At 73.7% G+C, this 44,043-nt stretch carries 34 protein-coding genes and 1 tRNA gene; 17 read left to right on the top strand and 18 right to left on the bottom strand.

Annotated features, from left to right (window positions below; translation table 11 throughout):
* The 5 genes from MXD62_RS02855 to MXD62_RS02835 form a co-directional block, all read left to right on the top strand.
* Positions 1 to 714 (top strand): 3-phosphoshikimate 1-carboxyvinyltransferase (locus MXD62_RS02855; RefSeq protein ID WP_368862297.1); only part of this gene is annotated, 714 nt, incomplete at its 5' end.
* Positions 715 to 728: 14 nt separating this feature from the next.
* Positions 729 to 1,757 (top strand): ribosome small subunit-dependent GTPase A, encoded by a 1,029-nt coding sequence (gene rsgA / locus MXD62_RS02850; RefSeq protein WP_248827889.1) that lies wholly within the window; start codon positions 729 to 731, stop codon positions 1,755 to 1,757.
* Between the two features lie 155 nt (positions 1,758 to 1,912).
* On the top strand, positions 1,913 to 2,614 hold the full coding sequence (locus tag MXD62_RS02845; protein WP_248827858.1) for a TetR/AcrR family transcriptional regulator: 702 nt from the start codon (positions 1,913 to 1,915) through the stop codon (positions 2,612 to 2,614).
* A gap of 45 nt (positions 2,615 to 2,659) precedes the next feature.
* A complete protein-coding gene (gene hisN, locus MXD62_RS02840; RefSeq protein ID WP_020458598.1) occupies positions 2,660 to 3,502 on the top strand; it encodes a histidinol-phosphatase in 843 nt (280 codons plus the stop codon).
* A 23-nt stretch (positions 3,503 to 3,525) separates the two neighbouring features.
* A complete protein-coding gene (locus MXD62_RS02835) occupies positions 3,526 to 4,290 on the top strand; it encodes a glycerophosphodiester phosphodiesterase (protein ID WP_248827857.1) in 765 nt (254 codons plus the stop codon).
* Between the two features lie 393 nt (positions 4,291 to 4,683).
* Here MXD62_RS02835 and MXD62_RS02830 read toward each other — a convergent pair whose 3' ends face one another.
* The 3 genes from MXD62_RS02830 to MXD62_RS02820 all read right to left on the bottom strand — a co-directional run bounded on the left by MXD62_RS02830 (position 4,684) and on the right by MXD62_RS02820 (position 7,896).
* The gene (locus tag MXD62_RS02830; protein ID WP_248827856.1) at positions 4,684 to 4,881 is read right to left on the bottom strand and encodes a hypothetical protein; all 198 of its coding nucleotides are present in this window, start codon (positions 4,879 to 4,881) and stop codon (positions 4,684 to 4,686) included.
* A gap of 475 nt (positions 4,882 to 5,356) precedes the next feature.
* Entirely contained in the window at positions 5,357 to 6,271 is a 915-nt protein-coding gene (locus MXD62_RS02825) for an alpha/beta fold hydrolase (protein WP_248827888.1), read from the bottom strand.
* A 149-nt stretch (positions 6,272 to 6,420) separates the two neighbouring features.
* Positions 6,421 to 7,896 carry a gamma-aminobutyraldehyde dehydrogenase gene (locus MXD62_RS02820; protein WP_071059369.1) on the bottom strand — a complete coding sequence of 492 codons (1,476 nt, stop codon included), beginning with the start codon at positions 7,894 to 7,896 and terminating at the stop codon, positions 6,421 to 6,423.
* A 379-nt stretch (positions 7,897 to 8,275) separates the two neighbouring features.
* Here MXD62_RS02820 and MXD62_RS02815 point away from each other — a divergent pair, with 379 nt between their 5' ends.
* Complete coding sequence (locus MXD62_RS02815; protein ID WP_248827887.1) at positions 8,276 to 9,595, top strand: FAD-binding oxidoreductase; 1,320 nt, start codon at positions 8,276 to 8,278, stop codon at positions 9,593 to 9,595.
* A gap of 56 nt (positions 9,596 to 9,651) precedes the next feature.
* Here the strand turns inward: MXD62_RS02815 and MXD62_RS02810 are convergent, their stop codons facing one another.
* Positions 9,652 to 11,073, bottom strand: a complete 1,422-nt coding sequence (locus MXD62_RS02810; RefSeq protein WP_248827855.1) for an aspartate aminotransferase family protein — start codon at positions 11,071 to 11,073, stop codon at positions 9,652 to 9,654.
* A gap of 188 nt (positions 11,074 to 11,261) precedes the next feature.
* Here MXD62_RS02810 and MXD62_RS02805 point away from each other — a divergent pair, with 188 nt between their 5' ends.
* From MXD62_RS02805 to MXD62_RS02795, 3 genes are all read left to right on the top strand, one after another.
* Positions 11,262 to 11,750: an Lrp/AsnC family transcriptional regulator gene (locus tag MXD62_RS02805; RefSeq protein WP_248827854.1), complete on the top strand. Its 489-nt coding sequence runs from the start codon at positions 11,262 to 11,264 to the stop codon at positions 11,748 to 11,750.
* Between the two features lie 112 nt (positions 11,751 to 11,862).
* Positions 11,863 to 12,129, top strand: a complete 267-nt coding sequence (locus tag MXD62_RS02800; RefSeq protein ID WP_041253688.1) for a hypothetical protein — start codon at positions 11,863 to 11,865, stop codon at positions 12,127 to 12,129.
* A gap of 76 nt (positions 12,130 to 12,205) precedes the next feature.
* On the top strand, positions 12,206 to 14,125 hold the full coding sequence (locus MXD62_RS02795) for an ABC transporter ATP-binding protein (RefSeq protein ID WP_248827853.1): 1,920 nt from the start codon (positions 12,206 to 12,208) through the stop codon (positions 14,123 to 14,125).
* Between the two features lie 154 nt (positions 14,126 to 14,279).
* On the opposite strand, the gene MXD62_RS02790 is transcribed toward MXD62_RS02795, so the two are convergent.
* A tRNA-Met gene (locus MXD62_RS02790) sits at positions 14,280 to 14,353 on the bottom strand.
* Between the two features lie 114 nt (positions 14,354 to 14,467).
* A complete protein-coding gene (locus tag MXD62_RS02785; RefSeq protein ID WP_248827852.1) occupies positions 14,468 to 17,557 on the bottom strand; it encodes a UPF0182 family protein in 3,090 nt (1,029 codons plus the stop codon).
* A 93-nt stretch (positions 17,558 to 17,650) separates the two neighbouring features.
* Between MXD62_RS02785 and MXD62_RS02780 the strand changes: the two genes are divergently transcribed.
* The gene (locus tag MXD62_RS02780) at positions 17,651 to 18,157 is read left to right on the top strand and encodes a PPA1309 family protein (RefSeq protein ID WP_018502257.1); all 507 of its coding nucleotides are present in this window, start codon (positions 17,651 to 17,653) and stop codon (positions 18,155 to 18,157) included.
* Positions 18,158 to 18,322: 165 nt separating this feature from the next.
* Here MXD62_RS02780 and MXD62_RS02775 read toward each other — a convergent pair whose 3' ends face one another.
* The 3 genes from MXD62_RS02775 to MXD62_RS02765 form a co-directional block, all read right to left on the bottom strand.
* Positions 18,323 to 19,369 (bottom strand): PDZ domain-containing protein, encoded by a 1,047-nt coding sequence (locus MXD62_RS02775; RefSeq protein WP_248827851.1) that lies wholly within the window; start codon positions 19,367 to 19,369, stop codon positions 18,323 to 18,325.
* 116 nt (positions 19,370 to 19,485) lie between these two features.
* Positions 19,486 to 19,797, bottom strand: coding sequence for a hypothetical protein (locus MXD62_RS02770; protein WP_248827850.1), 312 nt, complete (start codon positions 19,795 to 19,797; stop codon positions 19,486 to 19,488).
* A gap of 61 nt (positions 19,798 to 19,858) precedes the next feature.
* Positions 19,859 to 20,329, bottom strand: a complete 471-nt coding sequence (locus tag MXD62_RS02765) for a molybdenum cofactor biosynthesis protein MoaE (protein WP_248827849.1) — start codon at positions 20,327 to 20,329, stop codon at positions 19,859 to 19,861.
* Between the two features lie 99 nt (positions 20,330 to 20,428).
* Between MXD62_RS02765 and MXD62_RS02760 the strand changes: the two genes are divergently transcribed.
* From MXD62_RS02760 to MXD62_RS02750, 3 genes are all read left to right on the top strand, one after another.
* Positions 20,429 to 21,787 (top strand): zinc-dependent metalloprotease, encoded by a 1,359-nt coding sequence (locus tag MXD62_RS02760; protein WP_248827848.1) that lies wholly within the window; start codon positions 20,429 to 20,431, stop codon positions 21,785 to 21,787.
* A 587-nt stretch (positions 21,788 to 22,374) separates the two neighbouring features.
* Positions 22,375 to 23,574 (top strand): ThiF family adenylyltransferase, encoded by a 1,200-nt coding sequence (locus MXD62_RS02755; protein ID WP_248827847.1) that lies wholly within the window; start codon positions 22,375 to 22,377, stop codon positions 23,572 to 23,574.
* Between the two features lie 55 nt (positions 23,575 to 23,629).
* Positions 23,630 to 25,366 (top strand): AarF/ABC1/UbiB kinase family protein, encoded by a 1,737-nt coding sequence (locus tag MXD62_RS02750; RefSeq protein WP_248827846.1) that lies wholly within the window; start codon positions 23,630 to 23,632, stop codon positions 25,364 to 25,366.
* Positions 25,367 to 25,477: 111 nt separating this feature from the next.
* Here the strand turns inward: MXD62_RS02750 and MXD62_RS02745 are convergent, their stop codons facing one another.
* The 4 genes from MXD62_RS02745 to MXD62_RS02730 form a co-directional block, all read right to left on the bottom strand.
* Positions 25,478 to 27,319 carry an alkaline phosphatase family protein gene (locus tag MXD62_RS02745; RefSeq protein ID WP_248827845.1) on the bottom strand — a complete coding sequence of 614 codons (1,842 nt, stop codon included), beginning with the start codon at positions 27,317 to 27,319 and terminating at the stop codon, positions 25,478 to 25,480.
* Between the two features lie 109 nt (positions 27,320 to 27,428).
* On the bottom strand, positions 27,429 to 27,704 hold the full coding sequence (locus tag MXD62_RS02740) for a WhiB family transcriptional regulator (protein ID WP_198145593.1): 276 nt from the start codon (positions 27,702 to 27,704) through the stop codon (positions 27,429 to 27,431).
* A 174-nt stretch (positions 27,705 to 27,878) separates the two neighbouring features.
* Positions 27,879 to 28,202: a hypothetical protein gene (locus MXD62_RS02735; protein WP_248827844.1), complete on the bottom strand. Its 324-nt coding sequence runs from the start codon at positions 28,200 to 28,202 to the stop codon at positions 27,879 to 27,881.
* Between the two features lie 197 nt (positions 28,203 to 28,399).
* Positions 28,400 to 30,679: an ATP-dependent DNA helicase UvrD2 gene (locus tag MXD62_RS02730; RefSeq protein WP_248827843.1), complete on the bottom strand. Its 2,280-nt coding sequence runs from the start codon at positions 30,677 to 30,679 to the stop codon at positions 28,400 to 28,402.
* Between the two features lie 146 nt (positions 30,680 to 30,825).
* On the opposite strand from MXD62_RS02730, the gene MXD62_RS02725 reads away from it, so the two are divergent.
* Positions 30,826 to 31,065 (top strand): mycoredoxin, encoded by a 240-nt coding sequence (locus MXD62_RS02725; protein WP_018502246.1) that lies wholly within the window; start codon positions 30,826 to 30,828, stop codon positions 31,063 to 31,065.
* A 188-nt stretch (positions 31,066 to 31,253) separates the two neighbouring features.
* The gene (locus tag MXD62_RS02720) at positions 31,254 to 32,684 is read left to right on the top strand and encodes an ANTAR domain-containing protein (RefSeq protein ID WP_248827842.1); all 1,431 of its coding nucleotides are present in this window, start codon (positions 31,254 to 31,256) and stop codon (positions 32,682 to 32,684) included.
* 132 nt (positions 32,685 to 32,816) lie between these two features.
* Here the strand turns inward: MXD62_RS02720 and MXD62_RS02715 are convergent, their stop codons facing one another.
* The 3 genes from MXD62_RS02715 to MXD62_RS02705 form a co-directional block, all read right to left on the bottom strand.
* Positions 32,817 to 34,184, bottom strand: coding sequence for a pitrilysin family protein (locus MXD62_RS02715; protein ID WP_248827841.1), 1,368 nt, complete (start codon positions 34,182 to 34,184; stop codon positions 32,817 to 32,819).
* 67 nt (positions 34,185 to 34,251) lie between these two features.
* Positions 34,252 to 35,550, bottom strand: coding sequence for a pitrilysin family protein (locus MXD62_RS02710; RefSeq protein ID WP_248827885.1), 1,299 nt, complete (start codon positions 35,548 to 35,550; stop codon positions 34,252 to 34,254).
* Positions 35,551 to 35,704: 154 nt separating this feature from the next.
* Complete coding sequence (locus MXD62_RS02705; RefSeq protein ID WP_248827840.1) at positions 35,705 to 35,974, bottom strand: GlsB/YeaQ/YmgE family stress response membrane protein; 270 nt, start codon at positions 35,972 to 35,974, stop codon at positions 35,705 to 35,707.
* Between the two features lie 67 nt (positions 35,975 to 36,041).
* On the opposite strand from MXD62_RS02705, the gene MXD62_RS02700 reads away from it, so the two are divergent.
* Complete coding sequence (locus tag MXD62_RS02700; RefSeq protein WP_248827839.1) at positions 36,042 to 37,349, top strand: helix-turn-helix domain-containing protein; 1,308 nt, start codon at positions 36,042 to 36,044, stop codon at positions 37,347 to 37,349.
* Positions 37,350 to 37,376: 27 nt separating this feature from the next.
* Positions 37,377 to 38,156, top strand: coding sequence for an endonuclease/exonuclease/phosphatase family protein (locus MXD62_RS02695; RefSeq protein WP_112108614.1), 780 nt, complete (start codon positions 37,377 to 37,379; stop codon positions 38,154 to 38,156).
* Positions 38,157 to 38,182: 26 nt separating this feature from the next.
* Here the strand turns inward: MXD62_RS02695 and MXD62_RS02690 are convergent, their stop codons facing one another.
* On the bottom strand, positions 38,183 to 41,437 hold the full coding sequence (locus MXD62_RS02690; RefSeq protein WP_368862303.1) for an ATP-dependent DNA helicase: 3,255 nt from the start codon (positions 41,435 to 41,437) through the stop codon (positions 38,183 to 38,185).
* 71 nt (positions 41,438 to 41,508) lie between these two features.
* Positions 41,509 to 44,043, bottom strand: a 2,535-nt coding sequence (locus tag MXD62_RS02685; RefSeq protein WP_248827837.1) for a PD-(D/E)XK nuclease family protein, incomplete at its 5' end; no start/stop codon positions are given.

The following is a 44,043-nucleotide window of genomic DNA, read 5'->3' as shown; positions in this document are numbered from 1 at the left end:
CGGCGGGGCGGGGCGGGGGGGGGGGGGGGGGGGGGCGCCCCCCCCCCCCCCCCGACCGCGGACCTGCTGCGCGCCGGGGGCACTCCGGCCGCGTCGACCCGGCGCTGGCGGGTCGAGCCCGGCGGGCCGCGGCCGCTGGACCGCGTGATCGAGCCCGACCTCAACAGCGCCGCCCCCTTCGTCGCCGCCGCGGCGGTGACCGGCGGCGAGGTGACGATCACCGGCTGGCCGGCGTCCACCGAGCAGCCCGGCCGGATGCTGCCGGACCTGCTGGTGGCCATGGGCTGCCGGGCGGAGCTGGTGCCGGAGGGCCTGCGCGTCACCGGCGGCGGGCGGATCACCGGTATCGACGTCGACCTCTCCGACTTCGGCGAGGCGGCGCCGGTGCTGACCGGGCTGGCCGTGCTGGCGGACTCGCCGTCCCGGCTGCGGGGCATCGCCCACCTGCGCCTGCAGGAGACCGACCGGCTCGCCGCGCTGGCGAGCGAGCTCGGCCGGCTCGGCGCCCGTGTCACCGTCACCGACGACGGCCTGTCGATCACCCCGGTGCCGCTGCGCGGCGCCCGGCTCGACCCGCACGCGGACCACCGGCTGGCGATGACCTACGCCGTGGTCGGCCTGGCGGTGCCCGGGGTCACCGTCGACGACATCGCCACGACCGGCAAGACAGTCCCCGACTTCGCGCGGATGTGGACGACGATGCTGGCCGGCTGACCGTGGCACGCGAGATGGACGAGGACGACGTCCGTACCCGACCCGGCCGGGGCTCCCGGCCGCGGACGCGGATCCGGCCCGAGCACGCGGACGCGGCCCGCGCGGTGGTCGTCGCGGTCGACCGCGGCCGCTACACCTGCCGCCCGGAGACCGGCCCGGGCGGCCGCCCGGGCACGGCCCGGCGTGACACCCCCGCCGGCCGGCGGGAGGGCCCGGCCGGCCTGGTGGCGGCGGTGCGCGGCGGTTCCATGCGGCGGACGTCCGTCGTGGTCGGCGACCGGGTCGAACTGGTCGGGGATCTCTCGGGCAGCACCGGCTCGCTGGCGCGCATCGTGCGCCGCGACGAGCGGACGAGCCTGCTGCGGCGCACCGCCGACGACTCCGACCCGGTGGAGCGGCCGATCGTCGCCAACGCCGACCTGCTTGTCATCGTCTGTGCGCTGACCGATCCGCCGCCGCGCACCGGGCTGATCGACCGGTGCCTGGTGGCCGCCTACGACGGCGGGCTGACCCCGGTCCTGTGCCTGACCAAGGCGGACCTCGCCGACCCGGCCCCCATACGGGCGTCCTACGAGCCGCTCGGGCTGCCGGTGGTCGCCACCCGGCCGGACGGCGACCTCGACCCGCTCCAGACGCTGCTGCGCGACACGACCAGCGTGTTCTTCGGGCACAGCGGGGTCGGCAAGTCGACGCTGGTCAACCGCCTTGTCCCGGACGCCGACCTGGCCATCGGGGTGGTCAACGCGGTGACCGGCCGTGGCCGGCACACCTCCTCTGCGGCCGTCGCGCTCGCCCTGCCGGACGGCGGGACCGTCGTCGACACCCCGGGAATCCGCTCGTTCGGGCTGGGCGCCGTCCAGCTCGAGCGGGTCCTGACGGCCTTCGACGACCTCGCGGCCGCGACCGCCGACTGCGAGCCCGGCTGCGACCACCTGACCGCGCCGGACTGCGGGCTCGACGAGGCCGTCCGGCAGGGGCGGGCCGACCCCGCGCGGGTGGCGAGCCTGCGCCGTCTGCTCGCGGCCCGCGCGACACCCGCCTGACCGGACGGCGCCGGTCGCACGCGGTCGCACGCGGTCGCACAACCGTCGGCGTCGCAGCACAGCGTGCGGCCCCACAGGGCTCCGGCCAGCCATGTGATCGACAAAGGCTGCCCGGCGGATGCTGATCATGGCTGTGCTGCACCTAGTCTCGGCCTGTGACCGATCAAGGAACGGTGCCGCGGGCGGGTGAGTTCGCCCGCGTGGCCCGGCGCCGACGCCGGCAGCCGGTGGAGGCCGAGCGCGAGATCCTCCAGGCCGCGATCGAGATGATCGGCTCGGACGAGCCCGGCCCGATGACCGTCGCGGCGCTGATGAGCCGCACCGGGCTCGGCCGCTCCGCCTTCTACGCGTACTTCCGGGACGTCCCCGACCTGCTGCGGCGGCTGCTGCGTGAGATCGAGGGCGAGCTGTCGGCGGCGTCCGCCGGCTGGTTCGACGGCAACGGCGACCCGGTAGAGGACTGCGTCCGCTCCGCCCGGACCATCGTCGGCGTGCACCTGCGCCACGGGTTCGTCCTGCGGGTCATCGCGCAGGCCGCGACCACCGACCCGGAGCTGGCCGCCGGGTACCGGAGGGCGGCGGTCGAGGGATTTGTCACAGCGGTGACCGAGCGGCTCGGCCGGGAGCAGGCCCGCGGCCGGGTGCGTCCCGACCACCACCCGCAGAGCGCGCGGGCGTTGATGGCGATGACCGATGCTTACCTGCGCGAAACACTGGGCCACCATCCCCGGGCGGATCCCGCCGAGGTCATCCGTACCCTCACCGTGGTCTGGTCGCAGGCGCTCTACGGGCGGGCACCGGCAGAGCCTGCCGAAGCCGCCACGCCGGGCGGGCGGATCCGGGCCGATGTCCGGTGACCACCGCGCCCGTTCCCTCGACGCCGGAACTCGTAGTCTTCCCTCGTGACTCCGCCAAACCCGAGCCCCGTCAGCGCCAACCCGGTCGAGGCGGTCGACCCTGCCGGCTGGCTCGCTGACGACCTCGCACTCGCTCTGAGCCTCGCCGACGCCGCCGACCGGATCACCCTCTCCCGCTTCCAGGCGGTGGACCTCCACGTCGAGTCGAAGCCCGACAACACTCCGGTCTCGGACGCGGACACCGCCGTCGAGTCCATGATCAGAGAACGGCTCGCCACCGCGCGCCCCGGTGACGGAGTCCTCGGCGAGGAGGAGGGCCTCGTCGGCGAGAACACCCGCCGGCGCTGGATCCTCGACCCGGTCGACGGCACCAAGAACTTCGTGCGCGGCGTTCCCGTCTGGGGCACCCTGCTCGGCCTCGAGGTGGACGGCGAGATGGTCGTCGGCGTGGCGAGCGCCCCGGCCATGAGCCGCCGCTGGTGGGCCGCCCGCGGCACCGGGGCGTTCACCCGGGACGCCACCGGCGACACCCGTTCACTGCAGGTCTCCTCCGTCGCCCGGCTGTCGGACGCCTTCCTCTCGTTCGCCTCGCTGGAGGGATGGCGCACCGCCGACCGGCTGCCCCAGTTCCTGAGCCTGGCCGAGCAGATCTGGCGCAGCCGCGCCTACGGCGACTTCTGGTCGCACATGATGGTCGCCGAGGGCGCCGTCGACCTCGCCTGCGAGCCGGAGGTCTCACTGTGGGACCTCGCCGCCCTGCAGGTCATCGTCGAGGAGGCCGGCGGCCGGTTCACCGACCTGCGCGGGCGGCGCGGGCCCGGCTGGGGCACGATCCTCACGACCAACGGGCACCTGCACGACGTCGCCCTGAGCCACTTCCGGGACTGACCCGAGCGGGCACCCGTCCTACGATGATCGGTTTCGCGCACCGCGGCGCGCCGGCCCCGTTCCAGCGGGAGAACCGGCTGCCCGCCTTCCGTCGCGCGCTGGCGGCCGGCGCCAACGGCCTGGAGTCGGACGTCTGGCTCACCGCGGACGGAATCCCCGTCCTGCGGCACGACGGCACGCTGGGCCCACCCGGCCGCCGGCGGCGGCTGGGTGAGCTGCGCGGCGCCGATCTGCCCGGGTGGCTGCCGACGCTGGCGGCCTTCTACGACGATCTGGGCTGGGGTTTCGATCTCAGCCTCGATCTGAAGGGCCGTCCCGATCACATGTCCGCGGCCGAGGCGGCGGGCGCCGTCCTCGCGGTCACCCGTGCGGCGGGTGGCACCGAGGCCGCCGCACGGCTGTGGCTGTGTGGCTCGTTTCCCGACCTGCACGAGTGGCGGCAGGCCGACGGTGACGTCAGGCTCGTGAACTCCACCACGGTGGCGAACGTGGAGCAGAACGGCGGCGCCGCCGCCTACGGGGGCATCCTGCGCGCGGCGGGCGTCGACGCCCTGAACCTGCGCACGCGGGAGTGGACACCACCGCGGGCGGCGATGGTCGACGAGCTGCACGCCGCCGGTATCGCGGCGTTCGGATGGGACGCCCAGTCGACGGCGACACTGCGCCGGCTACGCGGTTACCGCCTCGACGCCGTGTACTCGGATCATCTCGGGCGGTTGATCGATGTCACCGTCGGGCACACCCGATCCGCGATCGGCGACGACTGGCCGGCGGCGGGCTCACCGTAAGGACGCGGGATGGTTGGGCCTGATGGGCCGGGGCCGGCCCGATCACCCGGAAGTGCTCACCCGCAATACATCATGACCCCACACGCGCGAGCAATGGGTCACCCGATTGAGGCGGGCCGGGCCGAATGTAGCCGTCTCACTACCAGAACGATTGACCTGACCGGTCGAATTTGACGAGGTACTCGCGATGGATCGCCCACCGCGAAGACCACATGTCAAGGACATCTAGGCGAAGGGACACGGGCGGACAGGCCCGCAGGGACGTATTCATGACACCGACGGCGACCAGTACCACACGCCCCGCACTACAACCGAGACCGCACGGCCCCGGCGCACACGGCCACGGCCGCCGGCCTGGTCCGCGACTTCACGGGCACGGGCATGGGCGAACGGTCAGTCTTTGACGGCGACTTCGAGCATCTTCGCGGGAAAGCCGGTGCGTTCCGCGACGTTGTCGATGGAGTAGCCCTGCTCTACCAGGTCACGAGCCTGTTCGAGGGTCCAGCCCCGACCGGGGTCGACCCTGCGGACGATCACCTCACTCGCCTGATGATGTTCCTGCGGCCAGCTCAGTCGCGCGCGGCGTGCCAACGGTCGACCTCCGAAGTTATGGCGGGCATTAGCGTTACGAACCAAGGATAAGCCAGATACGCGCCTTCCCGCTCCATGAACTTCGCGATAGAGACCACGCCAGAGTAATGCGCAACCCGTCGACCGGACACCGTCGGACCACGGCCCGGTCCCATCATCGACGCTCACCGGACACCTGACGCTGCGCGCCGGGCCGCGTGGACAACACCGTGGTGAGACAACTGTTGACCCGGCGACTGTGCGGCGCCGAGTTGTCCGATCGACATGTCCACTTAACTTGTCCGACCGGTACTTGTCCGGCTGGTTCTTGTCCGGTAATGTCCAGCGCCCGCCGCGAACGGACAGGTGCGAACGGGTCTCCCGAACCGTACCGTCCGGATCGCGCCGGCCCGGGCGGCGGAGGTCACCTGTGGCGGTATCCCTTCATCCGGTGCCACGGGACCGACCGGCCGCCCGAGGCGCGACCGGCGGCGGATCAGTCGTCCTGTGCGGGTGCCGCCGTGCCGTGGGAACGCAGCAGGGTGCGCCACTGGCGGGCGGAGTGGCTGGCCGGTCTGGTGGTCGCCAGAAAATCCTCGAGAACGGCCCGGAATCGCACCGGGTCCGCGTGGTGGGGGAAATGACCCGCGTCCGGGAAGATCTCCAGCCGGCTGCCCGGCATCGCCTCGTGGGCGATCCTCGCGTGCTCCACCGGGATCGCCGCGTCGTGCGCCCCCCACACGATCAGCGAGGGCATGCCTGCCGCCAGGTAGCACCGGTCCAGCATCGTGATCGCCTGGCCGTGGCCGTCCACCGCCGAGCGCAGGGTGCGCAGGAAGGCCTGCCGGGCCGTGGGGACGTCCAGCGAGGCGAACACGCGCATCAGGTCGTCCGCGTCCCGCCCGACGTCGGTGTGCAGCAGCCGCAGCGCACGGGTGGCCGCCCAGCCGACCCGGCGCACGGGCGCTCTGGTCAGCAGCGACAGCGCATGGCCCGAGCCCGGCACCGTCGCCGCCCGCAGCAGCGGGTGCAGGTCCGGCCCCACACCCCCGGTCGACACCAGGACGAGCCGCTCGCACCGCTCGGGGAACTGGTAGGCGAACTGCATCGCCACTCCGCCGCCCAGCGAGTGGCCGACCACCGTCGCCCGCTCGACGCCCAGGACGGTCAGCAGGTCGCGCATCCCGCAGGCGTAGCCGGCGATCGAATAGTCGCCCCGGGGCTTGTCGGAGCGGCCGTGGCCCAGCAGATCCGGCGCGATGACGGTGCGGCCGCGCGCCAGCTCCGGGATGAGGTCCCGCCAGGTTCCCGAATTGTCCCCGATGCCGTGGATCAGCAGCAGGGCCGGACCACGACCGGCCCGGAGATAGGCCCGCCGGTAACCGTGGACCGTCACGAACCGGGTGGACAGCTGCCGCCCCGGCCCACCGGAAGCCCGCGCGGCCGCGGTCCCGGCCGCACCCGCACCCGCAGCCGGAGCCGGAGCCGCGGCCTCGGTCTTGTCCCCGGCACCGGCCTTGTGCCCCGCCGCTTGCCCGCCGTCCGTCACCGCCACCGACCCTAGAACTCGATGTTGTGCATCACGTGCTTGATACGGGTGTAGTCCTCCAGCCCGTAGACCGATAGGTCCTTTCCGTAACCGCTCTTCTTGAATCCTCCGTGTGGCATCTCCGCAACGATGGGAATGTGCGTGTTGACCCATACGCACCCGAAGTCGAGGCGGCGCGCCACCCGCATCGCGCGGGAGTGGTCACGCGTCCAGACACTGGAGGCGAGGCCGTACTCGACCCCGTTCGCCCACGCGACCGCCTCGTCCTCGGCCGAGAACTCCTGGACGGTGACGACCGGGCCGAACACCTCCTGCTGGATCAGCTCGTCGTCCTGGCGCAGGCCGGCGATCACGGTGGCCGGGTAGAAGTAGCCGGGCCGGTCCAGCGGCGTCCCGCCCGCGAGCAGGCGGGCGTGCTCGGGGGCACGCTCGACGAACCCGCTGACCCGGCCGAGCTGACCGGCGCTGTTCAGCGGGCCGTAGTCAGCCTCGCCTCCGCCGGCCGCGGCCCCGCCGGTCTGGCCGCCGGTCTGGCCGCCGGCGGCGGGCGGGCCGGTCGTGGTGGCGCGGGCGGCCTCGGCGAGCGCGTCGGCGAGCTCGCCCGCGATGCCGGGCCCGGCGAGCACCCGGGTCGCGGCCGTGCAGTCCTGGCCGGCGTTGAAGTACGCCGCCCCGGCGATCTCCGCGGCGACCACGGCCGGGTCGACGTCGTCAAAGACGATCACCGGGGCCTTGCCTCCGAGCTCGAGGTGCACCCGCTTGAGCGAGTCGGCCGCCCCGCGGGCGACCTCCATGCCCGCGCGCACGCTGCCCGTCACCGAAATCATCGCCGGGCCCGGGTGGGCGACGAGGGCGCGGCCGGTGTCCCGGTCACCACAGACCACGTTGAGCACACCCGGTGGGAGGATCTCGGCCGCGATCTCGGCGAGCAGCAGCGAGCTGGCGGGCGTGGTCTCCGCGGGCTTGAGCACGACCGTGTTCCCGGCCGCCAACGCCGGGGCGATCTTCCAGACGGCCATCATCAGCGGGTAGTTCCAGGGGGTCACCTGGGCGCAGACACCGATCGGCTCACGCCGGACGTAGCTGGTGTGGCCCGCCAGGTACTCCCCCGCCGACCGGCCCTCCAGCAGCCGCGCCGCCCCGGCGAAGAACCGGATCTGGTCGGCCGACGGGGCGATCTCCTCGTCAAGGGTGAGCTGGCGCGGCTTGCCGGTGTTCGCGCACTCCACGTCGGCGATCTCGGCCGCCCGTTCCTCGACGGCGTCGGCGAGGCGGAGCAGGGCACGGGAGCGCTCGCTCGGCGTACTGTCCCGCCAGCCCTCGAACGCCTCACCGGCGGCCCGCACGGCGGCGTCCACGTCGGCCGGCCCGGAGCTCGGCGCGTGCGCGAGGACTTCGCCGGTGGCGGGATTGAGCACCGGCATCGTCCGCCCGTCCAGCGACGGTGCCTGCTTCCCCCCGACGAAATTGCTCAGCGTCCGCTCCATGGGTGTCCGTTCCATCGGTGTCCGTTCCATGCGTCCGGCTCCCTCCGGTCGTCCGAGCGCCACCCAACGGACACGATGGTTCCACGAACCTGGTGCCACCGATAGCGCATTCAACTCGCTCTTATGCAACCGAAAACTTCGAGAAAGGACCGTTTCGGCGACGTCTGTAGCCCGCCGTGCGGGCCCGGGAGGGGCCGGGTGCGACCCTGGTGCACCGGGCCCGACCGGTCCCGGTTCCGGTGACACAGTCATCACGACGGAACGATCTGTTCCGGCGGAGCGGGAGGCGACGGGCACCGTGCGCGACACCGACACCGGAGCAGAGGCTGACGAAGCGGTCACACCGACGGCCGTCAGCAAGGCGCCGGCGCGCCGGGCGATGGTCAGCCCGACGGGCTGGTCGCTGTGGACGGACACCCTGGACGGCGCGCCGCGCCGCCCCCGGCCGCGGGCCCGCGGCGCGCTCACCGCCGACGTCTGCGTCGTCGGAGCCGGCTACACGGGCCTGTGGACGGCCTACTACCTGGCCCGCACCCATCCCGCGCTACGGGTGATCGTGGTGGAGAAGGAGACGGCCGGGTTCGGCGCCTCCGGCCGCAACGGGGGCTGGTGCTCGGCGCTGTTCCCCAACACGGCCCTCGCCGGGCAGATGCGGCCCGCCCTGGCGGCGACCGTCGACGAGGTCGGCGCGGTCGCCCGCGAGGAGGGCATCGACTGCGACTTCGTCAAGGCCGGCCACCTGAGCGTGGCGACCACACCGGCACAGGCTGCCCGGCTGCGCCGCGAGGCCGGCCCCGCCTGGCTGGACGCCGCCGCGGTGGCGGGCATCGTGCGGGTCGCGGGGGCCGAGGGCGGCGTCCTGGACCCGGACTGCGCCGCGCTCCATCCCGGCCGGCTCGCGCGCGGGCTCGCCGACGCGGTCGAGCGCCGCGGGGTCACGTTGTTCGAGCGCAGCCGCGCGCGCCGGATCGTCCCGGGCCGGGTCGTACTGGAGGGCGGGGTCGTGCGGGCGGACGCGATCGTGCGCGCGACGGAGGCCTACACCGCGGCGCTGCCCGGTCTGCGCCGCGAGCTCGTGCCCGTCTACTCGCTGCTGATCGCCACCGAGCCGCTGCCGCCGGCGGTCTGGGACGAGATCGGCTGGGAGCGCCGGGTCACCGTCGGCGACGGCCGCCATATGATCATTTACGCGCAGCGCACGGCGGACGGGCGGATCGTGCTCGGCGGCCGCGGGGCGGCCTACCACTTCGGCTCGCGGGTCCGGCCGTCCTACGACGTCGTGCCGGCCGTCTTCGACCAGCTGCGGCGCACTCTCGGCGCGCTGTTCCCGGCCGCCGCGTCGGCCCGGATCACCCACCGCTGGGGCGGCCCGCTGGGAGTTCCCCGCGACTGGACGCCCGCCGTCCACCTGGACCGGGATACCGGGCTGGCCCACGCGGGCGGGTACGTGGGCGACGGGGTCGCGGCGAGCGCCCTCGCCGGCCGGACGCTCGCCGAGCTGATCACCGGGCGCACCTCGGAGCGCACCGGCCTGCCCTGGGTCGGCCACTCCCGGCGGCGCTGGGAGCCCGAGCCGCTGCGGTGGCTGGGCGTGAACGGCGGCGCGCTGCTGGCGTCCGCCGCCGACGCCCGCGAGAACCGCACCGGACGGCCGTCCCGCCTCGGCTCGGCCCTGTCCGCCCTCACCGGCGGCCACTGACGGTCGGCGGCCACTGACGGTCGGCGGGCGCTCGCGGTCGGCGGGCGCAGGACCCGTCAGCCGCGGGCGAGGTCCGCGGCCATCGCGTCGAGACTCGCCAGGTAGCGGTCGACGTCGGCGTCGGTGTGCTGGACGGACAGCGTCCACTCCTCCTCCCGGCCGGGGGCCATCAGCACCTGCCGGTTGGCGTTGTAGAGCCAGGCCAGCTCCGGCAGGACCGCGTTCTGGTGGGCCATGAAGGACGTGTAGTCCCGGATCGGGGCGTCGGTGAAGTGGACGCATCCCTTCGAGCTGATCCCGACGGCGTAGCCGGCGATGCCGTGGCGGGCCAGGATCGCGGTGCAGCCGTCCACCAGGCGGTCGTTGAGGCGGTCGAGGTGGGCGTAGGCGTCCGGGGTCAGGACCTCGGTCAGGCTGGCCCGCGCCGCCGCCATGACCAGCGGGTTGCCGTTGAAGGTCCCCACCTGCTTCACCCTGTCCTCGGCGACCGCGGCCATCAGCTCCGCGGTGGCGCCGATCGCGCCGGCCGGCAGTCCGCCGCCGAGCGCCTTGGCGAGGGTGACCATGTCGGGCAGCACCCCGAACCGCTCGACGGCGCCGCCGGCCGCGACGCACAGCCCGGTCTTGACCTCGTCGAAGATGAGCACGATGCCGTGCCTGCGTGTGATCTCCCGGACGGCCTCCAGGTAGCCCGGCTCGGGCAGGACGACGCCGAGGTTCATCATCGCCGCCTCCATGATCACGCAGGCGGGCTTGCGCCCCTCGGCCTCGAGCGCGGCGATCCGCCGTTCCATCGCCGCCGCGTCGTTGAACGGCACGGGCACCGTCAGGTCGACCACCGCCTGCGGGATTCCCGCGCCGTAGGCCAGGGAGTTCATGTGGTCCGCCGGCCCGATGTCCCCGTAGGGGGTGCCGATCGAGACCATCACGTAGTCGTGATGGCCGTGGTACGAGCCGAAGATCTTGACGATGGTGTCCCGGCCGGTCACCCCGCGGGCGATGCGGATGGCGTCCATGGTCGCCTCGGAGCCGGAGTTCACATAGCGCCACTGCGGCAGCCCGAAGCGGCGGGCCAGCTCCTCGCTGACCAGCACCGAATCCTCGGTGGGCATGGCGAAGTGCGAGCCGAGCGCCATCCGCTCGGTCACCGCGCGCACGATCGCGGGGTGGGCGTGGCCCTGCACCATCGAGCCGTACCCGTTGTGGAAGTCGGAGTACTCGTTGCCGTCGACGTCCCAGACCAGCGAGCCGCGGCCGTGCGTGAGGTAGATCGGCCAGGGGTCGCGCAGCTGGTAGGAGGACGGGACCCCGCCGGTCATCGTCCGCAGGGCACGGGTGTGCATGGCCTCGGACGCCGGAGTGCGGGCCTGCAGCGCGCGCTCCTCCCGCTCGAGGAGGTCGGTCACCCGCCCGGCGCTCTCGGTCCGCGGCGGGTCACCGGGACGAGGAGTCGTGGTCGTCGCGTTGGACACCGTCACCGCACCCTTCCTTTGCTCTCGACTATCGAAAGCGTAGCCCCGGGGCGCCATTTGCGATGGAATCCGTGGAGACGGAGAGGTAGAAATGCCATATCCAGGCCAACGCCCCCGCGCCCATACGATGACGCGCAGCGAGTACTTGCCCCACGATCGGCGTCCATCGGACGAAACATCCAGGAGGATGTCGCGTGCAGTCACGCAGGTCGCCCGGTCAGCGCCAGACTCCGGAACCGCTGCTGGACGACATCAACAAGGCGATCATCGAGCAGCTCCAGCAGGACGGCCGCCGGTCCTACGCGGCGATGGCCACGGCCGTCGGCCTGTCGGAGGCGGCGGTCCGCCAGCGCGTGCAGCGCCTGCTCGACGCCGGGATCATGCAGATCGTCGCCGTGACGGACCCGCTGCGCGTCGGCTTCCGCCGCGAGGCGATGGTCGGCGTGAAGGTCTCCGGGGACACCCGGCAGGTGGCCGAGGCCCTCGCCCAGCTTCCAGAGGTCGACTATGTGGTCCTCACGGCGGGCACGTTCGACATCCTGATCGAGCTCGTGGCCGAGGACGACGAACACCTGCTGTCCCTCATCAACGACCACATCCGTGCGCTTCCGCAGGTCAGGGAGACGGAGACCTTCGTCTACCTGCGACTGGTCAAACAGACCTACACCTGGGGCGCTCGATGACCGAAAACGTCGGCGCCACGACAACACTTGCCGCCGGGCAACCATGAAGAGCCAACAGGAGTCCAACCTTTCGCTAAGACTGGTTGATTCCGGCTCGATCGATGAGGAGACCATGGCGCTCGTCCACCATGACCCGCGGGACGGCATCCTGATCACGAAGATCGGGCAGGCGGAGATCACCGTCCGGCCGGAGCCCCCCGCGAGCACCGGCGCCGCGCCGGTCGTCCTGCTGCGGGTCGACGCCCCCATGCTGGACAGCCTGGCCGCGGCGTACCTCGACCCCGACGAGGCCCGCTCGCTGGCCCGGGCGCTGCTGCGGGCAGCCGACCAGCTCCGGCCGGCCAGCCCCTGGCGCACTCCGGAGCGCCCGACCGGCTGAGCCACGCCGCTCCTCCGACCACCGCTTCGGTGATAATTCAGGTGCGCGGATCGGAAGTCCTTGTCACGCTTCCGGGGTGACGATCACGTCCTCCCGCACGGCCGACACGTCCCGCCCCGCGGCGAGCCTGGTCGCCGGGCCAGGCTCGGCGGCGGGCCGCAGCCCGCACGCAGGCCTGCGCTCCTACCTCGCGCACCTGATGACCTTCCGGTGGCGGGCGGCGGCGGTGCTGTGCGTGTTCGTCCTCGCGAACGCGCTGCTCGCCGTCGTACCGATCTTCGTGGGCCGGTTCGTGGCCGCACTCGCCGCCGTACCGGTCGACACCGGTGCCGCCTACCAGGCCGCCGCGCTGCTGATCTGCTGCGGGATCGGCCACGACCTGTCCTGGCGCAGCGGTGAGCTGCTGTGGGTGCGGCTGATCCTCGCCCGCGGCTACGACTACGAGAACCTCGTCTTCGACAAGGTGATCACGCAGCCCTACCCGTACTTCGTCGGCGCCTTCACCGGAAAGATCAGCAGCTACGTCGGCACGCTCGGCCGGGAGTACCGCGAGTTCCTCAGCGCGGTGTACTGGGAGTTCTGCGAACAGCTGGTCAGGGTGCCGGCGCTCGCGGTGATCATGTTCACCGTGAACGTCCCGACCGGCTGCGCGTTCACCGTGTCGCTGCTGATGATGCTCGCGCTGGGGCGGCTGACGATCTCGCGGGTCGCCGCCGAGGAGCGCAACACCGCCGACACCGCCTCCGACCTGGACGGCCGGATCATCGATGTGATCGCGAACTTCGTCGCGGTGAAGTCCTTCGGCCGCGAAGGCGCCGAATCCGCGCGGGTGCGCGCCGAGCGCCGGGGCGTCCTGCGGGCGGCGACGGGGTCCTACCGGTGGAACATCGTGTACTTCGCGTCGATGAGCCTGGTCGTGCGCTACCTGGTCGGACCCGGGACGATCCTGCTGAACCTGCACCTGTTCCTGGCCGGCGATCTCACCCTGGCGCAGCTGACCACCTTCCTGGCCGCCCTCGCGGTCTTCTCTGACTACATCTGGAACACGGTCTGGCTGGTCTCACAGCTGAATCTGCGATTCGCCCGGGTCGAGGAGGCCTACCACTACCTGTTCGGCGGCCGCGACATCGTCCGGGAGGACCGGCATCAACAGCCCACCGCACACGGACGGCCTGCCGCCCCCGAACGACCCGACGTCCACGGAGCATCGCAGCTCCACAAGGCGACCCAGCTTCCCGGGCCGGTCGGCTACACCCGGTCGCTCGGCATCCACGATCTGCGCTTCGCCTACCCGGACGAACCCGGGCGCCCGGTGCTCGACGGCATCACCCTGGAGATCGCCCGGAACGAGAAGATCGGAATCGTCGGCCAGAGCGGCAGTGGGAAGTCGACCCTGCTGAAGCTCCTGCTCGGCTACTACCCGCTGCCCGCCGGGACTCTGGCGCTCGACGGCACCCCGATCGACGACCGCCAACTGGCCGGCCTGATCTCCTACGTCCCGCAGGACGTCACCCTGTTCCACCGCTCGATCCGGGACAACATCGTCTACGGCAGCGCCGCCGGGGTGACCGACGAGCAGGTCATCACGGCCGCGCGCCGCGCCCACGCCCACGAGTTCGTCAGCCGCACCAATCAGGGGTACGACACCCTGGTCGGCGAGCGGGGCATCCGGCTCTCGACCGGGCAGCGTCAGCGGATCGCGCTGGCGCGCGCGTTTCTCGGCGACGCGCCCATCCTCATCCTGGACGAGGCGACCAGCGCGCTCGACAGTGAGAGCGAACGGCTCGTTCAGGACGCCCTGGAGGATCTGTGGGCCACCCGGACGGTGATCGCCATCGCGCACCGGCTGTCGACCCTGCTGACCATGGACCGGATCGTCGTCCTGGACGGCGGGCGGATCGCCGAGCAGGGCACGCATGAGGCCCTGCTCGAGCTGGGCGGACGGTATGACCGGCTGTGGCGCCGTCAGAGCGGCGGGTTCGTCGCGGTCGACTGACCGTCGGCGGCGGCCAAAACCGACGGCTGGGAGAATCCCCCTCGAACACCGCCCGGTGGTCGATGACCGACCGATCGGGACGGTTCCGAACGAAAATGCCCGCATAAAGAAATTCCCCCGAGAGAGTGACTCTCTCGGGGGAATTTCTTCTTTGTAGCGGGGGCAGGATTTGAACCTGCGACCTCTGGGTTATGAGCCCAGCGAGCTACCGAGCTGCTCCACCCCGCGTCGGTGTGTGTCTTTACTATACAGGGACGCGGAGCCCGGATGTCAAACGAGCGGGGGGGTGAATTTTCCGCCCGCTCGCCGGGCGCCCGGGAGGCCCCGGGCGCCCGGCCTGGTTCAGCCGGGATCCCCGGTCCGCGCGACGGCCGGGCGGACCGCCGGTGGGTTCTCGGCGACGGCCGGCCGCACCGGTGGGCCCGGGTCCCCCGCCCCGTCCATGGCGGCGGGCGCGGCGGCTGGCGCCGCGCGGGTCGTCGAGGCGGGCGCCGCGGTGGCCGTCGTCGTCGGCGGTGTCGTCGGTGCCGTCGCCGGAGGTGCCGTCGTCGGAGGTGCCGTCGTCGGCGCCGGGGTCGTCGGTGACAGCTGGCGCAGCCTGTCCAACGCCGCCTGGAGGTCCGTCTGGGCCTTGCCGTAGGCGGCGAAGTCCGGCGGGTTCTTGCCGAGAGCGTCCTGGCCCGCCTGGTAGGCGCGTTCGGCTTCGGCGACGGCGCCCGCCAGATCCCCGGCCGGCGGTGCCGACGGCGTCGGGGACGTCGGCCCCGGTTCGGTTCCCGTGGAGGGCGCGGCCGAGGTGCCCGCCCCGGCCGCGGACGCGCCGGCCCCCGCCCCGAAGACGGCGTTCAGCGCCTCCGCGAGCGAGGAACCGAACCCGATCCGTTCACCGAAGGCTGCCGCCACCCCCTGCAGGGTCGGATATCCCGTCGATCCGCGGGCCTGGACGTAGTACGGCTCCACGTAGAGCAGCCCGCCGGCCACGGGCAGCGTCAACAGGTTGCCCTCGATCGTCTGTGAGCCCGCGCCGCGCCAGAGGTTGAGCTGCCGGACGACATCGCCGTTCGACTCGATGGCGGCCTGCACCTGGACAGGACCGTTGATCGTGTCGCCCGGCGGCAGCTGCAGCAGGGTGAACTGGCCGTAGTTGTCCGGATCCATCGAGACGGCCATGTAGGCCGCGAGCTTGGACGAACGCGCCGAGATCAGCGGCGAGGTCAGGTTGTAGGACGGCTCCTTGCGCCCGGGGAGCTGGCTGTAGACGTAGAACGGCGGCTGCGGCTCGCGGGTGTCGTCCGGGGACTCGGAGACCGTCCAGAAGTCCTCCTGGGAGTAGAAATCCCGCGGGTTGGAGACGTGGTACTGCCCGAGGAGGTCCCGCTGGACCTTGAACATGTCCTCCGGGTAGCGGAAGTGCTCCATCAGCGCCGGCGGGATGTCGGCCTTGGGACGCACCGTGTCGGGGAAGGCCTTCATCCAGGTCCGCAGCACCGGGTCCTGCTCGTCCCAGGCGTAGAGCGTCACCGTGCCGTTGTAGGCGTCGACGGTCGCCTTCACCGAGTTCCGGATGTAGTTGACCTGGTTCTCCGGCTGCTGGGTGCGGTTACGGCTCTGGGTGGTCACGGCGTCGGCGGTGACGTCACCGAAGGTCCGCCGGGCCGAGTAGGGGTAGCCGTCCGAGGTGGTGTAGCCGTCGAGGATCCAGGTGACCCGCCCGTCGACCACCGCCGGGTAGGGGTCGCCGTCCAGGGTGAGCCAGGGGGCCACCTTGCTGACCCGGTCCCGCGGGTTGCGCTCGTAGAGGATGCGCGACTGGCCGGTGATGTCGCCGGAGAGCAGGATGTTCGGCTCCCCGAAGCGCAGCGCGAACAGCGCCTGCCGGAAGGTCGAGCCGACGGAGACACCGCCGTCACCGTCGTAGCTGGTCGTGAGCTGGGTGTCGTTCGGCCCCGGGCCGTCGATCTCCGCCTGGCGGGTGCCGACGATCGAGTACTGCGGGGACATCTCGCCGAAGTAGATCCGGCTCTCGGTGACCCCGAAGTTGCCGGTCTCCGGCAGGTTGCGCTCGGTGAACGCGGGCCGGCCCTCGTCGGCGGTGTTGGACGGCGCCGCGACGAAGCCCCGGCCGTGGGTGTAGGTCAGATGCTGGTTGATCCAGTTCCGCTGGTCCTCACCCAGGCCGTCCTGGTTGAGCTCACGGACCGACACCACATAGTCCCGGGTTGTGTCCTTCCCGTCCACGGTCGTGGTGTAGCGGTCGACGTCGAGGGTCTGCGGGAACCCGTAGTAACCACGGATCTGCTGGAGCTGCTGGAACGTGGTCGACAGCTTGCTCGGATCGAGCAGCCGGATGTTCGGGACGGTGCCCTTGTCGTCGGCTATCTGCCGCGCGGTCGCACCCGTGCTCGCCGGATAGGCGACCGGTTTGACGTCCTGGATGTCGTACGCGGACCTGGTCGCGGCTATGTTGCGCGCGATGTAGGGCTCCTCGCGCGACGCCTCGTTCGGCCGGACCTGGAACTGCTGGACGATCGCCGGGTAGATCCCGCCGATGACCACCGAGGACAGCACGAGGATGCCGGCACCGAGCAACGGCAGCGTCCAGCCCCGCTGGAAGATGTTGTAGATGAACAGCACGGCGCAGGCCAGCGAGATGAACAGCAGGATGAGCTTCGCCGGCAGCACCGCGTGGACGTCGGTGTAGGACGCTCCGGTCGACACGCCCCGGGCCGAGAACACCAGGCCGAAGCGGTCCAGGTAGTAGGCCCACGCCTTGAGTAGCGCGACCAGCCCGAGCAGCACGGAGATGTGCGCCTTCGCCGCCGGGGCCACCCGCTCGCCGGCGGACTGCAGCCGGATTCCGCCGAACAGGTAGTGGGTGAGCACCGCGACCAGCAGCGAGAGCATGACCGCGGTGAGCAGGAAGGCAAGCAGGAAGCGCTGGAACGGATAACTGAAGACGTAGTAGCTGATGTCCCGGCCGAACTGGGCGTCGGTCTGACCGAACGGCTCGCTGTTGATCCACAGCAGCCAGGTCCGCCAGCGCCCGGACGCCGACAGCCCCGCGATCAGCCCGAACAGGGTCGAGACCGCCAGCAGGACGAGCAGCATGTACGGTTCGATCGCAACGCGGTACCGCTCGAGGTTCTGCTGCTCGGTCGAGAGGGGCCGGATGGGCGGCCGCAACTTGTAGGCGAGTACTATGTTCGTTCCCACCGCAATTGCCATGACCGCGCCGAAGAGCACGAACAGAAGTATTCGTGTGAATACGACGGTGCCGAAGACGTTGCTGAAGTCCACCGAGCGGTAGAACAGAAGATCTGTGTAGAGGCGAGTGAAGACGCCGAGAAACACCACGAGCAGGACCAGAATGACCAGCACCGGCACGAGCAGGCGTGTGCGTGTCAGCAGCGGTCTGCGACTGGTTCCTGCCACAAGCTCCTCCGTCCGTTCCGGGCGCGGGTCGAGTGCCCGCCTTCAGGGCAACCTACGCCAGCCGAGTGTGGCTAGATCCGAGAGGATGGGTCGGTGACCAGTCCGAGCATCACCGAGTTGACCTCCGTCGTCCTGGAGGTCGAACGCCACGTCGCCGAGCTGGGCTGGGACCAGCCCAGCCAGGTCTACGCCCTCGCGGACACGTCCGAGCTGCTGATGCGCGAACCGGGCCTCGCCCCCCACATCGGCGACGCCCCGCCAGGATCCCTAACGCCGGTGGAACAGGAACCGCTCCCGGCCGGGCGGCTCGACGAAGTCCTGTCCGGCATCGGCTGGCCGCCCGAGGTTCTCGGCTGCGTCCTGGTCACCGAGCTCGTCGTGCTGCCGCCCAGCGCCGAGGCCGAGGTGCCCTACGACGAGCGCGACATCGAGCACTGGGCCGCCAACCACCCGGAGCGCCAGGACGTCCGGCTCGCGGTCGGGGTGACCCGCGCCGGCATGCACGCCTCGTGCCTGCGGGTGCGCGGCGACGACGAGCTGGTCATCGACCCCGACCTCGCCGACAACCTCGTCGACGGCCTGCTCGAGACGTTCCGGTAGAGCCGCACCCAGGAATCGCGGAGGGGGCGGGCGGCCTCGGGGGCGCCCGCCCCCTCGCCGCTCCCGCTACACGGCCGTCCCCACATGCTGCCGTCCCTGGCGGCTGTCCCTGGCGGCTGTCCCTGCTTCGCTGCGCTGCCAGCGCCTACCGAGCCGGCGTTCGCGCTACGCCGCGGAGCAGGTGGGCACGTTGGTGGCGTCGGGCTTGGCCCGCAGGGTGTTGAGCGCGTCCAGGGCTCCCGACAGGTCCGTCACCTGGACAAGCCGCAGGTCGGTGTTCATCCGGACGGCGTCCGCGCAGTTGCCCTTCGGGACCAGGAAGACCGAGGCGCCGGCCCGCTGCGCGCCGAGGATCTTCTGCTGGATGCCCCCGATGGGGCCTACCTCGCCGGCTGCGTCGATGGTCCCGGTGCCGGCGACCGTCTTCCCGCCGGTCAGCTCGCCGGGGGTGAGCAGGTCGACGATGCCCAGCGCGAACATCAGGCCGGCGCTGGGCCCGCCGATGTCGGAGATCCGAATACGGACGGTAAACGGGTACGACCGTTTCTCCGTCGTCGTCACCCCGATCATCGGCCGCGTCGGATCGTCCGTCGCCGGCCTGGTGGTGATCCGCCCGGTGCCGGCGGTGCCGTCCCGCCGGTAGGCGACCTCGACCACCTCACCGGGCTTCACCCGGCCGATCTGCTCCCGCAGGCCGTCCTGACCGGTGATGGCGACGCCGCCGACAGAGGTGATGACGTCACCGGCGCGCAGCAGGCCCTGGGCCGGCGAGTCGGACAGCACCTCATGCACGACGACCTCTGCCCCGGTCGGGGCGATGCCGAGCTCGCTCAACGCGGCCGCGGTCGCCTGGTCCTGGGAGTCGATCATCGCCTGGGTGTTCTCCTGCCGGATCTGCTCCTGGCTGGAGCCCGGCGGACGGACCAGCTCGCTGGGCACAACGGCCCGGTCGGAGGCGAACCAGTCCTGCAGGGCGCCGAGCAGGTTCAGCCGGGGTGTCTCCTCGACGGTGGTCAGCTCGAGGCTGCCGGCCGTCGGGTAGGTCTTGCGGCCGTCGATCTCGATCAGCGGCGCCCCGTCGACCTTACCGAGAGTGTCGGTAACCGGACCGGGCGCAAAGGTCACAAAAGGCACCGGCAGCCACAGGCCCGCGACGGCGAGGATCAGCGTCAGCACCGACGCAACGAAGAGTGTCTGCGCGCGGCGGCCCATTCCCGCAGTCTACGTAGATCGCCGCCGGCAGTTCGGATGACCGCCCGCCGACCGGCCCACCTGCCGGCCGCCCCGGCCGGGCGGCACCAGGGCACCGCTCGGCCGGGAGGGACCGGTCAGGCGTCGGCCGGACGGGCCAGGTCGCGGGAATCGCGGGAATCTCGGCCCGGCTCGCCGTCCGCCGGGTCGGGCTCGCTGCCAGCGGGCCGCGCCGACGGGACGGAGACGGGCATCATGGTCACCGAGGGTGACACCTTGACAGTAGTGGCCTCACGCACGGACGGGATGGGGCGGGCGAGGGCAGCCATGCTCCGGCGGTAGCCCTCGACGGTGATCATGGCTTCGGAGGTGCGGTCGGGTCGGCTGCGCAGGGTGAACCAGGCGAGAGCCAGGAGCACCGCGGCAGGTGGGATCAGCAGGAACCACATGGCGGCCTCGACGTCGAGACGGGGGAAGGAAGATGACCAATATCTATCCTAGGTGCCCCGCTCAGCAGGCGCCCACCCATTCTGTCGCGCCATCGGCGAATGCCTGGCGCTTCCAGATGGGCACCTGTTCCTTCACGTCGTCGATGAGGCGCCGGCAGGCCTCCAGCGCCTCCGCGCGGTGCGCGGCGCCAGCGGCCACGACGACCGCGATGTCCCCGATTGCCAGCTGACCCGTCCGGTGCAGCACCGCTATGGCGTGAACGCCCAGCTCAGCGGCCACATCGCCGGCCACCCGGGCCAGCTCGCCGGCGGCCCGGGGATGCGCGCTGTACTCGAGGTCCACCACCGACCTGCCATGATCATGATCGCGGACGGTGCCGATGAAGAGACCGATTCCACCGACCTCCGGCAACCGCACGGCAGCCAGGCATTCGTCCACAGAGAGCGGCAATTCACGCATCTCCGCAAGAACGACGACACCCCGAGCCACACCATCGACAACGGGTACCGGATCCGAGCAGGTCACATCCACCCCCCGACGGTAACGCCCGGCCGACTCCGTTTCACCGGTCGGCCGGAAAACGCACTACCGTGGGTTCATGTCCCTACGGCACGCTTACAGGCCCCACCCATGAGCGGCGGCGGCTTCCCCTTCGGCTTCGGCCCCACTCCGGGTGGCGACCCGGAGCGCCCCGCTGGCGGGGCCCCGTTCTTCGCCGAGCTCGAACGGCTGCTCTCCTGGCAGGGCGGTCCGGTCAACTGGGAGCTCGCCCGCCAGGTGGCGGTGCGGACCCTGGGCAGCGACGACCGCGCGGTGCGGGCCGCCGAGACCGGTGAGGTCGAGAAGGCGCTGCGCATCGCCGACGTGTGGCTCGACCCGATGACCGCGCTGCCGGCCGGCGCGACCACCGCCGCGGCGTGGTCCCGCGAGCAGTGGATCGAGGCCACGCTGCCTGTCTGGCGGACGCTGTGCGACCCGGTGGCGGGCAAGGTCGTCGAGGCCATGCGCACCGGGATCTCGTCCGGCCTGAGCCAGCTCGGCGGCGGCGACCTGCCGCCCGAGCTCGCGGGCGCGCTGCCGCCCGGCGTCGACCTCGGCCGGCTGATGGGCGCCGGCGGGCCGGTCGTGCAGATGATGAACCAGGTCGGCGGCATGCTCTTCGGCGCGCAGGTCGGCCAGGCCATCGGCAGCCTGGCGGCCGAGGTGGTCAGCTCGACCGAGGTCGGGCTGCCGCTGGGCCCCGCGGGCACGGCCGCCCTGCTGCCGGCGAACGTGGCCGCCTTCGGGCAGGGCCTGGGCGTCGAGGACGAAGAGGTCCGCATCTACCTGGCGCTGCGCGAGGCGGCGTCGAACCGGCTGTACGCGCACGTCCCCTGGCTGCGGGCGCACGTGCTGGGCGCGGTCGAGGAGTACGCGCGTGGCATCGCCGTCGACCCGGAGGCGGTCGGCCGCGTGATGCGGATGATCGACCCCACCGCGCTGATGAACCCCGAGCGGCTCACCGAGGCGCTCGGGGAAGATGTCTTCGCCGACGCGGACACCCCCGAGCAGAAGGCGGCGCTGGCCCGCCTGGAGCTGATCCTGGCGCTGATCGAGGGCTGGGTGGACCACGTCGCGGACACCGCCGCGTCCGAGCACCTGCCGTCCGCGGCGAAGCTGCGCGAGATGGTCCGTCGGCGCCGCGCCGAGGGCGGCCCGGGAGAGCAGATCTTCTCGACCCTCGTCGGCCTGTCGCTGCGCCCGCGCCGGCTGCGCGAGGCCGCCGCGCTGTGGGAGGCGTTGTGCGAGGCCCGCGGGCACGACGGGCGGGACGCGGTATGGGCGCATCCGGACCTGTTGCCCGGCGGGGAGGACCTCGCGGACCCGTCCGCGTTCGTCTCCGGCGCCGGGGCGGGCTCCGACGTCGACATCATGGCGGAAATCGAGAAACTCGACGACACGGCGCCGGGAGAAGACACTCCGCCGGCCTCGGGCGACTCGCCTTCCTGATCTCGCCGCTCCCGACCCAGCGTGACATGCACGGGTCTGAGGACCACACGAATTGACCGGCAAGGCGAATCAGTCGTAGCTTGACCTCGCGGCCCCCGGGTATGCGAGGCGCCTCCGGAAGGGGAAGCCGGAGGCTCCACGTTCCACCCGGGGGTTCGTCTTCCTCACCCGCCGGCCCGCGCCCGGCGTTGCGTGCCTCGCACCCGGCGTACTGTGCCCGCCCGTGACGGCTCGCCCGTGGTGGCTGCCGCCGTTGCGCTGCACCCCTGTGATCGTTGGCGCCCGCCATCCGTTGCGGCCATCACTCCCGCGACTGCTCCGCGCCGCCGCCGTGACGCACGCCATGGCTCGCGCGGCGGGCCGCCAGCCTCGACCCACCGCAGATGGGCCATTTTTGCACCTTTTGCCCTGAACAGCCGGTAGTGAAATCCACAGCGACAAGGCCCGCCCACAGGTCAGGACCGTTCGGGAATGGGCTGTCCACAGGGCGCGATCATCCGCACTGCGGCATTTCGATCTCATGTCATCGTGGACCTGTTGTCATCGCCGCCGGCCCACTCGGTGCCGGCCGACGCGAAGGGGGTCCCGTGCGCCCGGTCCTCAAACCCGGCCTTCGCCGCCTCTGGCGGGACAGCACCACCCTGCAGATCGGTGTCGATCCGCTTCGTGCCGTGATCATCACCGATCTGAGTCCGGCGGACGTCTCGGCACTCGACGCGCTGGACCAGCCGGGCCCTCACCTCGACCCCGGCGGCCAGGCCGACGATCCCGCCACCCAGGTGATGATCGAGATACTGGCCCAGGCCGGGCTGCTCGACGACAGTGCCGACACCGAGCCGGCGCCCCAGGACGACGCCGACCACGGGCGCCTCGCCCCGGATGTCGCCGCCATGTCGCTCGCGACCTTCGGAGTGCGTCCGCCCGGCTCGGTCCTCGCTGCCCGTCGTCTGGCCCAGGTCGCCGTCCGCGGCGCCGGGCGGATCGGTGCCCAGATAGCGGCGCTGCTCACCGCGGCCGGCGTCGGGCAGGTCATCGTCGACGACCCCGGTTCCACCTCCGCGGCTGACGTCGCTCCCGGGGGGTTGCGGTTGGACGACATCGGGCGGCCCCGGGCCCTCGCCGCCCACTCCGCGATGGGGCGGGTCGGCGGCGGGGCGCCTCGGCCACCGCGGTCCAGCAGGCCCGCGAGGTCACCCAGGTCCCCCGAGATCGAGCCCTTTCGCCCCGATCTCGTCCTGCTGGCCCCGGTGGGGATCCCGCTGGTCCACCCGGACGAATGCCTGGGGCTGGAGCGGTCCGGGGTACCGCACCTGCTCGCCGGCGTCCGCGAGACCACGGGCATAGTCGGGCCGCTCGTAGTGCCGGGGGTCAGTTCCTGCCTGCACTGCCAGCACCTGTACCGCGACGCCCGGGACCCCGACTGGCCGATCCTGGCGCTGCAGATGGTCCGACCGTCGGAGCGCGGCCCCGACCCCTGCGAGATCTCGCTGGCCACGCTCGTCGCCTCGATGGCGGCCATGCAGGCGCTCGACTACCTCGAGACCAGGCCATCGGCTGGCCGCGGATCGGCGGCAGGCCTGCCGGCCACCGCCGGCGGCACCCTCGAGGTCAGCAGATCCGACCTACGGATCCGACGCCGCACCTGGCCGGTGCACCCGGAGTGCCCCTGCCGCACCGCGCGCGCCGGGGCGGACGGGCCGGCCCCCGGGGATCAGCCCGACCTGTCACCACCGGTGGCCGCCCCGTCCGCCCCCGCGGACGCCATCGCCCCCAGCCACGCAGTCTGAACACGGGTACGGCGCGGGCGGCGCGGCATCCGGCTTGAGGAGGCACGATGGAGCTGTGTCCGACATCCCACGGCGAGCGGTCGTCCGCACCGCCAAGCTCGCGACCCTCCCGATCGGCATCGCCGGCCGGGCGACACTCGGCGTCGGAAAGCGCCTCGGCGGCAGGCCCGCCGAGGCCGTCGCGACCGAGCTGCAGCAGCGCACCGCGGCGCAGATCTTCCGGGTGCTCGGCGAGCTCAAGGGCGGGGCCATGAAGCTGGGGCAGGCGCTGTCCGTCTTCGAGGCCGCGCTGCCCGACGAGGTCGCCGGCCCCTACCGCGCCGCGCTGACGAAACTGCAGGAGGCGGCGCCACCGCTGCCCGCCGCCACGGTGCACAAGGTCCTCGCCGAGGAGCTCGGTCCCGAATGGCGGGCCCTGTTCGCCAGCTTCGACGACACACCCGCCGCCGCCGCGAGCATCGGCCAGGTGCACCGCGCCGTGTGGGCGGACGGCCGGCCCGTCGCGGTGAAGATCCAGTACCCGGGGGCGGGCGCGGCCCTGCTGGCTGATCTGAACCAGCTGGGCCGCGCCGCGCGGCTGTTCGGCGCGCTGACGCCCGGTCTCGACATCAAGCCGCTGGTCGCCGAGCTCAAGGCACGCATCACCGAGGAGCTCGACTACCGGCTCGAGGCCGCCTGGCAGCGGGCGTTCGCGCAGGCCTACGCCGACGACCCGGACATCGTTGTCCCCCGGCCGATCGCCGGGGCGGACCGGGTCCTGGTCAGCGAGTGGATCGACGGGGTGCCACTGTCGACCATCATCGACCGGGGGACGCGGGAGGAGCGGGACCGCGCCGGCCTCCTCCTGGTCCGCTTCCTCTACTCCTGCCCCGGCCGGGCCGGGCTGCTCCACGCCGACCCGCACCCGGGCAACTTCCGGCTCCTCGCGGACGGCCGGCTCGGTGTTCTCGACTTCGGGGCGGTGAACCGTCTGCCCGGCGGGCTGCCCGAGCCGATCGGCCGGCTCGCCCGGCTGACCCTCGCCGGTGACGCCGAGGCCGTCGCCGAAGGGCTGCGGGCGGAGGGGTTCATCCCGGAGGGCGCCACCATCCCCGCGGAGGACCTGCTCGACTACCTGGCACCGATGCTCGCGCCGATCACCGACGAGGAGTTCACCTTCTCCCGCGACTGGCTGCGCGGGGAGGCGCTCCGCCTCGGTGACTGGCGCTCCGCCGCGGCGCAGCTCGGCCGCCAGCTCAACCTGCCACCGTCCTACCTGCTGATCCACCGGGTGACGCTCGGCGCGATCGGGATCCTCTGCCAGCTCGGCAGCTCCGGCCCGTTCCGGGCCGAGATGGAGCGCTGGCAGCCCGGGTTCGCCCCGCCGCGCAGCGCCGCCGCACGCCACGCGGCAGCCGCGAACCGGCCGAACCGCCGCCTTCCCAGACTCGACATCGAGGACGGCACCGGCGTCATCCGTCCGCTCCCCGGGCCGGTGGTCCTCGCCACCGCCCCCGCGCAGCGCTCGGGGCGCTCGGGCCGCGCACGCAGCCGCGTCCGCCCGCCGGAGCAGGCCAGCCCGGTAGAACAAGCCGGTCCGCTGAAGCAGGCGGGCCCGGCGAAGCAGGCCGGCCCGGCGGAACAGGTCAGCCCGGCGGAACAGGTCAGCCCGGCGAAGGCCAGCACGCCGGAGCAGGCTGGTCCACCGGAGACCAGCCGACCGTCGCGGCAGGCCCGGCCAGCTCCAGGAAACCGACGCAAGCTCGAGAAGGAGGCCCAGCCCGAACCCGGGACCCAGCCCGAACCCGGCTGACCCATCCCGCTGACATGCACTATTACCCTGACTGCCCTAAGGCAGGAGGGCCCAGGCCGAGCCCGGGGTCCAACCCAGGCCGGGCTGGCGGGCCCCGGTCCGGGCGGGAGCTCAGGTGCCTGGCGGCTGCGGCGGCAGGGAGGCCGTCGCCTGGGCCCCCGGGCCACCTGGCGTGGCCCGGTCTCCGAGGTTGGCCGGGCTGCCCGGATCAGCGAAGCCGGCCGGGGCTTCGTCGTCGCCGGCGAGGCCCAGGTAGATGAAGCCGTAGCCCTCGTCCCGGAAGACCACCCCGGCGCGGTGCAGGGCGACGTCCCAGTCACCGCGGCAGTCGGGGTCGGCCGCCTCGAATCCGTGGTCGGCGGTGAGCAGGATGGCCGTCTGGTCGGTGAGGCCACGGCGCTCCACCAGGTCGAGGAACACCCCCAGCCGGCGGTCGGCGTCGGCCAGCGCGGCGCGGGCCTCGGGTGAGTAGGGCCCGCCGCCGTGATGACCGGTGTCGGTGATGGTGGTGTTCCACCAGGTCAGCACGGGTGGTTCCCGGCCGGCGGCCCACAGGTCGGTGATCTGGGTCAGCCCCAGCGCGTCCACCCTTGTCGACCAGGCGTAGTGCGGGTCGGCGGTGACCCATTCGGCGCTCGCGTGCGGGTCGCCCTCGGCGGCCGGCAGGTAGTCCTCCATCCCGCCACCAGCGGCCTCGGCACCGGCCTCGGCACCGCCGCCGGCGCCCGGCCCGACCCCGAGGGTTCGCACCAGGCCGAACGTCGAGTAGCTCGCCCCGCGGTCGATCGGCTCGTTCACGCAGGCCGTCTCGGTCCCGGGGCGGGAGCGGGCCACCGCCTCGAACACCGTCGACACGCCGTCCCGGAGCTGGTCGCAGGCGACGTGCCAGGTCGCGGCCTCGTTGGTGATCACCTGGCGGTCGGTCGCGCGGTCGAAGTAGACGTTGTGCAGAATGCCGTGCCGGCCGGGGCCGACGCCGGTGATCGCCGAGGTGTGGTTGGTGAGGGTCACGCTCGGGAACTCGGCCAGGGCGCCGCCGGTCAGCGCGACACCGCGGGCCAGCAGGCGGGCGACGTTCGGGAGCTCTCCCCGGGCGGCGAGGTCGAGCAGGTCGTTGCAGTTCGTCCCGTCCCACAGCAGCCCGACCACATGCCGGGCTCCCGGCCCGGCGAGATCGTCGAGCGCGGTTCCCTCCGCCTCGGGCATCGCCGCCCCGGCGAGCGTCGCCAGGGTCGGACCGACGTCGATCACCCGGGCGACCCGCGGCAGCAGGCCACGGGCGGTCACACCTGCCCCGGACAGAACGAGCGGCGCCCGGGACTGCCCGGCGTCCAGCGAGCCGTGCTCCCCCAGATGGCCGCCCCGCTCGGGCCAGTAGTGCCGCGGGGTGTGAACGACGGCGATGTCCGGCGAGCGCGTCGGGTCGGCGAATATGGACAGCAGGCGCCGTCCCGCGAAGGGGTAGGCGTTGCGCGCGGCCGGCGGGGACGGGTCGGCGAGCGCGGCCATCAGCGGAACACCGTGCATGGGGTCCTGGTCGGCGACCGGGTCCCGGCCGCGCAGGATCTCCCACGGCCCGTCCGGATCGTCGACCGGCAGGCGCGACGCACCGTCGGCGTTCGCGACGTGCAACCAGCCGTCCTCGACCCACGCGACCAGGTCGACGACGTGGGCGAGGTCGGGCCGGGTGAGCACGGCCACCGCCTGTGCCAGCCCGGGCTCCGCGACCGCCCTGACCGGCCCGGCCACCCCGGCCTCGGGGGCATCCCCGGCCGCGGTGGTCGTCACGGCCGCGGTGGCCACTCCGGGCGCCCTGGCCGTCACGGTGCCCGAGGGAGGCCCGTCGGCGGGGACGGCCTGGACGGGAGCGCCGGCCGGCGCCTCGGCGACGGTGGCAACGCGGTCGGGAGTGACACCGCTGCGGACCGGATACACGCGCTCGCTGCTGGGCACGCTCGCACACTACCGGCGCCGACCACACCACCAGGAGAAGCACATGCCAACTCCACGGGGCGGGACGCCGACGAATCGGCGTCCCGCCACGGCCCCGCCCAACCAGGCCTCAGGCAGCCACCTCCTTGCGCGGGCGGCCACGCGGGCGCTTGCGGGGCACGACACGGCCCGTCACGACAAGTTCACCTCCCCAGACTCCCCACGGTTCGTTCCTGTCGATGGCGGCCGACAGGCAGGCGAGCCGCACCGGGCAGTCCACGCACACGGACTTGGCGGACTCGACGTCCGCCGGGGACTCAGCGAAGAAAAGCTCGGGGTCCACGTCCCAGCAGGGCAGGACGAGACGCTCCCGCTCGATCCGGGAAACGATCGAGGGGTCGAACACCGGGGTCACCTCCGACACTGGCGGTTTCTTCGGTTCGGTTTCTCGGTCTTGCATCCATCGACAGCGGTCAGCTCGGGTCTCGCGGTGCGGTGGCGGGTCGGCGCCGGCCCTGGAAAACACGAAGGCCGCGGACCCCTGTCGGGTCCGCGGCCTCGGATTCGCTCCGTTTCGGCGCTATGCCAGGAGCGGATCTGGGACGGGGCCCCACAGGGCGAACGGGCGCAGCGAACGCGCGGCTGCCCGCATGACGGTCGTGTTGCCGGTGGTGATGTCGGTGCCTTGCGCCGGGCCGCTGGGCAGGGTGGCGCCATGCGGAGCGGCCAGATGCGCGCCGGTCACGCGCGCGCGGAGAACCTGATCGACACCGATGTGCGCACCGGACGCCCCGGCGCCGGGCCGCCGGGTGGCGTGGCCGACGAGGCGGGCCTGACCGGGCTGATCGCAGGAGGTGCCGAGAGAGGGCCGCGTACGCGTATAGGCCAGCATGACGAGCCTCATCGAGATCCCTCCCTCACCCTGCGTAGGAGCGTGCTGCTGCCAGCCCGCGAGCGCTGTTGATCGCGCCCCGGTGTTCATGGAACACGGTAGGAGCCATCGCCCACGCTGACAACTTATTTTCCATGTGATCACACAGACACCCTCAGCCACAGCGCGACCCACTCACCGCCGGCGTGTCACATTCCGAGCACCAGGCGTCAGCCCGTGGGCGGCGATCCAGCCGGTGGACGCCCCGTGACCAGCGCGAGGACGTCCTCGCCGTAGCGGTCGAGCTTGCTCTGGCCGATGCCGGGCAGCGCCACCAGCTCCGCGACCGTGGACGGGCGCCGTTCCGCGATCAGGCGCAGCGTCGCGTCGGTGAGGACCACGAAGGCCGGCGCGCCCTGCTCCTTCGCCCGGCGGGCGCGCCAGGCGCGCAGCCGCTCGAACAGCTCGCCGTCCACCGGCCCCCCCGGGCAGGCCTCGCACCGGCCGACGCGGGCCTCGGCGCCCGCCAGCGCGCGCCCGCAGACCCGGCAGAGCACGCTCGACCGGTTCCGTGCGCGGCCGTTGCCGGCGGTGCCGGGCTCCGCACGCGCCGAGCCCGGGCGGGCCGCGGACGAGCCGCGCCGGAAAACCGCCGCCGCGCGGCGCGGCTCGTCCAGGAACCGGGACGGCCGCCGCGAGCGGCGCGCGCCCTCCGCCCGCGCCAGCGCCCAGGACAGCGTCAGGTGGACCCGCGCCCGGGTGACCCCGACATAGAGGAGACGGCGCTCCTCGGCCAGTTGCTCGTCGGTCTGGGCGTGCACGATGGGCAGCGTCCCGTCGACGAGGCCGACCAGGAACACCGCGTCCCACTCGAGGCCCTTGGCCGCGTGCAGTGAGGCGAGCGTGACGCCCTGCACCGTCGGGGTGTGCTGGTGTGCCGCGCGCTCGGCGAGGTCGGCGGCGAAGGCGGCGAGGTCGGCCTCGGGCTCGCGCGCCTCGAGCTCGGCGGCGAGCCGGTGCAAAGCGGCGAGGTTCTCCCAGCGCTCACGGTCGGCTCCGGGCCCGGCCGGCGGCGCCCCCGGCCGCCATCCGAGCGCGCTGAGGACGTCCGCGACCACGTCGGCGAGCCCGCCGGGGCGGTCGGTCTCGGCGGAGCGCAGCGCGGCACGCAGCATCCGCACCGCCCCGGTCACCTCGGGCCGCTCGAAGAACTTCTCACCGCCGCGCACGAGATAGGGGACCTCAGCCCGGCCCAGCGCCGTCTCGTACGCCTCCGACTGGGCGTTGATCCGGTACAGCACGGCGATCTCGCTGGCCGGGACGCCCGTGCCGAGCAGGCCGCGGATCCGCCGGGCCACGGCGGCGGCCTCCTCGGGCTCGCTGTCGGACTCCAGCCACACGGGCTCCGGGCCGGACGGGCGCATCGCGACCAGCCGCCCCGCCGCGGACCGGCCCTCCGCACCACCCGCACCACCCGGAACACCCGGGCCGGCCTGGACGGCCGATGCTCCCCGCGTATCCGGCACGGGCCGGGCGGCGCCGTCGAGCAGCCGGTTCGCCAGCGCGACCACCTGAGGGGTGGAGCGGTAGTCCCGGACGAGGCGGACGACCGCCGCGGCCGGGAACCGACGCGGGAACTCCACCAGGTGCCGCGCGGAGGCGCCGGTGAACGAGTAGATGGTCTGGTTCGCGTCCCCGACGACGCACAGGCTGTCGCGGTCACCGAGCCAGGCGTCGAGCACGCGCTGCTGCAGCGGGTTGACGTCCTGGTACTCGTCGACGACGAAGTGACGGTAGCGGGCGCGGAGCTCGGTGGCGACCCAGCCGTGCTCCTCGACCACGGCGGCGGTCAGCAGCAGCAGGTCGTCGAAGTCGAGGACCCCCGCCTCGCTCTTGACCTCCTCGTAGGCCTCGTAGAGGCGGGCGACGACGTCGGGCGCGAAGGAGGTCTCCCGGCCGTGGGCGGCGGCGAGGCGGACGTAGTCGGCGGGCGCCACCATCGTCGCCTTCGCCCATTCCACCTCGGAGGTGAGGTCGCGCAGCTCGGCGCGGTCCGGGCGCAGCCGGGCACGGTTCGCGGCCTTCGCCATCAGCGGGATCCGGCTCTTCTCCAGCCTCGGCAGCGCCGTCCCGGCGACGGAGGGCCAGAAGTAGGAGAGCTGACGCAGCGCGGCCGCGTGGAAGGTGCGGGCCTGGACGCCGTCCACACCCATCACCCGCAGCCGGCCGCGCAGCTCGCCGGCGGCCCGGTTGGTGAAGGTGACGGCGAGGATCTGCCCCGCCCCGACCTCCCGTTCCGTGACCATGTGCGCTATCCGGTGGGTGATGGTGCGGGTCTTGCCGGTGCCCGCGCCCGCGAGGATGCAGACCGGCCCGACCGGGGCGAGCACGGCGGCGAGCTGCTCGGGGTCGAGCCCCTGCTCCGCGCCGGCCGGGACCGGATCGGGTGACGATCGACGATCGGGCGGCGACGCCGCGCGACGGGCCTCGGAGGCGCTGGGTCCGGACATCACCGGACACGGTAACCGTGCGCGGCCCGGGGAAGCGAAGTCACCATGGCCTGGTTATGCAGTGCGTCATACGCAGAGCGCCGCCCACCGGACGTCGCTCACCGCAACCCGTCATCTGACGGATCGTCGCCAACGGAGGTCTCACCGTGCTCACGATGTACACCACCCCCTGGTGTGGCTACTGCGTCCGGCTCAAGGGCCAGTTGGACCGGGCGGGGGTGGAGTACGTGACAGTCGACATCGAGCAGGACCCGACAGCAGAGCAACTTGTCCGCGATGCGAACAACGGCAACGCGACCGTACCGACCGTCGTCTTCCCCGATGGGACGGTGATGACGAATCCGACCCTCCGCCAGGTCACCGAGAAGGTCACTTCCGCCGCATAACGGATACACAGGGCGACGATCTTTCGGAAGTTCACGCCTTCCCGACGCACACGCGGCCGGCTCGTGGGACGGTGTCCGTCACTGCCCGTGAACTTTGTGGGAGAGTTCGGCCTGTGTCGTCAGCACCTTCAGGACTCCCGTGGAGCACGGTCGACGCCGCGCTGAGAGCCACGCACGCACTCCATCAGATGGAGCAGACGTGCCTCGTCGCGGTGTCGACGGATGTTGCCACCTACCTACGGGTGACCGGGCCGATCCCCGAGCTGGTTTCCGGGCTGAGTGTTCCGCGCGCCCGCTGTCTACCTGCCCGGATGCTCGATGGAGCGCCAGCCGCGGGCTCCCGGGCCGACCAGGATCCCGCCCTGGCCGACACCGTCGAGCCGGAGCGGTTCGGCATTCTCAGCTATGTCGCGATGCCCGTCGTCGGGCCGGACGGGACCGTTCTCGGCATTCTCGCCGGCCTCGACCGCTCATCGCTCACCGTTCCCACCGAGACACTCAGTGTACTGAGGGCGATTGCGGACAGTCTGGGAGCGTCGGACGCACTCCGCGACCAACTCGTGCGGGAGGCCCCCTCGGGGGTTGCTGCCAGTAACGAGGCGGAGGGTGACGGAACGGGCTCCCGGGGCACCGAGAACGGTGCCGCCGGCGAGACGGGCGGTGCGGGGCCCACCGGGCGGGCGGGCGGCGCGGCTCCCCCGCCCGGCACCGCTCCGGGTGGCGCCGCTCCCGGTGGCGCCACACCGAGTGGTACCGCCGCGGGTGGTGATGCCGCGCACGGTGCGGCCCCACCGGGCGGCACGCCGTCCGGGACAGCCGGAGCGGCCGGTGCCGGCGGGCCGGGTGAGGAGGCGGCGAGTTCGCCGCGCGCGCGGACCGCGGAGGCTCCCGGCTCGGAGAGAGCACCGCGCGGATCACAACCGCCCTCGCCGGCCGGGGGCCCCGGCCGGATACCCACCCCGGATGCCGTCGCCCGCGCGATCAGGCCCGGGCCGCCTGGTCGGCCCGGCGCGCCGCGGCCCGGACCGCCCCGGTCAGGACCGCCCCGACCGGGCACCGCACGGGGGCCCGGCGAGACAGGAGGAGGAGCCGCCGCCGGCACGCCCGCTCCCGGGGCCTCCGACATGCGGCTGCGCCGCGCGCCCACCGGCTGGATCGTCGAGGGACCCGGCGCCGAGATCCGCCCGGTAGGCGATCTGATCTCCGCGATGGTCCTGGCCGACCTGCTCGCCGAGGACCTCAGCCCGCCCGGGCGGCCCCGGCGCGCCGATCGCGACCTCAACGAGACCGAGCAACTGAGGTTGTCGGTAATCCAGCTCGAGCACGCGCTGGCGTCCAGGGTGATCGTCGAGCAGGCGATCGGCGTGCTCGCCGAGCGCAACCACATCAAGCCCCGGGACGCCTTCGAGCGGCTGCGCCGCACCGCCCGCGGGATGGGCCGGCGGGTACACGACCTCGCCCGCCAGGTGGTGGAGTCGGTAGGCGACCCGCGGGTCACCCTGCCCGGGGAGCTCGGCGGCCGCGGCGGCGGACCGGGCGCGGCGGGCGGGCCCGCGAGCGGTTCCGGAGGCGGCCAGCCGCGCCCGACCCCGCCGCGCGCCGCGCCGAGCCGCCGCTGACCTGACCGCCGCCGACCTGACCGCCGCTGAGCCCACCGCCACCGCTGACCTGGCCGGCACCGCCCCGAAGGCGCCCGGCCACGATCCCGTCATGCCCACCGGTGAGCGCCGTCCGCTGGGGAGCACCGTCACTCAGGCGGACTCGACGGCTCCGAGTGCCCGCACCGACTCGGTGATCTTCGAGGCATCCCCCACCAGCACGGTCACCAGCCCCGACGGAGCCAGCAGCTGCGCGGAGACCGCCTGGACGTCCGCCGCGGTGACGGTCGCGAGCGCGCGCGGATGGTCGCGCAGGTACTCGACGCCGACCCCGGCGCCGGACAGCCCGGACAGGGTGCCGGCGAGACCGGCCGCGGTCGCGCTCGACAGCGCCAGCGTGCCGATCAGGTACTGGCGCGCGGCCTCGAGCTCCTCGGCCTCCGGCGGCAGGACGGCCATCCGGCCGAGCTCGTAGAGGATCTCGAGCAGCGCCGGGCCGGTCACGTCGGTGGAGACGTCCGCGGCGACGGTGAGGCGGGAGCCGGCCTGGTGGTGGTCGACCGAGCTGCGCGGGGAGTACGTGTACCCCTTGTCCTCGCGGATGTTGGAGACGAGCCGCGAGCTGAAGTAGCCGCCGAAGATCGTGCTCGCGAGCCGGAGCGCGGGATGGGCCGGCGCGGAGCGGTTCAGCGCGCGGCCGCCCATCCTGATGTTCGTCTGCACCGCGCCCGGGCGGTCGACGATCAGGATCGGGCCGGCGGTGGGCACGGGGGCGGGCGGGTGGCCCGGGGCGGCGGTGCCCGTCCACGACCCGAGCGCGGCCTCGACGGCGTCCAGCGCGCGCTCGGGGTCGACGTCGCCGACCAGGGTGAGGATGGCGCCGTCCGGGCAGACCCGGGCGCCGTGCAGCGACCGCACCCGCTCGGCCCCGACCTCGGAGAGCACCGACGGCGGGGTGATGGCGCTGCCGTAGGGGTGGTCGCCGAACATCCGGCGCACCAGCGCCTCACGGGCGATCACCGCCGGCTGACTGAGCGCGATCGTCGTCTCCTCGACGATCCGGTCGCGCTCACCGCCGAACTCGCTGTCGGGGTAGCTCGCGGTGGTCAGGACGTCGGCGATCAGCGCGAGCAGCGGCTCGAGGCTGGTCGCGAGCGCGGAGCTGACGATCGCCAGCCGGTCGGCGTCGACACCGGTCCGCAGCGACCCGCCCAGGGCCTGCACGGCGGTGGCCAGGCCGACCCGGTCGTACCGGCTCGAGCCGGTGAGGATGGTCTCCGCCAGCAGCTCGGCCTCGGCCAGGTGGACCAGCCCGGACCCGGCGAACGGGATGCGCAGCCGCAGCTCGACCAGCGGGACGCTGGAGCGGGCGACGACGTCCACGCGCAGGCCGTTGGGCAGTGTGCGCCGCACGACGGCCGGCAGCTCACGCGGGACGGTCGGGATCACCGCCGGGATCTTCGACCCGGTCTCGGCGGGCGCGGAGATCTCGGCCGTGGCCGCAGTGGTCGTCGTCACCATGCCTCCTCGTCCCCCGGACGGGGGATGCCACCGCGGATCATCTCGCTCACCGGCCCGGCGTGCGTCATCAGGCGGCTCCCGCCCGCAGCTCCAGCACGGACCGGCCCTGGGTACGCAGCGCGCCCGCGGCCGTGGCGACCGCGTCGGCGGTCACCTCGGACAGCAGCCCGGGCAGCTCGTTGAGCAGCTCGGGACGGCCGCGGTGCAGCTCGAACGTCGCCATCGCCAGCGCCCGGCCGAGCGCGTCGTCGGACTCGCGCAGGATCGCCGAGGCCACCTGGGCCTGCACCCGCTCGAGCTCGCCGGGCTCCAGGCCGTCACCGGCCAGCCGGTCGAGCTCCTCGTCGACGGCCGCGAGCACCGTGTCGGCGGTCGAGTCCCCGGCGTGCCGGGCCTCCAGCGTCAGCAGCAGCGGGTCACGCTGGTCGAACGGGTCCCCGAAGGTGCCGACGTAGCTGCTGACCGCGGTGACCGAGCGGTCCTTCTGGACGAGGCGCCGTTCCAGCCGGCTCGCGTCGCCGGTGGTGAGGACGTCCGTCAGCAGGTAGGTGGCGAGGAACGCCGGCAGGTCGGTGTCGGGGTCGGGCACCCGGTAGCCGACGGCGAGCGCGGGGCGCGGTGCCAGCTTGTCGGTGAGCGCCTCCCGGCGCTCCTCGGCTCGCACCGGCTCGGCGAAGCTGCGCCGCGCCGGCACCGGGCGGGCCGGGATGGCGCCGAAGTACCGCTGGACGAGCTCGAGCGTCGCGTCGGGGTCGAACTCGCCGGCGACGGTCAGCACGGCGTTGCCCGGTGCGTAGAACTTGTCGAAGAAGTCCGCGGCGTCGTCGAGGCTGGCCGCCTCGAGCTCGGAGAAGTCGCCGTAGCCGTTGTGGGCGTTCGGGAAGGTGTCGAAGGCGACCGGCGGGAGGGTGATCCACGGGAACCCGCCGTACGGCCGGTTCAGCACGTTGACCCGGATCTCCTCCTGCACCACCGCGATCTGGTTGTCCAGGTTCTCCCGGGTGATCCTCGGCGCGCGCATCCGGTCGGCCTCGAGGAACAGCGCCAGCTCCAGCGCGCCGGAGGGCAGCAGCTCGAAGTAGTCCGTGTGGTCGGGGTGTGTCGACCCGTTGAAGATGCCGCCGGCGGCCTGCACGTACTTCGGGTGCTCCGCCTTGCCCACGTTCTCGCTGCCCTGGAACATCAGGTGCTCGAACAGGTGGGCGAAACCCGTCCGCCCCTCCGGCTCCGAGCGGAAGCCCACGTCGTAGTGGACGGCGACAGCCACCACCGGGGCCGTCCGGTCCGGGGCGAGCAGCACCCGCAGGCCGTTGTCGAGCGTCACTCGCTGAACCGGGTACGAGGGGGCCGCCACGGTGGCCCTCACCGCGCTGGACGCGGGCGGGCCGGCGGCTGGGCGTGAGGACACATCGCCACGCTACTGCCCTCGCCGTCCGGCCGGGGACCTTCGGCGGGCTCCGTCGCCCCGCCAGGTCCCCCCGCGCGGACCAGAGGACTACGAAAGGGCAACCCGAGCACCGTCAGGGATGACGGTGCCCACCACTGCCCGCGGCCGAGACCAGAAAGACGAGCACCGCGGCCACCGCCACCTGCAACAACAGTGTCAACAGCCAGCCGCCGTCGACACTGGTGGCAACGACGAGACCGAGCGCCGCGCCCAGCAGACCGATCAGAACCGTCATGAGACAACCGATCGGCGCCCTGCGCCGCGCCGGGACGACCGCCCGGCCCAGCAGGCCGACCACGGCACCGGTGAGCAGCACGCTGACGATGCCGGTAGGCGTGTCCACAGCACCGATTGTGCTCCCCGGGCCAGCCGGCGCCCCCACCTACGGGCCGTGGGCGCAGACTGTCCCGGTGGGACAATTTCCGCCCGGGCTGGGCGGCTGCCTCGCCGGTGAGCTGCGCGAACTTGGTGACGAGATCATCGCCGCCATCGCGGGTGAGGTGCCCGCCTACGCCCGCCCACTCGAGGGGACGTTCGGGCAGGGCGTACGGCGCGGCGTGGACGAGGCGCTGGCCCGCTTCCTCGCCATCGTCGAGGCCGGCCCGGACGCGGCCCCCGACCTGGCGGCCGGGCGCGACGTCTACGTGCGGCTCGGGCGCGGTGAGGTGCGGGCCGGCCGCTCCCTGGACAACCTGCTCAGCGCCTACCGGGTGGGTGCGCGGATCTCCTGGCGCCGGCTCGGTGAGGCCGCGCGCCACGCCGGCCTTGACGCCGCCGGCCTCGTGTCGCTCGCCGAGATGATGTTCGCCTACATCGACGGGATCTCCGCCGCCTCCGCGGAGGGCTACGCGCTGGCCCAGTTCGAGGTCGCCGGCCAGCGGGAACGGCTGTGGGACCGGCTCGGCGAGCTGCTGCTCTCCGGCGCCGACACCGTCACCATCGAACAGGCCGCCGCCGCGGGGGCGTTCCGGCTGCCCGACCGGATGGCGGCCGTCCTGGTGCCGACCGGGCCCGACGGGCAGCTCCCCCCGCGACTGCCCACCGGCTGCCCGCGCACCGGCCACGGCGTCGACTTCTGGCTGTTCGTCGGGGACGCCGACGAGCCGGCCCGGCGCGGCTGGCTGGCCGACCGCCTCGACGGCACGGGGGCGGTGGTGGGCCCGACCGTCCCCTGGCCGGAGGTGACGAGCAGCGTGGAGCGCGCCGGACTCGCCCGAACCGCCCGGCTGGCCGGTCGGCTGCCCACCGCGGCCGGGCAGGACCCGCTGTTCACCGACGACCACCTGACCGCCCTGCTGCTGGCCCGCGACCCGGGGCTGCTCGACGACCTCACCCGCCGCCGGGTCGCCCCGCTCGCCGGGCTGCCCGAACGCACCCGGGCCAGGCTGGCCGAGACCCTGCTCTACTGGCTCGCCCTGCACGGGCAGCGCCGGCTGGTGGCCGAGCGGCTGCACATCCACCCGCAGACCGTCCGCTACCGGGTCAGCCAGCTGCGCGAGCTGTACGGCGACGCGCTGGACGACCCCGACACCCGCTTCGAGCTTGAGCTCGTCCTGCGCGCCCTGACCGGCCAGCGCCCGGGCGACCCGACAGCGGCGCCCCGGCCGGGGCCGCCGTCAATGCCGCGCCTGGGCGTCCCCGCGGCCGCGAGGCAGGACGTCCCGGCGGTGGCGCGGCAGGGCCCGGCGGGCGCGGGAAAGCCGGTTCGGGCCGGCTGACGGGCGGTTCACGCTACCGTCCGTACTGTGCGGGTGGGCTCGTTCAACGTGATGCACGGCCTGTCCCTCGCCGACGGACGGGTCGAGGTGGACCGCTTCGCCGCGGCCGTCGCCGACCTCGACTGCGACGTCCTCGGCCTGCAGGAGGTCGACCTGGCGCAGCCCCGCTCGGGCGGCGGGGACCTCGCGGCCGCCGCCGCGACGGCGCTCGGCGCCCCCGACACCGGATGGCGCTTCGCCCCCACCGTGTACGGCACCCCCGGGCACCACTGGCGCCCGGCGGAGGGCGAGCGCCGCGGCGACGAGCCCGCCTACGGAATCGCGCTGGTCAGCAGGTTGCCGGTGCACCGGTGGTGGGTGGTTCCGCTCGGCCGCGCCCCGGTCCGCTCCCCGATCCTCGCCCCGGGGGCGAACCGCCGGGCCCGGCTCATCCTGCTCGACGACGAACCGCGGGTCGCGCTCGCCGCCGTCGTCGAGACCACCAGCGGACCACTGACGGTGGTGACCACCCACCTGTCCTTCGCCCCGGGGTGGAACGCCTTCCAGCTTCTCCGGCTGGTGCGGAGGCTGCGCGGCGTCGACGGGCCGGTGGTGCTGCTCGGCGACCTGAACCTGCCGGGCCGGCTGCCGACCGCCCTCACCGGATGGCGCCGGCTGGCCGCCCACCGCACCTACCCCGCCCACGCCCCCCGGGTGCAGCTCGACCACGTGCTCGCCCGCGGCGCGGTGGGCACCGTAGCCGCCAGCGAGGCACGCCGCACCCAGATCTCCGACCACCTCGCGCTCCTCACCGACATCCGCCGATAACCGCGCCCGGACCGAGTCGGGCCGGGCTAGCGGCCGCGGTCGGAGGTGCTGTCGGAGGTGCTGTCGGAGGGCCACGCGCGGCCCGAGAGCAGGGCGGTGATCTCGTCCTCGCCGAGCAGCGGCGGGCGCACGACTCGCCCGGACGCGACGTAGAAGTAGGCCGCGTCGACGTCCGCCACGGCCACGCCGCGGACCCGCGCCCAGGCGACCCGGTAGACCGCGAGCTGGACGGGATCGGCGGCCTCCGAGCCGGTCTTCCAGTCGACGACCTCCCAGCGCCCACCGCCGAGCTCGTAGACGGCGTCGATGCGCCCCCGCACCGCGCGCCCGCCGATCATCACCTCGAACGGCGCCTCCAGGGCGAACGGGCGGCGGGCGCCGTACGGGCTGACCAGGAAGGCCGCCTGCAGGCCGGAGAGGTCGTGGTCGTCCGTGAGGACGGCGGCATCCGCGGCATCGGCGAGGTCCTCGACGTCGATGAGCGGCCGCTGGTCGAACATCTCCTCCACCCAGGCGTGGAACCGGGTACCCCGCCGGGCCTGCGGTACCGGCCGGCGCGGCACCGGCCGGGCCAGGTCGCGGGCGAACTCGACCGGGTCGGCCCGCATCCGCACGATCTCGGACGCGGTCAGGCTCGCCGGGATCGGGACGTCCCGGAACGGGGCCCGGGCCACGCGCTCCTCGGCGAGCAGCAGCGCGGCCTCGCGGTCGAGCTCGGCGAGCAGGGCCCGCTCGCGGGCGGTCATCCCGCCCGGCTCGCCGGCCGGCGGGGCCTGGCCGGAGCGGATCATCGCCAGGGCCTCGGCGACGCCCGCCGCCGCCTCCCGCCGGCGGGCGAACGCCACCGGCTCGTAGGGCGCCGGCCACGCGAACTCCACCGGGACGGCCAGCGCGGGGTTGCCGCCCCGCTCCGGTTCGGAGGTCCACACGTCCACCCGCCCGTTCCCCTCGGCCGCGTGGTCGTGCAGCTCGGTGAGGAACACCGAGGGGCCACGCCTGGTGCGCTGGGTCGGCCCCCACCAGTGGCCGCTGCCGAGCAGCACCGACTTCGCCCGGGTGAACGCGACGTAGGCCAGCCGCCGCTCCTCGCGCTCCTGGTACTCCCGGCAGTCCTCGGTGTAGGCCTCCAGAGCCGCCTTCGAGTCGTCGAGCTCGTAGGACGGCAGCTCGGCCGCGTCGCCGCGCAGCGGGGTCGGCAGCACCCCGGTCGTGGTCGGCCACCTGTCCCGCACCGTCAGGTCGGGAAAGACCCCACGGCTCAGGTTGGGCACGGCCACCACCTCCCATTCGAGGCCCTTCGCCCGGTGCATGGTCATCAGCGCGACGGCGTCCGCGCCGGACGGCCCGGTGATGTCCAGCCCGCGCTCGTGCTCGCGGGCCGCCCGTAGGAAGCCGAGGAAGGACGTCAGCGAGTTCGGCCCGTCGGGGTCGTCGAAGTCGGCCGCCGCGTCGAGGAAGGAGGCCAGGTTCTCCCGGCGGCGCGCCGCCACGGCACGCGGGCTGGCGGCGAGCTCGACGTCCAGCCCGATCGTGGAGATCACCCGGTGGAGCAGGTCGAGCAGCCCGTCGCCGACGTGCGCGCGCAGCGCCGCCAGCTCCGCGCCGAGCCGGGCGGCCCGCTCCCGCCCCTGGGCCGAGATCTCCTCGCCGGGGTCGGTGAGGGCGTCGGCGAGGGCGACGACGTCGCACGGGTCGACCCCGGCGACAGCCTCCGCCAGCGCGCTCCCGTCGCCGCCCCCGCCGGCGGCCGTCGGTGCGGTCGTGCCGGTGGTGCGCAGCAGCGCCCGCGCGCGGCGGCCCAGCGCGGCCAGGTCGCGCGGGCCGAGGCGGACCCGCGGCCCGGTGAGCAGCCGGACGAGCGCCGGGTTGGCGACCGGCGAGTCCAGCACCTCCAGCACGGCGACGACGTCGGCGACCTCGGGCAGGTCCAGCAGGCCGGCGAGGCCCACCACCTCGACCGGCAGCCCGGCGGCCGTCAGCGCCGTGTGCAGCGCGCGGACGTCCGAGCGGGCCCGCACGAGCACGGCCATGTTCCCGGGCCGCTCCCCCGCCGCGACCAGCTCGGCCAGCCGGGCGGCGACCCAGGTGACCTCCTGCGCCCAGCTCTCGTGCAGCGCCACCAGGGTCCGCCCCGAGGCGACGACGTCCGCCCGGGGACGCAGCTCGACGACGTGGTGGCGGGCCCGCAGCGGGGCCGCCACCGCGTTGGCCAGCGTCAGCAGCCGGCCGCCGCTGCGCTGGTTCACCGACAGCAGGTACCGCGCGGACGGGGCGCCATCCGCGCGCGGGAAGTGATCGGGGAAGTTGTCCAGGTTGGCCACCGACGCGCCCCGCCACCCGTAGATCGCCTGGCAGGGGTCGCCGACGGCGGTCACCGGATGGCCGCCGCCGAACAGCCCGGCCAGCATCGTGCGCTGGGCGACGGAGGTGTCCTGGTACTCGTCGAGAAGCACCACGCCGGCCCGCGTCCGCTCGGCGGCGCCGACCTCCGGGGAGTGGCGGGCCAGCCGGGCGGCGAAGGTGACCTGGTCGCCGAAGTCGAGGACGTCCCGGCCGCGCCGCGCGGCCCGGTAGTCGGCGACGAGGCCGGCGAGCTCACGCCGCCCCCGGGCCGTGGCCGCCATCCGGCGCAGCTCCTTACGCAGGCCCTTCGTGCCCGGCCGCAGCGCCGCGCTCGACAGGGCCGCCATCGCCCGGTCGAACAGGTCCGCGTCGAAGGCCATCAGGTCGTCGGCGGAGACGAGGTGCTCGCTCATCTCCCCGTCGAGCGCGACGAGGTCGGCGACGAGCGCGGGCATCGACTTCGTCAGCGCCTCGACGCGGCCGCGGTGGGCGCGGGCGACGCGGGCCGCGAGCTGGTAGCGCGCGGCCGCGACGAGCATCCGGGTGTCGGGCTCGAGGCCGAGCCGCAGCGCGTGCTCGCTGACGAGACGCCCGGCGTAGGTGTGGTAGGTGCCGATCGTCGGCTCGTCGGCGTCGTCCGCGGCCGGCTGGCCGGGGACGTTCTCGCGGGCGCGGCGCAGCGCCGTCCGCACCCGGCCGGCCAGCTCGGCGGCGGCCTTGTTCGTGAACGTCAGGCCCAGCACCCGCCCCGGCTCGACCTGGCGGGTGGCCACCAACCAGACCACACGGGCGGCCATCACGGACGTCTTGCCCGACCCGGCGCCGGCGATGACGACAGCCGGCTCCAGCGGCGCGGTGGCCGCGGCCAGCTGTTCGTCGGTGTACGGGACGCCGAGCAGCTCCCGCAGGTACTCCGGCTCCGGCACCGGGCCGGTCATGACACCGCCCGCGCCTGCCGGCTCCGGGTCGAGACCGGGAAGTACCTGCTCGGCGGCCCCCGCCGCGCCGGTCAATCGATCACCTGCTCCCCCTCCGGCCGCCCCGGGCAGCACCGACGGAACGAACACATGGTGCACCCCTCGCCGGGTGTGGGCCGGAAGGACTCGGTCGTCACGGTCCGCACCGCGTTCTCGACCATGTCGTCGATCCACGCCCGGCCGCCGGGGAGCGCGTCCTGACGCTGCACCTCGGGCGGCCCCGGCTCCTCCGCCGGCAGGCGCGGGCCGGTGTTGTCGCCGCCCGCGTCCCGCCGGAGCTGCACCAGCTCCGCCCCGCCGGGCACCGCCGCCGGCCGCTCACCCGCGGTGGACGGCGCCCCCGCCCCGGATGGGTCCCCAGCCCCGGGCACCTCGCCGGGCGCGGGCGGATCGTGGCGGCGGGCGGCCTCGCCCAGTACCGGGTCGAGGGCGCCCTCGCGGACGGCGAGCTGGTAACTGCCCAGCTGTGCGTGGGTCGCCAGGTCACGCCGGCTCGGCGGCGTCCGGCCGGTCTTGAAGTCGACGACGTGCACCCGGCCGGCGTCGTCGAGCTCGACCCGGTCGATGAAGCCGCGCAGCCGGACGACCCGGCCGGCCACCGGGATGTCGCAGGAGAAGCGCACCTCGGACGCGACGACCTCACGGCCGCGCTGCGCGGCGTGCCACTCGAGGAACCGGCCGAGCGCCTCCCGCGCCGCCGCGCGCTCCTGCTCCGAGCGCCACCGCGAGTCGAACTCCAGATGCCGCCAGACCAGGTCGAGCCGCGCGTCGAGGGCCTCGAGCCGCGCCTGCGTCCGGCCCGTCGTCACCTCGTCGGCCAGCGCGTGCACGACCTTGCCGAAGCCCTGCGCGGGCGACGCCGGCTCGGCCGCGTTCGCCTCGTGCTCCAGGAACCAGCGCAGCCCACAGGAGCTCAGGCCCGACAGCGAGGACCCCGAGAGCCGGATCGGCGCGTCGGGCGCGACGACCGGGACGTCCGAGCTCGTCACGTCCAGCAGGCCCCACCAGCGGTCGGGATGGGCGGCGGGGACCAGCGCCCGGCCGGTCTCGTCGGAGACGGCGGCCAGGGCCGCGAGCCGGACCCCCGCGGCTTCCCGCATCGCCGCCGACGCCTCCGGGTCGACTGTCAGCCGCCGCAGCGCGGCGACCAGGCCGACCAGGGTGAGCGGACGCGGCGGGCGGACCCGGACGCTCTCCACCTGCACCCCGAGCTCGGCCAGGAACCGACTGGGCTGCTCCCCGTCGTCGTCGGCGCCGTCCACCGCGGTCACCACCAGGCGGCGGCGCGCCCGGGTGAGCGCCACGTAGAACAGGCGACGCTCGTCGGCGAGCAGCTCCTCCCTGGTCCGCGGCGGGCGGACGCCGCCGTTGCGCGGCGAGTCGAGCTGCTCGGCCCCGAGCAGGGTGTGCCGCTGGCGCAGGTCCGGCCAGACGCCGTCCTGCACGCCGCAGACGACCACGACCTCCCACTCCAGCCCCTTGGAGCGATGCGCGGTGAGCAGCCGGACGGTGGCCGGGCGACCGGCCCGGGCCTGCGCCGTCTCCGGCGCGATCTGCTGGCGGGTCAGCTCCTCGACGACGGAGCTCACCCCGAACCCCGGCCCGCGCCGCTCGCCGAGGCGCCCGACGGCGTCGAACAGCGCGACGACGGCGTCGAGGTCACGGTCGGCCGACCGCCCGGCCGGCCCGCCGACCGCGGACGCCCGCTCCAGCCTGGGGCCCCACTCGCTGGCCGTCCACAGTGTCCACAGCGCGTCCTCCGGAGCCGCCCCCCGCCGCAGCTCGGCGCGCACGGTTCGCAGCAACCGCCCGAGCCGGCGCGCGGGCGCGGCGAGCTCGTCCGGGACGGCGAGCAGAACCCGCTCCGGATCGGCGACCGCCTCGCGCAGCAGCTCGGCCGAGGACGCGGGCAGACCGAGCACCGACCCGTCCGCCTCCGGTGCCGAGCGCGGCTCCGGCAGGGCGATCGGGCCGACGGCGTCGCGGGCAGTGCTGTTTCTGGCAGTGCTGTTTCTGGCAGTGGTGCCCCGGGCAGCTGTGCCCCGGGCAGCGGCGCGGGCGGCGGCGTCGTGGGCGCGCAGCTCGCGGCCGAGGGCGCGCAGGCCGGCCGGGTCCGCGCCGCCCAGCGGGGAGGTCAGCAGCGCGCGCGCCGTCTCCGGCGTCAGCTGGACCGCCGGGTCGTCCGCGCAGCGCAGGGCCGTGAGGAGCAGCGCCGCCGCCGGCTCCCGCGCCGGCGGGAGCTCCCCACCCGCCACGCTCACCGGGACGCCCGCCGCCGTCAGCACCCGGCGCAGCAGCCCGAGCGGCGCGGTGGAGCGGACCAGGACGGCCATGTCGTCCCAGTCGACGCCGTTCTCGAGATGCTCGCGGCGCAGCAGCTCGGCGATCGCCTCCGCCTCGGCGCCGGCCGTCGGATAGGTGCGGGCCGCGACCTGGCCCGGCCCGACGGCCCCCGCGGAGACAAGATCGCGGTGCGCGCGGACGTGGGGGGGCGGCGCGCCCCGCCCGGGGCGCGCCCCCCCCCCCCCGGGGGGGGGGGGGCGCCGCCCCGGGGGCCCCCCCCGGCC

It is taken from the genome of Frankia sp. Mgl5, assembly GCF_023242985.1.
Classification (GTDB): domain Bacteria; phylum Actinomycetota; class Actinomycetes; order Frankiales; family Frankiaceae; genus Parafrankia; species Parafrankia soli.
The sequence above is the reverse complement of the archived record's forward strand: the minus strand, read 5'-3'. Positions and strand labels throughout refer to the sequence as shown.

Bases quoted from the DNA above. Each gene is read 5' to 3' on its own strand.
- MXD62_RS02800 (WP_041253688.1), top strand. From the start codon at position 11,863: ATGGCGCTCGTCCACCATGACCCGCGGGACGGCATCCTGATCACGAAG.
- MXD62_RS02835 (WP_248827857.1), top strand. From the start codon at position 3,526: ATGATCGGTTTCGCGCACCGCGGCGCGCCGGCCCCGTTCCAGCGGGAG.
- MXD62_RS02815 (WP_248827887.1), top strand. From the start codon at position 8,276: ATGGTCAGCCCGACGGGCTGGTCGCTGTGGACGGACACCCTGGACGGC.
- MXD62_RS02720 (WP_248827842.1), top strand. From the start codon at position 31,254: ATGGAGCAGACGTGCCTCGTCGCGGTGTCGACGGATGTTGCCACCTAC.
- MXD62_RS02775 (WP_248827851.1), bottom strand. From the start codon at position 19,369: ATGGGCCGCCGCGCGCAGACACTCTTCGTTGCGTCGGTGCTGACGCTG.
- MXD62_RS02760 (WP_248827848.1), top strand. From the start codon at position 20,429: ATGAGCGGCGGCGGCTTCCCCTTCGGCTTCGGCCCCACTCCGGGTGGC.
- MXD62_RS02770 (WP_248827850.1), bottom strand. From the start codon at position 19,797: ATGTGGTTCCTGCTGATCCCACCTGCCGCGGTGCTCCTGGCTCTCGCC.
- MXD62_RS02730 (WP_248827843.1), bottom strand. From the start codon at position 30,679: ATGTCCGGACCCAGCGCCTCCGAGGCCCGTCGCGCGGCGTCGCCGCCC.
- MXD62_RS02735 (WP_248827844.1), bottom strand. From the start codon at position 28,202: ATGAGGCTCGTCATGCTGGCCTATACGCGTACGCGGCCCTCTCTCGGC.
- MXD62_RS02820 (WP_071059369.1), bottom strand. From the start codon at position 7,896: ATGGAGCGGACGCTGAGCAATTTCGTCGGGGGGAAGCAGGCACCGTCG.
- MXD62_RS02715 (WP_248827841.1), bottom strand. From the start codon at position 34,184: ATGGTGACGACGACCACTGCGGCCACGGCCGAGATCTCCGCGCCCGCC.
- MXD62_RS02690 (WP_368862303.1), bottom strand. From the start codon at position 41,437: ATGACCGGCCCGGTGCCGGAGCCGGAGTACCTGCGGGAGCTGCTCGGC.
- rsgA (WP_248827889.1), top strand. From the start codon at position 729: ATGGACGAGGACGACGTCCGTACCCGACCCGGCCGGGGCTCCCGGCCG.